Below are 44,126 nucleotides of genomic sequence, written 5' to 3'. Positions count from 1 at the left end.
GCTAATCGAACGCATGCCCATCTTCAACCAATAAATCTTTAACAAATAGTACCAGGTGGCACCCCTGTATTATGCGGTATTAATCCGGGTTTCCCCGGGCTATCCCCCAGTTGAAGGTAGGTTGCATACGCGTTACGCACCCGTACGACGGTGACATTGCTGCCCCCTCGCCTTGCATGTATTAAGCCTGCCGCTAGCGTTCATCCTGAGCCAGGATCAAACTCTCCATTGTAAATTTTTTTGTGATCTCTATCTATAAAATAGGACCGAATCTTCTTAAACGTACTATCTTGTTACTCTCTTCATCATGTCAAAGAACTTTGCTTCGCGTCTTCCGAAACTTGTTGCAGTGATCGTTTTCACCGCCGTTATCCCCGATTGGGAGTGCAAAAGTAGGAATTTATTTCCAGTAAACAAACAATGGTTAAAAAATATTAAAAAATTATTTTCATAATAAAGAGTTGACCGAAGCAACATATCTGATATAGAGAAATTTAAGTAATTTATGACAAACCGCTTCAAGAAATAATCTATTCGTTGTCAAAGCTGAGGATTAGTAGATCCAGGCAGACTGCCATTTACAGAAAACTAAATTTTAGTAATAATTTCCAATTCATATCTGTAAGTAATGATGTATAAATCGGCCAAGAACGCCACAAGGCGATCCAAAGAAATCGGCTTTTGTAAAGTCGTAGGTGCGGGATCACCTCAGTTAGCCATGCAGCTGCTTGTTGAATCGCTAATGACATTAACTTTTTCTCTGATTTTATCAATTGGATTACTGCAAGTTCTGTTGCCGTTTTATATCAACATAACTGGTAAATCAGGTCGTTTTTCACTTTTAGATACGCACATCTGGCAGATTTTACTTAGTGCGCTTACGTTCTGCTTCGTTATGTCGGAGATCTATCCTGCATTTTTGATTTCAGGTTTTAATCCGCTCAAGCCTTAAAAGGTCGTTCTAGCCAGGCAAGCGGGGCTTTACTGCGTAAATCATTGGTAATAATTCAGTTTACACTTGCCACTATGCTCATGGTTGGCACCTCAGTAATTGGTAGTCAAATGCGTTTTATACGAGACCGTGATCCTGGCTTTGACCGAAAATACACCTTCACTTTTGATGGACGGAACTTTGCTCCACAAATTAAGCAAGCATTAAGTGGAGAGTCAAGCATCATTGGCCTAAGCACTTCTACGGATATACCGGTCAATATCTTAACGTGCACTTTGTCAACTGATTGGGATGGAAAACCCAGAGATAGGTCACTGATGATGGCGCAGCTAAGTGTCGACAAAGACTTTATTTCAAATTTTAAACTAAAACTAATCGCCGGAGGAAATTTTAGAGGCACCAAGTCTGACTCAACTTCCTTTATATTAAATGAAACAGCTGTTAAACAAACAGGAATAAAAGATCCCATCGGAAAGCGTTTTAAGTTGAACGACACGGACGGAACCCTCATTGGTGTTGTGAAAGATTATAATATCACCTCGATTCGAGAGCCAATTATGTCTCTGAAAGTATTGGGTGCAACGGTTTTAAATATTATAACGCTGCTTTCCAATGGTTTCATGAAATTAATCCTGATTGCCATCGTGATCGCTTCACCCATAGCATGGATTGGCGTGGATCACTGGCTGAACGAATTTGCTTACAAAGTGGGAATTCAATGGTGGACTTTCGTTTTGGCTGGCCTTTTGGCAATAATTACGGCACTTCTGACCATTGGTTTTCAAAGTGTCAAAGCCGGCCATGGCCAACCCGGTTCAATCGATTAGGGCAGAATAAGAGTGCCCTTGAATCCTCTTAGGTCCGAACCTCGTTCTGCGCGTAAAAGCTTAGAGAAATACCGGCATTGTTGTATTATATCTTTTTATCAGGATTTCACGTATTGAGTTACCATCTTCTCATTTTATCGTCTTCCTGACAGCACTTTATGTTTTCCTTCGAAAATAATTTCATATAAATTAAACTTTCGACAGAAATCACGCTCTAAGACCCGAACATAAATCAAATTACTATGAAAAAAGGAATAATCGCCATTATGTTGGCCTTCGCTAGTATTCCCGCATTCGCACAGCGCGACAACGCAAAAATGACCGCAGAAGCAAGAGCTGAAAATCAGACAAAATCTCTGACCGAAAGTCTGAAACTTACAGAAGAGCAGCAAAAGCAAGTATATGCACTAAGCCTGACAAGAGCTCAGAAAATGGATGAAATGAGAAATTCTCAGGATGCGGACAGGTCAAAAATGAGGGACTCGATGGAGGCGTTCAACACTGAATTGCAAAAAGTATTAACGCCTGAACAACAGGAAAAATATAAGGCGGCGATGGAAGAACACAGGAAAAACGGTGGAATGGGCAGAGGGCCACGAAACTAAAAACGGGCTGGCAATAATCTGCCAGCCCGTTTTTCTTATATCGAAAATCTAATACTGCTAATACTACAAAGCAACCTCGGTCTTAAATTCCGAAGTAAAATGGAAATGTATTTTGGGATTATTCTCACGGTTCATTCGGATCATCCAGTCTGATTCTGCAAAAAATACAGGATTACGATCTTTATCAAATGCGATCTGGTTTCCTTTCAAACGGATAAATTCATCCATAGCAGATTTTTCATCAGCTGTTAACCAGCAAGCGCGCGTAACATTCATAGGCACCCAACGGCACTTTGCACCATATTCATGTTCTAGACGATACTGGATTACATCAAATTGAAGTTCTCCTACCGTTCCGACAACTTTCCGGTTACCTAGATCAAGATTAAAAAGCTGCGCAACGCCTTCATCGGTAAGCTGCTGAATTCCTTTTTCCAATTGTTTTGATTTCATCGGATCCAGGTTGATCAATTCCTTGAAAATTTCCGGTGAGAAACTTGGAATACCTGCAAAATTTAGATTTTCACCCTCCGTTAAAGTATCCCCTATCTTGAAATTTCCGGTATCGTATAATCCCACAACATCGCCCGGAAAGCCTTCGTCCATCACACTTTTGTCGGAAGCCATAAACGTAAACGGACTCGCGAAACGTACATCTTTGTTCAGGCGCACATGATGGTAAAAGGTTCGTCTTTCAAACTTACCGGAACAAATTCTTAAAAACGCGATCCGGTCACGGTGACGTGGGTCAAGGTTTGCATGGATTTTAAAAATAAAACCGCTGAATTTAGATTCTGTTGGCTCAACTTCCCGAACATCCGTAGGACGAGGCTGAGGAAGCGGAGAAATTTCGCAGAAAGTATCCAGAAGTTCTTTGATACCAAAGTTATTGATGGCGCTACCAAAGAAAACAGGTGCCAATTCACCCTTTTCATATGCCTCTTTGGAGAATTCGTCGTAAACTCCTTCTACCAATTCAACATCCTCAGCAAGCTGGACCGCATCTTTCAAACCAACAAGTTCTTCCAGCCTATCGTCTCCAAGATCAATTTCGACGACATTGCTTTCAATTTTTGTCTTATTGATTTTAAAAAAATATAATTTCTGTTCAAACAAACTATACACTCCTTTGAAATCTGCGCCCATATTAATCGGCCAGGTAAGCGGACGAACGCGGATTCCCAATTTTGTTTCAAGTTCATCCAGTAATTCAAAAGGATTCTGCCCCTCCCTATCCAGCTTGTTTACAAAAACGATCACTGGCGTGTTGCGCATCCGGCAAACTTCCATCAGTCTTTCCGTTTGCTCTTCCACACCCTTCACGCAGTCGATCACGAGAATTACACTATCGACCGCAGTAAGCGTACGATAAGTGTCCTCAGCAAAGTCTTTGTGGCCTGGTGTATCCAGAATGTTGATCAACAAATCGCGGTATTCAAAAGTCATTACCGAAGTTGCCACCGAAATTCCACGCTGCTTCTCTATTTCCATGAAATCGGAAGTCGCCGTTTTTTTAATTTTATTCGATTTTACCGCACCAGCCGTTTGAATCGCCCCTCCAAAAAGCAGCAATTTCTCAGTTAATGTCGTTTTTCCTGCATCCGGGTGACTGATAATCGCGAATGTCCGTCTTTTCTTAATTTCCTCTATGTTACTCATTATATTATTTTATAACCTGCCGCATTCCGTTTTTAACAAGTTTTTCCCGGTATGGATATAAACAAAAACGCCTGCCGGCAAGCACGAAAGATTCCCTTTTTTGAAAATTTTGCACAAAGATACAAATAAACAAAGCCGCCCGTATCCGGAGCGGCTATATTATTAACTGTCAGTCTGCTTGGGATGCAATCCTAAGCTTCGTTTTTTCTCCGTACCTGAGGTAGCTCAGGTATTCAGTAGAAAGAATCTTTGTAATCCTCAACCGAAGTCATGATCACTTCATGAGCTTCCTCGCGACCATATACATTGGTAATTTCAATGTGCGCTTTTTCGCCGGGAAGGTTTTTATAAGTAAGGAAATAGTGTTTCAAACGTTCAACAATTCCTTGCGGCAATTCACTGATATCTGAATATGCACCGTAAACTTCATCACCTTTCAAGACAGCAATGATTTTGTCATCTGCTTCGCCACCATCGATCAGACGAATACCTCCGATTGGTTTCGCCTGGCACATAATGTCTCCGTGAGAGATGATTTTTTCACATAAGACAATGATATCCAGTGCATCGCCGTCACCTTCTGTCACGTCTCTGCCAGATCTTTCTCTTGCCAGTTCAGCAATTTTGTCTGCGCAATAGGTTTTCGGAATAAATCCGTATAGCGCAGGAACGATGTTGGAATATTTTTGCGGACGGTCAATTTTCAAATAACCGGTCTGTTTGTCAATTTCGTATTTAACGGTATCCGTAGGAACGATTTCAATAAATGCAGTTACAAGATCAGGTGCATTTTCGCCCATCGGAATTCCATGCCATGGGTGGGCTTTGTGTACGTTTGCGTTCATTATATGGTAATAGGTATATGAATCTGTTTTTGTTATTATTTTAATTTATTACTCACCTGCTTTTTCAGAAATCAGATAGTCCCCGGTTTTCGATATTGATTGTTTAACAAACAATTCCCCAAGAAAACCGGCAAGAAATAGCTGTGACCCGACCATAATTGCAACCAGTGCCAAAAAGAACAGCGGATTTTCTGTTACATTCCGGTACGGTTCATGCGAAATGTAAATTTTATAAATCTTGGTACCCAGCAGCCAGAAAGCAATAATAGTTCCAAGAAAAAACATAAGCGTTCCCAGACTGCCAAATAAATGCATTGGGCGACGGCCAAATTTATTCACGAACGCAATCGAAAGCAAATCAAGAAACCCAAAAACGAACCTTTCGAGGCCAAATTTTGTGTAACCGTATTTTCTGGCCTGATGCTGGACAACTTTTTCACCAATTTTTCCAAAGCCATTCCACTTGGCAATTACAGGAATATAACGGTGCATTTCACCATAAATCGTGACATTTTTAACCACGTCCTTTCGATAAGCTTTTAGCCCGCAATTAAAATCGTGCAGCGATACCCCGGAGATACTTCGTGTGGCTGCGTTGAAAATTTTGGTAGGGATAGTTTTTGTTATCGGATCGTACCGTTTCTTTTTCCAACCGGAAACAAGATCGTAGCGATCTTCCTTTATCATGCGGTAAAGCTCAGGAATTTCGTCAGGGCTGTCCTGCAAATCAGCGTCCATGGTAATAACAACATCTCCACGTGCTGCCTGAAAAGCAGTCTGCAAAGCAGCTGTTTTTCCATAATTACGCACAAAACGTCTTCCTTTTATATTCGGGTTTTTCAATGACAATTCGCAGATCACCTCCCATGAGCGATCTTTGCTTCCGTCGTCAATAAAAAGAACTTCGTATGTAAAATTATTTTCAGTCATCACGCGCGCAATCCACTCACTGAGCTCTGGCAAAGACTCCTCTTCATTGAAAAGGGGGACAACAACGGAAATCTGAATAGCTGAATTGGTCATGTATATGTACAAGGGTGATACCTACACACCCGTATTAACGTGCAAAGTTCGTATTTTTCCTGATCAAAATATCAAATAAAAGTCTTTCATTAATTCAGCGAACTTTGGATGATAAGTTTTTCCATCTTCTTCGTATATGAATAAATCATCACTAATTAACCGATTATCAGCAGTTTCGCTTCGCAGGAACAGCATCAGCGAACGAAAGGGCTTCTTCCCATTTTGATGAAACAAAGTTAGTTTTCGGATCAAAACCAGACCTGATTTTTCGGCAAGTTCCTGGAAAATAATACTTTCATCAACCGGAAGAAGTATATTAAACTTTCCTGTTTCTGTCAATAATCTGTTTACTGCTGACAGAAGGACCCGAAAAGTCAAAGAATCTGAATGATGTGCCTGATTTATTTTTGAATCCGGCGAACGCAGATCTGACTGAAAAAATGGAGGGTTACTAATTATGCAATCAAACTTTTCTAAAGATGAAAAATCCTGAATCGCTGAATGGGAAATTTCAATCCGATCAGCAAAAGGACTATTTTCAATATTTTCTTTTGCCTGAGAAAAAGCTTCCGCTTCTATCTCAACAGTGCTGATTTTCGCATTTTTATTCCGCTGCGCCGTCATCAGAGACAACAATCCTGTTCCGGTGCCTATATCCAGAATATGCTCATCATTTTCAACATCTGCCCAGCCACCAAAAACACAGGCGTCCGTGCAGACTTTCATCGCACACCGATCCTGCTGAATGGTAAACTGTTTAAATTTGAAAAATGAATTCCTGGCCATGAGTTGTTATTTTCTGCCGAAGTCCGCCGGGTTTTCGCCCCAGTATTCGGTTTCCCATTTCAGGATTTTGTTCGGATATGTATTACTTGCCAACCAGCGCTCGGCTCTCTGAAGCATTTCAAAAACAGGTTTATTCCTCGGTGTTAGCTGCAACTTTGTATTTGCATGTTTTTTTTTAATCCAGCTGATTGCCGTTCTTGAGTCAGAATAAATCGGTATATCACTGTTGTTTTTTTGCAGATAAGCCAGGCCATGTACTATTGCCAGAAATTCGCCGATATTATTCGTAGCATCTTTGAACGGTCCTTGTAAAAAAATCCGCTCGCCGGTTTGTAAATAAGTGCCCTGATATTCCATGTCGCCAGTCGCAGTATTCCAGGCCGCATCAACAGCGATACTGTTTTTAATCGGTTGTCCAATATTAGCTGGTGCTACTTTTGCAATGGCTTTGGCGGCGTTTTCCTTTTTCTGAACATACTCCCAATAGTTTCGCTGAATGGCTGTTTCGGCTTCCTGTATCGAATCAAAAGATTTGTATCGGGCGTCTTCAAAGCCCTTTATTTGTGCTTCACATTCTTTCCAATCGGTAAACACACCTGTTTGCCTACCTTGCCACACCACATAAAATTTCGTTTTTTTTGCCATTAATTCTAAGCTAACTTCTTTCTTCCCAAACCTGAGCCAGGTTTAAGATAACCTCCACCGCTTTTTCCATATCCTGCACAGAAACCCATTCCAGACGCGAGTGAAATGCATGTTCGCCTGCAAAAATATTCGGGCACGGCAAGCCCATAAAAGATAATCTTGATCCGTCCGTTCCTCCGCGGATACTTCTTGTAATCGGATTTAGCCCGGAACGTTTCATAGCTTCCATCGCGTTGTCAATGATCTGCGGATGCTGGTCCAGAATTTCTTTCATGTTTCTGTATTGCTCTGTTACTTTAAATTCTGCTTTTGAATTTGGGTAACTCAACAAAACCCTTTCCATAATTTCTTTTAGCAAGGTTTCCTTTTCATGTAAACCAAATTCCGTAAAATCGCGTATGATAAAATTCAAAACCGCCTGCTCCTGAATTCCTTCGACATGAACCGGGTGAATAAATCCTTCCTTATCTTCAGTTGCTTCCGGTGAAAGGTTTTTTGGCAACGCAGCCAGAATTTCTCCGGCAATTTTCAACGCGTTTTCAAGCTTTCCAATCGCATACCCCGGATGCGTACTCACACCATGAATTGTGATTTTCACCCCATCGGCCGAAAAAGTTTCATCTTCCATCGTGCCGACCGCCTCACCATCCACAGTATATCCGTAATCTGCACCGAGCTTATCCAGATCAACTTTTTCAGTACCGCGACCTACCTCTTCGTCAGGCGTGAAAAGTATTTTTATCTTTCCGTGTTTTATTCTCTTGTCAGTTACTAAAATTTCAGCGGCAGCCATAATTTCAGCGACGCCTGCTTTGTTGTCCGCCCCTAAAAGAGTCGTTCCGCTCGCTGTGACAACATCATTTCCAATCTGGTTTTTTAAATCCGGGTGCTCTGACAGTTTCAGTATCTGCGTCGGATCATCCGGTAAGATAATATCTTCTCCATTCCATTTCTGATGTACAATCGGTTCAACATTCGCACCCGTTACATCCGGAGAGGTATCTACATGCGAGCAGAAGCAAATCACCGGAATGTTGGATTTTTCAGAGTTTGCAGGAATGGTCGCATACACATAACCGTGCTCATCCAAATGCGCATCTTCGATACCTAATTCCTGCAATTCGATCACCAGCTGATTACTAAGATCTCTCTGTTTTTCAGTACTGGGAAAACTTGTTGATTGCGGATCAGATTGTGTATCAATCTGGACATAGCTCAGAAATCGGTTTAAAACGGAAGACATTTTTATCTTGGATTAAAAGGAAAAACGAATTTTAAGACGCAATAATACCTGAAAGATCTGCCGGCGAATAGTTGATATTCTTCAACGTTTTGTCGTCCGCAGTCCGGTAAACGAGGTATTTACCATTGTCCTCTTTATAGTAACATTCCGTGCCTTTTGCATTGTAATGCGCCACCGTCGCCTCTGCCTCTTCCACACTCACGCACGCTTTTGACATATTCGAACGCTGCACCTCATCAAATAAAGCTCTGAATTTATTACCTAAACCAAACTCAAGAACTGCCCCCGAAAGTACATACTGCAGGTCGCAAAGAGCATCTGCAATCTCTACAAGGTCTTTTTCCAAAATCGCCACTTCCAGTTCCTTCAATTCTTCTGCCAAAAGAGCAACACGTAAACGGCTGCGGTCTTCGGATGGAATTGTTGGGGTTTCAAGAATCGGATGTTTGAACGTTTTATGGAACTCAGCGACTTGGTTAAGGCTATCTAATTGTTGCATTGTATTATCGAAATTTGAATTTTATTACTTAAAAATGAGCTATTACAAAACCAGATTGGTCTTGAAAAGTTTGATCGAAATGGCCAGCAGAATGATTCCGAAAACTTTCCGAAGAATATCCGTTCCTCCCTGCCCGAGCTTGTTTTCAATCCAGTTGGATGATTTGAGAACGATGTAAATAAAAAATAAATTGAGCAAAACGCCTACCAATATATTTTTGATCTCATATGTTGTACGCAGCGCCAGCAACGTAGTCATCGTACCTGCTCCTGCAATAATCGGAAACGCGATCGGCACAATGGAAGCAGCACTTACGCTGATATTATCATGCTTGAAAATATTTCTGCCCAGAATCATTTCTAACCCCAAAAGAAAAAGAATGATCGCACCGGCGACTGCAAAAGAAGCAACATCTACGCCAAAAAGGCTCAAGAGTCTTTCTCCCAAAAACAAAAAAGCGATCATAATCCCGCCGGCAGCCAGCGTTGCTTTTTCTGATTCGATCTTTCCAAGTTTCTTCCTGAAATCTACGATAATCGGGATTGAACCCAGCACATCAATCACTGAAAAGAGAATCAGCGTTACGGAAAGTATTTCTTTGAAGTTGAACATGACGACACCAATTCTAGGATTATGCCGCAAAGTTGAACAAAACCCGTTTCTTACACAACCTTTTATTGTTAAGCTAACGATTTAAATACGGCTTAACCGTTTCCATTCGGCAAAAAGTTCAGGAAGGTGTTAAACTGTTTTTTATATTTTTCCTCGTCGATCTTGTAATAATAAGCACCCTTTTTAGAGAAACCTTTTTGCTTTTCATCCAGTTTGATCAGCAAATGCGTGGATAAAAGTTTCCTGCTGAAATTCCGCTTGTCAAGCTCCGTTCCGAAAATCGCTTCATACAATTTTTGAAGCTGCGGAATTGTGAATTTTTCCGGAAGCAGCTCAAAACCAATGGGATGTTGGGATGCCTTATATCTTAAATGCTCAATCGCCATCTGAACCATCGCACTATGGTCAAACAACAATTGCGGTAATTCCTGCATTGAAAACCACTGCGCTTCGAAATTTTTAGAAATCTTATTATCGTAATCTTCAACGTTAATCAAGGCAAAATAAGCAACCGAAACAGTACGCTCCACTGGGTCACGTTTGGGATTTCCAAATGTGTGAAGCTGTTCAAGATATATATCGGTAAGGCTCGTCAGTTCATACAAAATTCTCGTCGAAGCCTCTTCCAGACTTTCATCCGGCTGCACCCATCCGCCCATTAGCGACCAGGTGTGATGCTCATCTTCAATACCACGATTGACCAATAATAATTTTAACTCCTGACCGTCGAAACCGAAAATAATGGAATCGAGGGCTACCAGACATTTTGTTTGTGTCTGGTACTGATGCAACATATCTATTAACACGATGGGCTTATCCTGTATTGAGTAAACGACTTTTTTAACTATAAATACAATCCTTTGACATTACTACTCATGCGGGCAGGCTCGATTTACCTTTTAGAAAATTTTTCAACTGATCAATTTCGTCTTGTGAAATGGCAGGAAAGTTGGCAATTCTGAACGTGGTTTCTTTCCAGACCCCATATCCGTTTCCCAGCATAATTCCATTTTCTTTGGCTGCCTTTTTTATATAAGCCACCTGATCTTTGCTGCCGGAAACTGCAATAACCGTATCAGATCTAACATCTTCCTGATTTACAAGCACCGAATATCCATGCTCCGCAAGAAATGCATACCACTCCTTCGCTCTCTTTTTCGTTTTTGTCGAAACAATAGGAAGTGATTCAACCTGCTTCATTACACGTCCAGCCAGATAAATCCCCAACGCGTTTGGCGTATAAGGTGTCTGATATTTCAGAAAGTTGTCCCTGAGAAACAGAAAACTATTGTAAAAATCGCGTTCCCCAATCTTTTCTGCCTGTTGTATCGCCCGTGGAGAAGCAACCAGGACGCTCAGACCTGCCGGAAGTCCAAAACATTTTTGAACGGAAGCATACCAAAGATCAGCCTCTTTCCAGGGAAATTCTACTCCCGCCATGGACGACGTCGCGTCCACGGCAATCAGCTGCTCTGTCTGCTTTCGTAATTCAGTAAAAAAAGAAAATGGCAAAGCGGTTCCATTCGAAGTTTCGTTGTGCGTGAGACAAATCACTTCATTTTCCTGATCAGCAATGATATCAGAAATCTTTGGCAAAGTGTTTATATCAAAAGAAAAACCGCTGGACCCGGGTTTGATTTTCTGAGTATATTCCAGCCATTTTTCGCCAAATGCTCCATTAAATACATGTAGACTTTTAGTGGATATCAGCGATTGCGCGATAATTTCCCAGCATTCTGTTGCGGATGAACAAAAGTAAATTTCATAATCTTCCGGAATACCAAGATTGATTTTCATTGTCTCAATCGTCTCTTTCAACATAGTCATAAAAGCCTCACTACGGTGATTGACACTTAAAATTCCGCTTTGATATGCATCCGACAAATATTGCTCGACTTGTGGGTATATCTTGGAGGGACCGGGATAGAAGGTAATCATGTCAGATATAATTAAATGATCCGAAAATTGACAGAACAACTATGCTTAAACAAAAACATCATAGATTTTTCAATCTATGATGCCAAAATAATATTGATCAGGAAGTGCTTAAATGAACCCTTCCCGGATCATTGCTTTTTCTAATTTTTCGCTCAACTGCGCCGAAGCCTTTAATAACGGCAAGCGAACTTCCGAACTGCAAACGCCTTTAATTTCAAGACATTTTTTTATCCCAACAGGATTCGATTCGATATATAACAATGTGTCAAATTCTAAAAATGCCAATTGTAATTTGGCAGCCTCTTTGAAATTTCCTTCAATTGCATGCCATGTCAAATCGGTAAATTCACGTGGAAATCCGTTGGCTATCACCGAGATAACACCATGCCAGCCTACACTGCACATGGTTGTCACCAGATTATCGTCACCGGAAAGCAAAAGAAAATCTTTTGGCGCGTGCGCAGCGAGCTCCATACTTTGTTCGATACTTCCGCCTGCATCTTTTATGCCAATTATATTCGGATGTTCTGCAAGTTTCAGGATCGTTTCGGCTTTCATGTTGATCACCGTGCGACCGGGAACATTGTATAACAAAACAGGCACTGGCGATGCATCCGCGATCGCAGTGAAATGCGCTATAATTCCTTCTTGTGTTGGCTTGTTATAATATGGACAAACGGACAAAATCGCATCAACGCCGTTTAGGTCGGTCTTTCGGATTGTTTCAAGGACTGATCTCGTGTCATTTCCACCCAAACCATACACAATCGGCAATCCCTTTGTGTTATGCTTCTTTGAAAATGCCAGAATTTCGTCTTTTTCTGTCGATGAAATTGTTGGAGATTCCCCGGTTGTTCCTTGCACGACCAGATAATCCACTCCTCCTTCCGACACGAATTCGATTAACTTTTGTAAACCAGCGTAGTCAATTTCTTGCTGTTCATCAAAGGGGGTAATCAGCGCTGCTCCGACTCCTTTGAAACGTTCGTCCAATGGCATTATTTTCTTATATAATTGTTGATTTTAAAACACAAAGTTAGTTACCTGACTCAATTTCCTTCATCATTTTTGAATCATTCCTAAAAATTCTTCTTCTGACAGGATCGTCACACCCAATTTTCTGGCCTTTTCAAGTTTGGAAGGTCCCATGTTATCACCCGCCAGGAGATAATTCAATTTCCCCGAAACGCCGCTCAAAACCCGTCCACCGTTGGCTTCGATCTTATGTTTCAGATCGTCTCGCTCAAAATTTGCGAAGACACCGGAAATCACAAATGTTTTTCCTTCCAGCATCGTACTTTCCATTTCGACGGGTTTGTCGTCAGTCGTCATTTGCAGGCCGGCTTTTTCCAGACGTTCCATAACCAGCTGATTTTCTGGTACTGCAAAATAAGCAATGACACTCTGAGCAATTCTTCCACCGATTTCCGGGACCGCGATAAGTTCTTCTAATGTGGCAGACCGGAGCGCTGTGATATTTTTGAAATAAGCTGTTAGTTTTTCCGCTACCGTTGCGCCGACAAAACGAATTCCTAGTCCGAATAAAACATTTTTGAAAGGTGCGGTTTTGGAGGTTTCCAGTCCTTTCAAAATATTTTCAACTGTTTTTTCCCTGAAACTTATTTTCTTGGTCTTACCGGTTTCCTCATTAACAATATTTTTTTCCAGTCCCAGAAGCTTTTCGTAATTCAGATCATATAAATCTGCCGGCGTTCTGACCAGATGATTGTCAAAAAGCACTTCAATTTTTCCCTCACCAAGGCTGTCGATATTCATCGCCTTTCTATGAATGAAATGTTCAATTCTGCCTTTTAGTTGCGGCGGACAAGCGCTGTCATTGGGACAATAGTAGGCGACTTCGCCTTCATTTCTTGCCAAAAGAGAGCCGCATTCCGGACAATTTGTTGGAAATACGATCGGCTCGGTATGGAATAGTTCACGTTTGGTGAGATCGACTCCTGTTATTTTTGGAATAATTTCTCCACTTTTCTCTACAAAAACGGTATCGCCCAATTGTACATTCAGTCTTTCAAGTTCGTTGGCATTATGCAGCGTTGCACGTTTCACATATGTACCCGACAAATGCACACCTTTTACTTTGTTATAAGGAACAGTCCGTTCGCTTTCCGCACAAAGATTCGCTACGGGCGTGACGTTTCCCGTTCTTCCTACCTGAAAATTTACGTAACGTAAAATGGCTGGTTTATTTTCCGCTTTATATTTAAACGAAATGGCCCACCGCGGACTTTTCGCAGTAAATCCCAGTTCTTTTTGTTGTTCAAAAGAATTCACCTTTATTACGATACCATCGGTTGCCAGCGGCAATGTGGCACGTTTTTCCTCCCATTCATGAATGTAGGCGATGACGTCGTCGATGTTGGTCACCTTTTTCCAACCCGGAGAAATATTAAATCCCCATGATTTGAGCGCAAGCAAACTTTCTTCGTGACTGGCAAAAACAGTTTCATCGCTCAAAAATGAATAGATATAACAGTCGAGTGACCGGCGGGCCGTTTCTGCAGAGTCTTGCAACTTAAACGAACCGGATGCAGCGTTTCTGGGGTTTGCATAAAGATTAACTCCTAATGCTTCCATCTCTTCATTCAATTTTTGAAAAGACTGAAAAGGCATAAATCCTTCTCCACGGATTTCAAAAATTGGAGGAATTTCTTTCGACTTGACGCGCAACGGAAGCGACTTTATTGTCTTGACATTGTTTGTAATTTCGTCTCCGCGCGTTCCATCCCCACGCGTAACGCCGCGAACGAGCACACCATTTTCATATGTAAAACTGAGTGAAATCCCGTCAAATTTCAGTTCACAGATATATTCGTAAGCTTCGCCATCCAGCCCTTTTCGAACACGTTCATCGAAATCTCGGAGCTCCTGTTCATTGTAAGTATTATCCAGCGACAACATCGGATAACGGTGATATACGGCATTGAAATTTTTGGTAATTGTCCCTCCCACCCGCTGTGTTGGTGAATCGCTGCGTTTAAACTCGGGAAACTCATTTTCCAGCTTAGCCAGCTCTTTCAATAACTGATCAAAATCATAATCAGATATTTCAGAAATGCTTTCCTGATAATATTGAAAATTGTAATGATCAATCTGTTGTATAAGTTCGTTAATGCGTTCTTCCGGGTTCATGGTTTTTATTGGATATTGCGGCTGGGAATTATCTTATATCTAGGAATGATACTTTGAATTTTATCATTCCGGCACAAATTTAAGGAAAGATCGAAAGTTAGCCGCTATATGTAATTATTTATGTATTTTCGTAAAAAACGCTGATTAAAATGATCCATAGAGAAGAAACGGTACTTCAAGACTGGGATTTGACGCAAATTATTAACGGCAAAGAAATCATGTCTCCTAGTCCGAAATCTTATCATCAAAAAATATCCAAAAGAATTCATAGGATTCTTGATGGATATGTTGAAAAAGAAAATTTAGGCGAAATTTACAATGCTCCTCTTGACGTTATTTTAGAGGAAGATATTAATCGCGTTCAACCCGATTTGATATTTATCAGCAAAGAAAACGCAGATATCGTTAAAGATTGGATCCGGGGTGTACCAGACTTATTGGTGGAAATTGTCTCAAAAAGCTCTTTTCATTTAGATACAATTGAAAAAAAAGAACTCTATGAAAAATATAGTGTTAAAGAATATTGGATAGTTCTTCCCGAATATGCTACCGTAGAAATTTATTCCCTGGACGGCAATCAGTACAAGTTATTTTCAACTGCCACAGATGATCAAGTAGTAAAATCCAAATTGTTGAACGGTTTAAGTTTCTCCGTTGCTCCATTGTTTGAGTAACTCCGGGAACCGGGCAACAGCCTAAAAATCTCGCAGTTCCCTCGAATTTACATCTTCCCTATAAATTCCTTAAATTCGCCCCGGATTTAAACATTACTACTTTTCATAATGGCTGCAGTTGCCCCTTCCATTCTTGCCGCAGATTTTGCAAATCTGCAACGCGACGTTGAAATGCTTAATACGAGTGAAGCAGATTACATACATGTAGACATCATGGATGGTGTGTTTGTCCCCAATATTTCTTTCGGTTTCCCGGTTGCACAGGCGATCAAACGCTATTCAACAAAGCCGCTGGATTTTCATTTGATGATTGAAAAACCAGAACGTTATCTTGAAAATTTTCGCGATGCCGGGGCTGATATTTTAACGGTGCACTATGAAGCATGTCCTCACTTACATCGCACAATCCAGTTAATCAAAGAGTTAGGTATGCAGGCCGGAGTCGCTTTGAATCCTCATACGCCTGTGGAATTGCTTTCTGAAATATTGTCGGATCTATCTCTGGTTTTGATCATGTCCGTTAATCCGGGTTTTGGAGGTCAGAAATTTATTGAAAACTCGTACCGGAAAATTTACAAGTTAAACTATATGCGTGAAGAACTCGGCGCGGATTTCAAAATCGAGGTCGATGGCGGTGTGAACAATACAAATGCCAGATCTCTCGTTGAGAACGGTGCTGACATTCTGGTAGCCGGAAGTTTTGTATTTAATTCTTCCGATCCGCACGCCACGATTGCAGCGCTTCGAAAAAATTGAAAAAAACTACCTTAACCCAGTCTACATGAATAAATACAACCCGAATTTCCTTCATGGCCCAAAGCGCAATATCACTTTGGCACCATGATCGCGCGGTCTTTTTCCATTTTCAGCTTATTTCTGGCGCTTCAAATCACAGCCCGTGCATCAAATAATACCGCAGCTGCAGACTACAAATTTCCTCTCAAAGTTAGTGAAGACGGAAAACATTTAGCAGATCAAAACGACGCGCCATTTCTCGTAGTCGCCGATGTTGCCTGGCAATTATTAAGAAAGCTGGACTATCCCAATGCTGTCGAATACCTCAATATTCGCAAGTCACAGTCATTCAATACCTTTTTGGTACATGTTTTGCCAGCTTTGCCAACCCAAAAAAACTTTCATAAAGTCACTCCTTTTCAGGTCAATAACGAAATTACAAAACCGAATAAGGCTTATTTTGATCACCTCGAAAAAGTAATTATTGCAGCAAGAGAGCGTGAATTGGTCATCGGACTTGTTGTTTCCCGACAAAGTTGGAATATGCTTTTTGAAACCCAGGGCGAAGAAGCTTGCCGGAGTTATGGTGAATATATTGGTAAACGTTTCTCGAAATTCACGAATGTTTTCTGGATAGTTAGTGAAGAGGAAAATCAGAAGGCTTTTGTAGCCCGCACGTTGACACAAACTTTACGGGCAAATTCCGAGAACCAGTTGATCGCATCGTTATCTACCTGCACGCCGCCTGATTCGCTGGACAAAAATCATACAGATCTTAAGGTTTTCGTGCCAGATTCGACTGTAACAGACTCCGAATATGCTGCCTTGGCGACCTGGCAGAAAAATATAGGAAGTACGATCAAAAGTCCTTTTTTGATTGCTAACTCAGAGTTTCCGATTAAAGATCAATCTGCTTTAATTCGGAAACAAGCCTATGAATCGCTGCTAAGTTCGGCTGCCGGATTTTGCCATATGAGCACGATCAAAAACTTCAATCCAACCTGGAAAGTAAATATTTTACGGGATGGCGGTGAATATATGGTCCGGTTTTCAAAAATTCTGCAAGGAATTCCATGGGCTTTAATTCAGCCTGATCCGACTATAAAACTTGTTCAGGATACGACGCAAACCAGTGAAATTACGGTAGCGACGATTTCAAATCACCGGATGGCGATTTTATACATTCCAACCGCAAGAGAATTTAAACTGGACCTGACAAAACTCACAGGAAACGAGTTCAGAGCAGTCTGGTATAGTCCAAGAACCGGCCGAAGATGGACTGGCGGAGAGTTTGAACGAACCGACGCAGCTGTGATTGTTCCGCCCGACAAACAAGCTGATTGGGACTGGATTCTTTTAGTCGGTTCAAAAAACTAGGTTGTTTTTTGAATTCATTCTAATCAGTATTAAATCTTTGGCATTACCTTTTATTATTATAATATTCACCACGCTATTTTTTTGAAATAATACAATCATCGGCAAGTAACTGTTTCTCAATAGCGATACATTTACATACCAGTGACAATGAATGACAAAAGCAAGTGCGCCCCGAATGAGCTTAGTGAGAAGAAAATTATTTATTTGCAGCAGCCTGATTTTACTGGTATGCGGAAAGATGCTTGCCCAGCAGCCTGTACTTTGGGCTGATAAAATTCTTGGATATTCTTCTGAATACAGGCCGGAAAGTTATGGTCAGGGTTTTCGGTCAAAACAAATTCTTGGTGAACCAAACAAGCTTCCGGATTTTGGCGTCAGTCCATGTGCCTGGTCGCCAGCCACTCCGGACGGAAGAAATGAAGAGTGGATTAAAGTTGGATTTGAAAAATCTATTGCATTAAAGCAAGTTGCCATTGCTGAAAACTATAACCCGGGCTCGGTTACCAGAGTTTACGCTTACAATGAAGCAGGAAAAGAATTTCTGATTTATGACGAAAAAGCAGGCCCTGTTTCCGCCAAAGGCAGAATGCTGCGTGTTTTCACAAAGCAGGAAAACCTGATTGCAAATGCCATAAAAATAATTCTTGATCCATCAAAAGTGGGAGGCTTTAATCAGATCGATGCGATTGGAATTTCTTCAACCTCCGACCCTATCGAGGCGGTGATTAATGTAGCAGATTCTGGATTGAAGGAAGAAAAGAAAGAAAATCTTGGAAAAGCGATTAATAGTAAAGGCCAGGAAATCAATCCGATTATTTCAGCAGATGGCAGAACGCTGTATTTCACCAGAGCCGAACATGAAGGCAACATAGGTTCTCCTTCCAAACAGGATGCATGGGTTTCTACCCTTGACAAAAATAATAACTGGACAGAAGCCGTCAATCTGGGACCTCCGGTTAACAATAATGGAGACAATGCGATTATTGGTGTTTCTGCTGATGGAAAAAACCTTTACCTGATCAATGTGTATCTCCCTGGCGGAGGTTTGGTATATGGCCTGTCTAAATCAACTAACACAAAAAATGGATGGAGTTTTCCAAAAGCGATCAAAATTGAGAATTTGTACAATGACCATGACTTTTCAGAATTTGCTATTTCCCCACATGGAAATGTGTTGATCATGTCGGTACAGCGGAAGGATACCGAGGGCAAAAAAGATCTGTACGTCTCTTTTATTCAGGAGGGCGAAACATGGTCTGAGCCTAAACACATGGGCACTGTATTGAATAGTGCAAGCGATGAAAATTCTCCTTTTTTAGCTCTGGATAATAAAACATTATACTTTACATCTTCCGGAAGAAGCGGTTACGGTGGCGGCGATGTGTTTTTATCCCGACGGCTGGACGATACATGGTTAAACTGGTCCAAGCCCGAAAACCTGGGCCCGAACATCAATACGCCGAAGCACGACTCTTACTTTAATATTCCTGCCTCTGGAGAATACGGATATTTCAGCTCTGCAGACAACACGATCGGGCGTGAAGATATTTTCAGGATCAGACTTACACCGGCGATAAAGCCTGATCCGGTTGCAACGGTTACGGGGTCCGTATTTGAATTTGAAACTACGAATCCTGTAAAAGCGGTACTTTCTGCAAAAATTCTGAAAACGGGTGAAACTTTTAGTAAGACGACTTTCGAAGGAGAGGCAGGCGAATTCAAATTAATCTTGCCATTAAAAGAATCCTATATCATTACGGCCGATGAAAAAGGTTATTTTTCTTCCACAGAGGAAATTGATCTTGTCAGCGAAACAGGGTTCAGAACAATTCGGAAAAACCTTTATCTACAACCAATCAAACCGGGCCAACAAATCCGGCTGGCCAATAACATGTTTTCTCAAAGCAGTGCTGATATAACCGAACCTTCATTTCAAGAACTAGATCGGATCATTGGTATCATGAACGAATATCCGGAAATGGAAATTTTGCTTGAAGGCCACACTGATAATCAGGGAGATACTAAAAAGAACGTAAAATTATCAGAAGACCGGGTTGTGGAAGTAAAAAAATACCTGGTAACGAAAGGGATCGGCGCATTCAGAATTCAGACAAAAGCCTGGGGACCAGCCAAACCGATTGCCAGTAATCTTACCGAAGCGACCCGTCAGAAAAACCGTCGCGTGGAGTTTACAATCCTTAAAATGTAAAAGTGCCTAATCATTGGAAATTTCCTTAATTTCGCGGCTTTAACTTCCGACATTCAAAAATGGTGCACACATACAAGAAGGAAAGCTTGCAATCCTGGTCAATACTCGCGGTCATACTTATCATCGGTATTTCCCTCCGACTTTATCACCTGGACTCTTACAGTATCTTTTTTGATGAAAAAAGTACCATGGTCGTAAGTCAGGGAATTGTGTTGGAAGGAGCGAATCAGAAAGAGACATTTTCAACCAGAAAACTAACGGCACCTGAATTTTGGAAAACGCCAGAGTTTAGTTTTAAATCCCCGCAGGTTTTACGATCTTTTACCTATAAAGAAACTTTTTATCCGCGCTCCTTTACTCCTGCCGACTTTTGGTCTGCCAAAACTTTGGGAGATTATTATGAGGCCATGACGCGCAGTGATATCGGGAACAGTCCTTTTTATTATCTGCTTCTGCACATCTGGATGGACATTTTCGGACTTTCAGATTTCTCGGCGCGACTATTTTCAGTCGTTTTCAGTGTATTGATTATCGGATTTACTTATCAATTCGGAAGACGCTTTTTTTCGGTCAACACGGGATTAATCTCAGCGGGAATCGTCGCCATTGAGCCATTTTTCATTGCTTACAGCCACCAGGCAAGAAATTACTCACTGACTTTTTTCCTGACACTTCTTTCAACTTATCTTTTTTTACAAATAATTGAAGGCAAAAAAAATAGTTTCTGGTTGTATGCCGGATATGTTCTGGCAGCCGGACTTGGACTTCTCTGCCATTTCCTGACCATCGTCGTACTCCTGGTGCACGGATTATATGCAATTTTCTTTTTAAGATCCATCAGCGGTTGGGTTAAAATGGCCGTTTCAGCAGTAGCTGCGCTTTCCGGAGTAACCTGGTGGCTGATCTACGGCGGAGGCCAATACACCTTTTATTCCCTTAACTATCAGGCCGATTTATATAAAAGAATGGCAGAAACCCGGCCATATGACAATCCTTTCGGAGTACTTCCGGCCACTTTTGCCAATGTTTTTAACAAAGCACTACCTGTTTTTTCAGATCTGCTGATTTTCACGAACGGAATGTCAGACAGTCTGGTTGGAAAGCGGAATGCCATGATTTCTATTCTGGTAGGGATTTTATTGATTGTCTGGTATCGATATAAGGACAAAATCAAAGTACATGAATTTTTCGCCCCAAGAATTCCCTACATCATTGTGCTGGTGAGCGCATTGGTTTACACCAGCAATAAATTTCAGTTTTGCGTGCTTTCTGTTGTCATTTTTGCACTATCCTTCCTTTATGATGTGCACAAAAATGCAGATAAATTACAGCGCAAAAGATTGACTTTACTTTATATGATGGCACTGATACCTACTCTTTTTTTGGTATTAATGGCTTTCAAAAGCGGACATACAAACGGTATCACACAACGCTACTCCGGATTTTCCTTTCCGTATGTGATTATTCTTGTCAGTATATTATTACAGTATTATTCGAATCTGGCGACAGAATTTCGTTTGCTTATTTTCTTCTTTCTTGCGGTACAATTTTATTTTGTGGGGCAGCGTCTGCAGGAGTTCTATCAGGATCGCTCTGTGAAGTATGGTTATTTTGCTACGCCAAGAGTGAAAAACCCGTATTACGAAGCAGCCGAAAAAATCAAGCAGATTTATTTGCCGGGAGACACCATTTTATATCCGGCCTACAAACTTCCTATTCTGTCGGAGATGGATCGTACATTTTTACCGTATTCAGTACAGGATGCCCAGCTTACCAATTTGTACCTTCCAAAAAGTTTAAATTATATTCAGGTCATGGACACAACACAGGTTGACAGAATATTAATTAAACGGAATAATCAAAAAGAACCACTGGAAATCATCAACTTAAGGGGTAAGAGATATGGGTCTGAATAGCAGAAGTGACATCTTTTAGGCAAGCCGTCAAATAAGATTTCGTATATTGCGCACTTAATAATACAATTTTGCTCGTTACTTTGTATCCAATTTCACAGCAAACATCAACATTCAAATTGGCCATGACCGCAAATGAAGTAATAAATGAACCCAGACAAATCAGCGGTGAATTACGGCTGAAAATCCTGGGCCTTTATAATCAGGCGAATGCCGGGCATATCGGCTGCTCACTAAGTTGCATCGACTTGATGATCGCCATCCTATTTTTAAACAAATCAGAAGAAGATACTTTTATTTTATCCAAAGGACACGCCGCCGCTGCACTTTATGCATGCCTGAATGTTCTTGGTGAGATTACGGATGAAGATCTGGCGACCTATTATCTGGACGGAACAACGCTTCCTGCACACCCGGCTCCGGGCCAGTATAAGGGAATTCCTTTTGCAACAGGTTCTTTGGGGCACGGTCTGCCGATCGCAACCGGTATTGCCCATGCAGCAAAAATCAGTGACGAAGAAAGTTATTCATTCGCGTTGCTTTCTGATGGTGAAACCAATGAAGGAACAACCTGGGAAGCTGCCCATTATGCAATCCAAAATCAGCTTGATAACCTTTTTATGTTTGTTGATAAAAACGGTTTGCAGGGTTTTGGAGCAACTGACAAGGTTTTGGGAGAAACAGCTTCACCTGAAAAATGGCGTGCGATCGGTTTTGAAACAGTCGAGATCGACGGGCATGATATACTTACCATACACCAGACCATTACCGAATTAAAAACCCATAAAAACGGACTTCCCAAAGCCATTATCGCGCACACCGTGAAAGGTAAGGGAGTGTCTTATATGGAAAATAAGCTTGAATGGCATTATCTGCCCATGAATGCTGAACTTTATCAGCAGGCCGCTCAGGAAGTTACGGAACGCTATCTTAATGAACTTACGAATGCTTGATCATTTACCGCATTACCGCGATAAAATAGAACAACTTAAAGGACCGATTTTCGTATTTGGAGCCAGTGGTTTTATAGGCGCAAATCTTTTTAACGATATTTTCAAAATCAGAAAGGATTGTTACGCACTCACACACGATGCAACAAAGGCCTGGCGTTTAAAATTATTGAATGTTCCGTTTGAAAATATAATACACTGCGATATCCTTTCGGACAATTCTGTTCGTGAAGTTTTTGACCGGTACAAACCGCAAACACTTTTCAATCTGGCGGCTTACGGTGCTTACAGTAAACAAAGCAGCGTAAACCTGACTTACGAAACCAATGTTATCGGGACAGCCAACATCTTGCAAAATTGCAACAAAGAAACGGTTTATATTCACGCAGGAAGTAGTTCAGAATATGGATTTAATTGCACGGCACCCAAAGAAACAGACCGTGTAGAACCAAATAGTCATTACGCAGTTTCCAAGGTTTCAGCAGCTTATTTACTTGAATATTATGCACGGGTTTTTGAACTGAAAACTTTGAATCTACGGCTTTATTCGATTTACGGGTATTGGGAAGAACCCGACCGGCTTATCCCGAAACTTGTTGAAAGCGTAAGACAGGGCGAATTACCATCGCTTGTTTCTCCGGATATCAGCCGGGATTTCGTTTTCATAGAAGATTGTGTTGAAGCTTTTTTAGATGCTGCGCTGAAAATTAACAGTACAACATCAGGAAAATCGTATAACATTGCGACAGGCCGCAAAACAACAATTGGCGATCTTGTCGAAACTTCACGGCAGACTTTTGGTATCAAACAAGAGCCGAAATGGGGAAGCATGTCAAACCGGAAATGGGATTTGGCCGAATGGTTTGGCGATCCGGAAGCTTTCGAAACGGATTTTGGCTGGAAAGCTAAAACTTCACTTGAAGATGGATTGTCTAAAACAAAAGCGTGGCAGGATCAGCAGAAATATGAAGATACAATTCTTCCGGCTTTCCTTAATCCGAAGCTGAATCCGGTTATTACTGCTATTATAGCTTGTTACAAAGATGCACAGGCGATTCCCTATATGTATGAGAGGATTGTGAAAACGTGCAACGAGTTGAAAGTGCGTTACGAAATAATTTTTGTTAATGACAATTCCCCGGACAATCAGGAGGAAGTGATTAATAAAATATGCGATAAAGATCCAAATGTGGTCGGCATCAGCCATTCACGAAATTTTGGTTCGCAAGCTGCATTTTTAAGCGGGATGGAAATTGCTACCGGCGACTGTGTCGTATTGATGGATGGAGACTTGCAAGATCCGCCGGAAATTATTCCTGCTTTTTATGAAAAATGGATGGAAGGCTTCGACGTTGTTTACGGTGTTCGTGTGCAGCGTGAAATGAAACCGCATATCCACTTTTTCTACAAAACATTTTACAAGATTTTCCAGGGACTGAGTTACATACCAATCCCTCGTGACGCAGGAGATTTCTCCATGATCGACCGGAAAGTCGTGAAAGAATTGGTTGACCTGCCGGAAACGGAACAATTCCTTCGCGGATTGCGCGCCTGGGTTGGTTTTAAACAAACGGGTGTTCCTTACGTAAGGCCGGAGCGGATGTTTGGCGTATCAACAAATAACTGGACGAAAAATATCTGGTGGGCAAAAAAAGCAATTTTCTCATTCAGTTTTGCTCCGCTGGAATTGATGAGTTATGCAGGCTTTACGCTGACAGGTTTGTCAATTTTAGGAATAATCTGGCAAATCCTGGCCAAACTATTTTTCTTTCCTGATACCCCACAGGGCATCAGCACGGTTATTGTATTGATCGTATTCTTCGGAGGATTAACGATTCTGGGGATTTCTTTCCTGGGAGAATATATCACCAAGATTTTTGAAGAGACAAAAAAACGGCCAAAATACATTCGTACCCGCATCAGAAGAGGATCCAAATCCTATAAAACGGCTGACGAGATACGTACTTTGGTAAAGCAGTTAAGAAAATAGATAGAATTCAGAACAAATTCTATACGCATAGATTAGGAGAAAAAAATTCTGTTGAATTTCGAGACCTTTTGGTCGATTGGAAATAGGATTGGAAGTGAAATAGATCAAATTAATTGCTGATCAGTTAAGAAAATGAGAAAAGAATTTTCAGCCGCTCTGGAAAAACTTGTTACCGAAGACGAGTCCATCATCTTTATTACCGGAGATCTTGGGTATGCTGCTTTGGAGAGTTTACAGGCAAAGCTTGGCAAAAGATTTATAAATGCAGGTGTCGCCGAACAGAATATGGTCGGTGTTGCAGCTGGTTTCGCACATAAAGGTTACAAAGTTTTTTGTTACAGCATCGCTCCTTTCATTGTTTACCGCTGTCTGGAACAATTTCGTAATGATGTCTGCTTCCATAATCTTCCCGTTTTCATTGTTGGCAACGGCGGTGGTTACGGCTATGGAATTATGGGAAGTACACACCACACGCTTGAAGATCTTGCTTGCCTGAGCGGTTTGCAAAATGCGAATGTCTGGGTACCTGGCTTCGCAGACGAAGTTGAGCCTGTTATCCGCCAAATTGTGGCGGATGGAAAACCCGCCTATCTGCGCTTGGGTTTTGGAAAAAATACACCTGAGAATAGTTATATTTCCGGATCTTTTAAGGTGATTCACGAAGTCGACTCTCCGGAAATTACAATTTTCGCGCTTGGCCCGATTGCTAATAATGTGATCACTGCGCTGGATCAGTCGGCAGAACTTGGAGAAAAAGTGAATGTGATCAGTGCGTTGCATTTTCCTTTGGAACTTACAGATGAAATTATTCAGCTAGTTGAAAAAGCACCGGCTATTCTCGTTGCCGAAGAACACGTAAGTACCGGTGGATTGGCACAACAACTTTCTGTGCAGTTACTGGAAAGAGGTGTTAAGATCAATTCATTTAAAAGCTTGAAGGCAGAAGGTTATCCAAACAGGAAATACGGTAGCCAGGCATACCACCAGAAAATATCTGAACTAGATCCCGTTTCCATCGCCGCACATATTCATCAGTTAATTATTCCTGCATGAGCAAGGGGGTTTTAACGCTTTTGGTCACCCTTTTAATCCTGATCCCGATAGGTATTTATTTTGGGGTATGGGATTATTATGCCATAAACATCCCGAAATGGGATGACCACGCGTTAAAAGCATTCATTGTTGAGTACTCACAGGCAGGAACATGGCAGGAAAAGCTGAAAGCCGTTTTTAAGCAGCACAATGAACACCGGATCGCGCTGGACAGGGTTTTCACCTGGCTGGACTTTTCTCTTTTCGGAAAACTGAATTATCGCCATTTGATGATCATCGGGAATTTGCTGCTGCTCGGTGTTATACCACTTTGGTATGTTTTGCTAAAAAATAATAAGAAGCCCTTATTTGCGCTCGTTCCGATTCCTTTTATCTGGTTAACCCTGGCGTTTTGGGAAAACATGTACTGGGGAATGGCGGCTGTCCAAAATTTTGGCGTTATCACGCTCGCACTCTGGACAATCTATTTAGCCGTCAATCCAAAACCGGTTTATTTCGCTCTGGCAATTTTGATGGGTGCGCTAACGATTTCAACCAGCGCCATCGGGATCTTGATCCTACCGATCTGTGCAGTTTTGTTATTTCTTTCAGGCGACAGGAAGCGTTCTGTTATTTTAGGAATTGCCAGTGCTATCGGCATTTTTGCTTATTTCTGGACCTATAAACAGCCAGACACAAATCCGGAATCCAAAGCCTCTCTTTTTCAGTTAGCAAAAGGCTATATGGCATTTTTAGGGTCTTTTGCAGAATCCATTCCTGTTAAAGATCATTTTGGAGCTTGCGTTGTTATGGGCATTGTCTTATTTCTTGTTGCCGTTTCTATTGCATCAACTATTCTTTTTAGAATTTCTACTAAAAAATATAGCGTCAAATTCGAACGTATTACTGATTTATTCTGCCTTGGCGCGATCATGTTTATCCTGGCTACCGGATTGATCGTCGTGTACGGACGCGCTGGTTTTGGTCTGGAAGGGCTGATCACAAGCAGATTCAAAATTTATTCAGTACTGCTTTTAATGGTTGCTTATTTATATGTCGTCATACCGATCAGAGGCAGCTTTTTATCACCATATATCACAGCAATCGTTTTTCTGGCGATTACTTTTAACGTCTTTAGCTATCATTACCATTTGGTTGATGCGTACAACTTACGTAAAATCATGACCACAAGTCAATTTAACTGGACATATACGGACAAAGACTTGAAGGCACCGTCAGACACTTCTTTCGCAGCCAGAATTGTCGATAAAACGCCAGTGTTTTACACGAAATGGGTTCCGTTTATTGAAATCGCTGACAGGCAGGGTTATGCCGGAAAATCCCGGGCGTTGATGGAATTATACGCGTCCACCAAATTCGAAAAGACAAAAAATAATCTGATTGTCAAAAATACAGGGTTCAAAAGCCAGCGTCTGCAAGACAGCGGGATTTATATCCTTTTGAGTTCAAGTGACCGATTTTACGTATTCCCAACCTACCGGAGCCGCAATACCAACCGAAAAGAATTATTTTTAAAACAATACTATTTTGCACCAGGATTTTATGCAGAGATTCCATTTTCGGAGCTGGAAAAGGGAAATTATAAAGTAGCAATTATTCGTCAGCAAGGCGACGAAACTGGCATTCTGTTCCAGCAAGATAAGATTGCTGTGGACGGCGCGAGCCAGAATAAAGTAAAAGTTAATTGGTAGCTATGCACGCAACTACAAAAGGACATATTATACAACTCGACGGAATTCGCTTCATTGCAGTTGCGCTTGTATTGATTGATCATTTTTATTCCGCTGTCAACATTATTCCTTATGGTAAATTAGGAGTGACTATATTTTTTGTTTTGAGCGGATTTCTCATCAGTAGAATTCTTTTGAAAAGCAAAGAAACCTATGAACCGCAACCCGAAGGTTTTAAAAAATATATCCGGAAATTCTTAATCCGGAGAACAATACGAATTTTCCCTATTTACTACCTTCTGCTCATCGTTTTGTTTATCCTGAATGTTCCACCCGTTCGCGAAAAATTTGCGTGGCTGGCATTATACGGCACCAACATTTACATTGCTGTTTATCAAACCTGGCTTGGCTCGTCCGATCACCTTTGGTCGCTTGCCGTAGAAGAACAGGTTTATCTTTTCTTCCCTTTTCTGATCTTTTTTGTTTCAAGGAAAAACCTGATTCCTTGGCTTGCCGTGATGGGTGCAGCCAGTGTCTTGCTTCGTTTCTATTTCTATTTTTCCGGAAAAGACTGGAGTGTTTCATATGTGACTATGCCGGCTTGTCTGGATTCTTTTGCACTGGGTGGATTAATGGCCTGGCTTCAACTGTATAAAAAAGAAGTATTTCTTAAACTTTTTGACAAAACCTGGCCTGTAGTATTGGCACTGATCGGGTGGATTTTAATGCAGTACTGGAATAAATCCTACGACAATATCCACAACGTCGTCGATGTTGTTATCGACAGGCTTGTTTCTTCTATTTTCAGCTTTTTCCTGATTGGCCGGGCGGTTACAGGTTATGGTGGTGCGATGAAATATTTCCTGGAAAATCCTATTAGTGTCTATCTGGGCAGGATCAGTTATGGTATTTACCTTTACCATAATTTCATATATAATCATTACCACAGCGGCCCAAACCATCCTACTGTCAGGCTCCTGCATAAGATTTACCGCAATATTCCGTCGTTGGAAGGTTCTCTAACATTTGAAGCTTGTCTGTTTTCACTGCTCACTATTGCGGTCGCATCTCTTTCCTGGCATTTCTTCGAAAAACCAATTAATTCGTTAAAAGATCGTTACGCTTAGTAAATAAAAAATATCCAATTTTCGTATACAGGCTTTTTTCCTTAATTTTGCATCAACATACCAAATAATTCTCTGCATGACGTTCCTTCTTAGTATAGTAATGCCAGCGTACAATGAACAAGATTGTATCGAAAAAGTAGTACATAACTGGACAAGTTTCCTGAAAAATAAATTCCCGAACGACAATACCACACTGATCGTCATCAACGATGGTTCAAAGGATAATACAAAAGTTCTTTTGGACAAGCTGGAAAAAGAAGTAACCAATCTTACAGTTGTCAATCAAAAAAATGGCGGTCATGGTAACGCCGTAGTAAATGGCTACCGCAAAGCCCTGGAATTAAATTCACAATATGTTTTTCAAACAGATAGTGACGACCAGTTCATTTCAGACGATTTTGATAAATTGTGGAACAAACGCAGTCAGTCAGATTTTATTCTTGGCTACCGTGAAGTTCGCCATGACGCTGGTGTGCGCCTTTTCATTACCAAGTTTTTGAGAGCAACGATTTCGTTTGTTTACGGAACTTACATTATGGACAGCAATATTCCTTTCCGTTTAATCAAAGGAACGTTTCTGCAAAAATTGATGAACCAACTTCCGAATCCTGAGCCCTTTGCGCCGAACATTTTCCTTTCTGTTATGGCAAAAAAATCAGGTCAGGAATTATTTGATATACCTATTACCCACAAAGACCGCGAGACCGGCGAGGTTTCGATCGTAAAGTGGAATCTTTGGAAAGTTTGTATCCGCAGCTTTAAAGAATTGTTACGCTTCCGTCTGGAACTGAACCAGCACGTGAAAGCGATCCGTGCTTAAAAAAGAGAAAACAGCTCAAACTGAGTATTTTTTATATCTATAAATAAATACGGTTTCGTGTAATTCGTTTTGCAAGAAACTGCCTACTCATTAAGCCCGTGTCGAAAAAACTAATCATTACTATCCTGCTGGCCGCCATTCTGGTTCCGGCAGGATATTTTCTATTCAAATGGTCACGCGGTTCGGCGGCGGCCTGGAAATATATTCCGTCCAATGCAATCGTAGTTATCACGAGTGAACATTTGCAGGATTCTGTCTACCAGGCAACCGATGCAAAACTGGATTTGAAAAGACTCCCATTTCTGGATATTGCAAGCGATAATTTATCGCTTTTGAACTTACTATTGCCAGACGTTCAAAAGTTAAATAAGTTCTTAAAAGGAAAGAATATCTCTTACTCCTATCACCCCAGGACGAATACGGAGTGGGCTGTGGTGATGTATATCCCGGTTGATGAAGACCAGGACGTCAAGTGGCTCAACAGCCCCCAGCATAATGCAATCCGGGTTCTACACCATACTTTTCAGGATAACAGGATCACAGATATCAACGATACGAAATCACAGCCGCTTTTTTCTTATGTCATAAAAGACAACTTCCTGATTTTAAGTTATTACGGTGATTTGATTGAAGACGTTGTACGCACGTCGTCGTTGAGTATTTCCAGAGCTGATCTGCAATCAAAATTCGCAAAAAGTGATGACTCCAATTATGGGACGAGTATTTATTTGAAAAATGAAGCCTGGAAATCTGTGATTCCAACAACAAATCACGGCAGTAATTTTTCCGAGTTTGTTCAGGCATTTCCTAATTATCAGGACTATCATGCAGAAAATAAAGATACCGACAATAAGCTCCAGTTGGTTTCAAATGGTACCGATTCTCCTGGTTATTATATTACCAATTGGTTAAAAGATAACTCCGGGCTCCCTTTTAAAGGACATAAACATATATCTCAGCAGACTTCCTATTTTTATCGTTTTGCAGTAAAAGAGAAGGCGGAATTTCAAAAGCAATTTCTGAAATGGCATAAAAAACAAAAATCCGAAGCTTGGCAAAAACTGGTTTATCATGTTGGAAAAGAAAGTACATTGCTTTTAGAAAATCTTGGATCTGAGTTAATTCTCTGCCAGCTCGAAGAAAATAACAGCATCAGCGATGGCAAGATTTTGCTCGCCGAATTTTCAAATTATGACAAATTAAGACCGGTTCTTAAAAAGCTCGCCCAGCTTTCAACACCCGAATCGAATGTCTCGACGGATCAGTTTCAAGGTTATGATATTTATTCGGTTGCCATTCCCGAGCTACCAGCCGGTATTTACGGTTCCATGTTTTCCGGTTTTCCGAGGACTTACGTAACCTATATTGCACCTTATCTTGTTATGAGCAACAATTCACAGGTGCTTCAGAATTACATAGTAGATTATGAAAACCAGCTTACCTGGAAACAATCGCCTGAATATGATAGCGTGCTGACAAGTACAAAATTCGATGCACAGCTTTCGCTGGTTGTCAATTTAAGAAAGGCTCAGTCCCGTGGTGAAGGATTGAATACAAAATCTTATACCGATTTGTCAGCGAAAATTGAGTCGGTTGTGCTGCAATGCCGTTATGACGGAAGTGATGCTTATCCTGAAATTACGCTGAACCCAAAGAAAAGACAGACGGCCAATAAAGTTCTTAACCGTACTTTCCTGAATATTGATATTGAATGGCCGGTTTTGTATGATACCGAACTTACCGCGCTGCAAAATCCAATTGACGGAACTTCGGAAGTTTTGTTAACCGACCAGGAAAATAATCTGTTACGGGTAAATAATCTGAAAACTGGAAAAACAGAAACGATAACAAAACTCAACGGCCCAATTGTCACATCAGCCTATAAAGTTGACTTCCTGAATATTGGCCGTCAGCAAAGGATTTTTGCAACGTCCAGTTCTGTTTATGCCATTGACGAAGATGATTCCACGCATGTGATCACCAGTTTCTCGAAAGGAATTCCATCAGCAAGCGCAATCACGGCCCTGTATATGATTGACGGTGGTGAAGATGGCAGTAACAGGTTCATCGTTAGTGATGAAATGGGGGAATTGTATGTCTGGGAAAGCGTGATGAAAAACATTCGCAAACTGAATGTAGCTAATCGTTTTGACAACATTCAAAGCCCGGTTATTTCACTGAATCAGATCGGGAACAGAAACTATATAATCACACAGAAGAATGGGAAAATATTTCTCTTGAAATCCAATGGCGCTGTTCGTGAAGGTTTTCCGGTAGACATTCTGGCTAGAACAGAAAGTCCTTTCACGTGGACGCAAAACCCTTCGACGGGACAATCTGAGCTTGTCGGTGTGAGCGTTTATGGTGAACTAATCCGTATCAGTATGGATGGAAAAATTAAGTCGCAAACCCAGTTATTGAGACCAGAGCCTGCCAGTCAGTTTAAAACGGTTTTTGATCGAAATTCCCTTGACTGGATTCTGGTGAGATCGTCTGCGAACAAAGCTGCGTTTTTGACAAAGGATGGTGTAGAACTTTTTGAGATTAAAAATCTTTTACCAAACTCTGTCATTCAATATCACTTCTTTGGGGTCGATAACCGTTTCATTACGATTCGTTCAGGAAATTATACAACCATTTTTGATATGACCGGAAAGCGTCTGGGAGACAAACCCATTCCTTCCGAATTGAAAGTTCAATTAACCTATTTGCCATCCTACTATAAATTGCTGATTTTCAGCAGATCTGAGAAAAAAGTTCAGGTATGGTCGATTAAGCTGCGTTAGTTATGAAGTACCTTAAATATATATGTTTAATACTATTTTCGCTTGTCTGGCTTGTTGGGTTAAGTCCTTTTTTATATGCCAAACTAGGGGAATGGAAATGGATTAAAGATGGCTATCAATTTGGTGACCTTTACCGGTTATCAAACCTGCCACAGTTTAAAGATCCGGTCAAAATCTGTCCTAAGCAGGTTTACGTAGAGAAAAACCCGAATAGCAAAAAGGTTCATCTTTATATTATCGGAGACAGCTTTACAGAAAAAGAACGGGTCGGTAAGGAGGATTTTGCAGTTGATGAGTACCAGTATGTGCATTGGGATAATATCCTTCACCTGAAACCGGACACTTCGAAAATTAATATTCTTTTGCTGGAATGTGTTGAAAGGCATTTCAGGGAAAAAATGGTCTCTCCAATCCATAATATTGTGCCCGATTCTGTAACCTTCGTTTTGAAAGAATCAGATCCGTCATTTATGAAAAAACTGGATCATGCGTTCGCAGCAGATCCGGCAGAGGCCCGGCTGGATGTAGCTTTCTTTCAAAATTCATGGATGTTAAAAATTAAAGAAATGAAGGCTGCCTTCACCTACAATTTCTTCCACCGTGCAGACAAGAAAGTGACGTTAGTAAATAATGATAAAAGTATCGTTTACTACATGGATACGGATACTCCGAAAAGTACTTCCTCATTTACTGAATTGGCTGATACTGAGCTCGACACTATGATGAGAAATCTTGCAGAAAGCAATCTGCTGGCAAAAAAACTAGGGTTTGATCATGTAGTTCTGTCGATTATCCCGAACAAAGTTTCGGTGGTAAATCCTGATTACGGAAAATATAACAATCTGATCAGCCGGGTATATGCCCATCCAAAACTTGATATGCCATATATTGATGTTTTGCCCGATTTCAAAAAAATGAAGGAAAAAGCCTATCTGAAAGGCGATTCGCACTGGACTTGCCAGGCGCAGGATATCTGGCTGAGCAAGACAAATGATATGATAAAAAAGGTAGCACGGGAGGATAGATAATTTCCCGTGCTACACAATTTAAATAACCGCGTCTTCTACATTGTCGATCTTTCCGGTCAGCTTCCCAACCGTAAGCCCTTGCACGATAATCGAGAAGAGAACAACGAAGTAAGTAATTGCAAGAAGCAAATTCTTGTTCAGATCATTGTCGATTGACAGCGCCAGGGCGATCGACACACCGCCGCGCAACCCTCCCCAAACTAAAATGATGATCGATTGTTTCCCGAATTTCTTCCGGAAAGGGATAATTTTTACAGGAATATAAATTGACACGAAACGCGCAAAAAGAACTACAACAATAGAGATCATTCCGATCCAGAAATACTGTCTCAGGTCCGGAATCAGCAATAATTCGAAGCCTATAATCAGGAATAAAAGTGCGTTTAGGATTTCGTCTATTAGTTCCCAGAACTTGTCCAAATAATCTTGCTCGGTTTCTGTAATATTCCCCAGGTTTTTTCCATAATTCCCAATCATTAGACCAGCCGCTACCATCGCAAGCGGCCCGGACATGTGCATCGCTTCTGCCATCAAATGTCCGCCCATCACGATTGCCAGTGTGATAAGCACGTGGACATTATACCCATCAACTTTGTTGTTGGCATGTGAGCCTATAAACCCAAGTACTACGCCAAGTAATATTCCTCCCAGCGCTTCTTTGGCAAGCAACGTAGAAATTCCTGCAAAGGAGGTATTCACCTCTTCACCTCTTGCCAAAGCCAGCATAATAATGAAAACCACAACGGCCATGCCATCATTAAAAAGCGACTCTCCCGCAATTTTTGTTTCAAGCGATTTAGGAACTCCGGCCTGTTTCAAAATTCCAAGGACAGCGATAGGGTCCGTTGGCGAAATCAGCGCACCGAAAACCAGGCATTGAATCAACGGAATCCCGAGACCCAGCCACGGCAGGATTTCATACATCAATAACCCAATAACAAAAGTGGAAATCACGACGCTGATGGTGGAAAATACCATGACAGGAATTCGTTGCTCTTTAAGGTCTTCGAGGTGAATATGAATGGCACCGGCAAACAGCAGGAAATTCAACATGGCACCCATTAATATCTCCGTAAGATCGATGCTGTGAAGCAATGTCGTGATCCTGTCGAAGGTGTGTGGGAATATATTATCGGTCGCTAATAATCCGAGAGAGACAAGCAACGCTATGACCATCACGCCGATTGAGGCGGGTAATTTTAAAAACCGTGCATTGATGTAAGCAAAGACGGCGGATATGACAATTAAGACTGAAAACGAATAGTATAACTCCATGAAATTATTTTTTAGACTGGCTAAAATAAAAAATTAATAGCAGCCATAAAAATGAAATTGGCCCGTAAATCAAACTCTAAGGGTATTCTAATATCTGAAAAGCGAGACTCGGGACGCTTAGTTAAGATTAAATTATTATCAAAAAATTACCGGTAAATGGATTACAGTAAACTTCCGAAAACATAAATTTCTATATTTACTAAACATCCAATCCTGGCTATGATCACACTTCATTTTTCTTTCGGAAAGAATAAAAAACGCTCGCTGTTCTTCCTTTCAGTATCATTCGTTTTTCTATCGATATGCCAGTTGTCAGCACAAAATACTGTTTTAAAACCAGGTTTCGATAAGTCAGAGTATATCGAATTGATGCGAATGCATGCAAGACTTTACGATACGACAAAAAATACACTGCCTTTTCCTGTCCACTTCAATTACGCATATCGCTCACCTGTTATGGGTATGGACAACCGCTGGGATCTATGGGTGAATGATAAGTCCAATGTTGCTGTGATCAATCTGCGCGGGACGACAGTAAATCCGGTAAGCTGGCTTCAAAATTTTTACGCAGCGATGGTTCCGGCTAAAGGAGAGTTAACACTTTCGAACACTTTTAAATTTAAATATCATCTTGCCGATAATCCCCGCGCTGCTGTTCATATCGGCTGGCTGATTGGCGTTGCTTTCCTCGGAACTGACATTCTACCAAGAATTGATTCATGTTACAAAAAAGGGATTAAAAACTTTATTATCATGGGCCATAGTCAGGGCGGTGCTCTCACCTACCTGATGACTTCGCATTTGTATAATCTTCAAAAAGAAAATGTTATTGCAAAAGATGTTCGATTTAAGACATATTGCAGTGCCGCCCCCAAAGCTGGAAATACTTACTATGCATATGAATACGAAAATATGATTAACGGAGGATGGGGAATTAACGTAATCAACGGTGCGGACTGGGTTCCTCAGACACCTTTTTCTGTACAGACTTTGGGTGACTTTAACACTACGAATCCATTTAAGGACATTGATGCGGTTGTGAAAAAACAGAAGTTTTTCACGAGAATCGCTCTTCGTCATGCGTATAAACAGCTGAAAAAACCGAGTGAAAAAGCGCAGCGGAATTATGAAAAATATCTTGGCGGATTTGTTTCTAAAATGGTTAAGAAAACACTACCTGAATTCGTTTCGCCAACCTATGTTCATACAGCAGATTATGTCCGCATTGGTCCTACGATCACGTTGCTGGGTGATGACGAGTACTTCAGGCAATTCCCTGATTCTCAAAAAGACGTTTTTGCACACCATCTTTTAACGCCATATCTTTACCTGATAGATAAATATAAATAGTAGATTTGCAGTCAAATTTTATCTGATGGCAAAATCTCAATTATCAAAAAAATCAAATCCCAAATCCGGTTTTTCCAAGGTGGATAAAATGCTGGATACTGCTGGTTGGTTTGGCCTGGCGACGCTGGTTATTCTTACAATTTTTACCTATTTCCGCGTTCCTGATACCATTCCAGTTCATTTTAATATCGTAGGACGGCCAAATGGTTTTGGAAGCAAACTTTTCCTTTTTGCTGTTTTGGGTATAGCTTGTTTTATATTTTTCTCGATAACACTCACGATCAAGTATGTATTTGCATCACCTGGTGCGACTGCCATACCAAACAAAAACCTGGATTTCGCGATCAGGATCGTCAAATTCCTGAAGCTTATGGTCATGATCGGTTTTATCTATATCATGGTGATAACCAACCTGATCGTCGATCATGTAACTGACGGTCTGGGATCGTTTTTTCTGCCGGCCGTAGTAATAACTTTACTATTCCCTGTTGCATACTTTTTCAAAAGGACAATGCGTGAAAAATTGATGAAGAAATAGTTAGACAGGGTCTGGCACAGTTTTCCTTATATCGAATAGCAGGATTACCTGATCCTGAATAGAACGTCTAATCAAATTTATTACCAATTTTCTAAAATGGAGATTGGAAGAGTTTTAGTAAGACGACTATATTTTTAGGCAATTTTTAAAAAGATTTATGGAAGACAAGAATAAATTTGCAGTCGAAGTTTTATCATTTACCACCATTCAGGAACTTCCGGGTTCATGGACTAACGAGGATTACAAGGCTCTGTTAGTAAAAATGGATTATGAAAATCCGGACGAAATTCAGGCATCGGAACTGAAAGAGATGTGTTTCATGTCGATCACCGATTTTGAACCTGCCGAAGCAGCGAAAATTGTTCTCGAATATTTAATAGAAGATGAGCTGACAGACGGACAAATTGAGAATTTGTCGCACCAGATGCTCACTGAAAAACTTTGGGAAGAAAATCCGAAACTGGATCTCCATCCAAGTTTTTTCAAAGCAACGCAGTTGTTGTACGAGGCTTACAACGGAAAATTTCCAAGGGCAGAAGCAGTCAGATTTCAGCTGAAAGTAACGGCTGAAAATCCCGAAAGTTTAACAATTTTTGAAGAGAAACCAAAAGCTCCGATAGTGCGGATTCTGGCACAGGGTATGACGGATCACAATTTGGTCAACAGACTTTTCGGTGATCAGCTGGAAGGAACGAGTTTTGAGGAAGCCGATAGTATTATATGGCAGCTCGAAACGGTTGATAAAAAGTCAAATGAGATCACATTTGATATTGTGAGTTCAACGTATTGGCTTGACGATATTAAATATTCAAATAATTATGAAGCAACATCGCATCCCGATATTGTTGTAGAAAGTGAAGAATAAAACGTCAATTAACTGACGGAGAAATTGCATATCGACAGTCTTATCAGTAAAATTGTCTTTATGCAATTTTTTATTTCTATGCAAAAATCCCTACTATCCCTGTTATTATTAATTTCCTCCGTTTCATTCGCACAATATGAGACACGTTTTGAAAAAAGCGGTGGGAAAGAAACGCCAACTTATGACGAGGGAATTGCCTACTACAAACTTCTGGCTAAAAATTTCTCTCAAATACAAATTACAGAAAAAGGACTGACCGATAGCGGGAAACCGTTAAGTCTTGTTCTTTATTCCAAAAATAAAATCTTTGATATTAAGAAACTCAAGGCGCAGGGAAAAGCGGTTTATTTCATCAATAACGCGATCCACCCTGGCGAGCCTGACGGCGTGGACGCTTCTATGCTATTGCTGCGTGATATTGCGATGCATCCTGAAAAATTTCCGGAACTCGACAGCATTGTTCTTGCGATAATTCCTTTTTACAATATCGGCGGCGCGCTGAATCGTAACAGTACAACGCGTACCAATCAGGACGGACCTGTGGAATACGGGTTTCGCGGAAATGCACGACATTACGATCTGAACCGGGATTTTATAAAAAATGACACAAGAAATGCCCGCAGTTTTGCTGCTATTTTTCATGAGCTGGATCCTGATCTTTTTGCAGATACCCACGTAAGCAATGGAGCTGATTACCAATATGTGATGACGCTTGACTATGCGCAACAAGATAAACTGGGCGGTTCCTTAGGAAAATTTCATAAGGAAACTTTTCTTCCTTTTATGTACCAATTTCTAAAAGAGGCAGGTTTTGAAGCGACACCTTACGTCAATTCGTTCGGTCAAACTCCTGATAAAGGTTTTACACAATTTCCGGATTGGCCAAGATATTCAACAGGCTACGCGGCTCTTTTTCATACTATCGGTGTGATGACAGAAACACACATGTTGAAATCTTACGATAAACGGGTGAAAGCGACTTATGTCTACTTGCATGGAAATTTGAAAGTGCTGGCAAAATATAGAAAGCAGATTTTGCAAATGCGCAAGGACACCAAGGAAGCGGTAAAGACACAGGAGGAATTTGCGATAACCTGGCAGAATAATAAGGCGAAATTTACAGAAATTGATTTTAAAGGATACCAGCCCGAATATATCCCAAGCAAAATCAGCGGGAAGGACAGGCTTTATTACAATCGTTCAAAACCCTTGAATGTTAAAGTTCCTTTTTATGATACCTACGAACCTCTGGATGTTGTCAGCAAACCTACGGCTTACATTATTCCGCAAGGTTGGTTTAATGTGATCGAACTTTTGAAACTGAATCAGGTTCAGATGAAGCAGATTGAAAAGGACGAAGAACGTGAAGTTGAGGTTTATTATATTCAAAGTTATGACGCGCCAAAAACACCCTACGAGGGTCATTACTGGCACATGAATACGGAGCTTCGCACCGAAAAGAAAAAAGTAAAATTCAGCAAAGGAGATTGGTATATTCCTGTAAATCAATGGACGAACCGCTATATCGTGGAGACTCTCGAACCAAAAGCGGTGGATTCATTTTTTAAATGGAATTTCTTTGACTCAATTCTTCAGGCCAAGGAAGGATATTCCAGCTACGTATTTGAAGATCTGGCTGCGGATCTTTTGGGTAAATCACCGGAACTAAGACAAAAACTGGAAGAAAAAAAGAAAGTCGATGAAGCTTTTGCTAAAAGCGGAGAGGCACAATTGCGCTTCATGTATGAGAATTCGCCTCATCGGGAAAAAGAATATATGCGCTACCCCGTATTCCGTGTTATGGTAAAATAGTCAGGCATTTAACTTCAAAGCCACCTGCCGCAGATGCGCGACAGGTGGCTTTGAAGTTTATCAGAGGCAAGTTTCGATACTTTTTTTACTTCACTTTTGCAAAATCAGCAGCGATTGCATTCAATGAATCATCCGAAAGATGTTCAGAAGCTACGACCAAGCGATAGCGAAATGTGGTTGATTCTCCTTTTTTCAATTTATAATCAAGCACTTCTTTGCCATTACTGAAAGGTTTCTGACCTAGCGGATTTACTGCGAAAAGACCATATCCCCGTGCGTGAAAATAAGCTGGATATCCTACATTCTTTGGATGATCGACGATGGCAATACTAATATTTTCATCCTTAATCTTACCGGTTAAATTACACCAGGTTGCTCTTTTTGCCCAGACGTCTTCGCCGGTTACGCCGTTGCTGTTACGGTAATTTCCGGTTATTCCTTCGTTGTTCATGGTAGGAACTTTTGTAGCGATACCCGATGCATCCGTGAATATTTCCGGTTTGGTTGAAGGAAGTTCCAGTTCTCTGGCAACACGAATCGCAAACATTCCGTCTTTGATATCAGGCATCGCAACATCTCCGTTTACTGCTGTCAAAGTTGTCAGACGATCGATCGTTCTGTTATTTCCCTTTCCGCTGAAAACGTAGGTTGTTTTTTCCTTTAAAGTCAGTTTACCGTCTTTATCGATCCAGTCGGCTGTCACAGAAAGTTCGCCCTTATCTTTTCCACCTTTTAAACTGGTAATTCCGGTATGCCTGATGGTGCCGTAAGCACGTTTGGCGTGATCAACCGCGTTCGAATTATTCCAGTAATCGTTTCCGTTCACATCTTCATAATTCAACCAGATACCTACGTGATGCGGATGGTCAACCCGCTCTCCCGGACGTGGGTCTAACGGCCATCCCCGCGTTACCAATGTTCCTTTGGCCGTCATGACAGGATAGAGAACAGCCTTTTTCAAAACATCCTCACCTGGATAGAAATAAGAAGTAAATGGTTTACCATCAATATTTACTTCAACTTTTTTGTCTTTTTTATTATCAACAAAATCTACTTTCTGAGCCTGGACTAATCCGTTTATCGCCAGAGAAAAAGCAGCAATTGCTATGCTGGTATGTTTCAATTTCACTTTTCTGAGGTTTAAGGTTTAAACGCAGGGTTAAGTTTGCGCGGCGTTCGGAGATTTAATCTTGAATCTTTTCTCCGCGTAACTTTGCTCAAACCGCGCGGTGGCCGCTTCCCTTATCTCTGCGTTTAACAAAAAATTTAACTTAGAACAATGTCGCTTTTCTTTGGATCCCAGGTAACTTTTTTACCCGTATGCAAAGCTTGTGTCGACATAATGTTGGCTACCGAGTGATTGAAACCGGCACGTGCAGGTGCATTTGGCTCTTTGCGGCTACGAACACATTCCATCCAGTTACGCATGTGCAGCGACGTCATCGGATCAGATCCTGTGTTAGCGTCCGTCGCAACTTTGTCGCCAGCTTTTAATGAAGTTTCTGGCAGCAAGTTTGCTTTCATGCCCATTGCTTCTGCCGCTTTAGCCGTAAGGCCGCCCTCAGAAGTAATTTTGTTGGTATCAAGATTGATCATACCGCCATTTGAGAAATAATATTCTTTTACATCACCCGCTGCCTGGTGCATACGTGCTGAGTAAATTACCTGGAAACCTTTATCCGGATTGTCGAATGGGCCATAGTCAAATGTAGCGGAGAATGTATCTGCATTCACGCGACCATCCTTCCAAACGTAAACACCGCCATTGGCAACGACGCTGCGCGGTGCTTCCAGCCCTGAGAACCAGTGAACGGTATCAATCTGGTGAGACATCCATTGCCCCGGAAGACCTGATGAATAAGGATAGAACAAGCGGTATTCCAGATAATGGCGTGGATTCCATTCTGTCTTCGGGCGGTTCATTAAGAAACGGTCCCAGTCTGTATCTTCTTTTCTGATTTGAGCAACCAATTCTGGGCGTCTCCATCGTCCTGGCTGGTTCACATTCCAGGTCATTTCAACCATCGATATATCCCCAAATTTACCTGAACGGATATAGTCGTTGGCGGCGTGATAGTTCGGAGCACTCCGCCGCTGAGAACCAACCTGAACAATTTGTTTAGAACTTTCAACCGTTTTCAATGCAAGTTTCCCGTCTGCCAAAGATTCGGCAAATGGTTTTTCAACATATACATCACGGCCGGATTTTACAGCTTCGACGCAATGTAGTGCATGCTGGAAGTCGGCAGTACTGATAATAACTGCGTCAACATCTTTACGCGCCAACAATTCTTCGTTATTACGTGCCTTTACAAATTCGCTGGCAGACCAGCCTTTTCCTTTTATGAACTTTTCAGCTTCATCACGACGGCGGTTCCATAAATCGGAAACACCCATAAATTCGAAATTTAATTCTTTCGAATGTTCAGCAAAACTAGGTGCAAGTGAACTTCGGAAACGATCAGAAAACCCAATTATTCCTACGCGAACGCGATCATTTGCTCCTAAAATGCGACGATAACTTGACGCATTTACTGAATTAACACTCACCGCAACTCCGGCAGAAGCCAAGGCTGCCTTTTTGATAAAATCTCTTCTACTGGTCATGATTATATGGAAATTTTGAAAGACTACAATTTATTTACTCAATACCTTAATTTTCAGGCTACGGAAAGAAACGTTATCGCCGTGATCCTGCAATAGTAAATACCCTTTTTCTGAAAGACCGAAACCGTCAAAACCTTTAAATTTTGACTCAGCTACCAAATCCTTAAAAGCCTGAGATCCGCGGACATACTCAACAACTTTGTGATTATTTAAAAAATGCTGAACAGTCCCGTCGGGATAAACGACAACACGTCCAAGATTCCACTCACCGATTTTTTTAATTGCATTGTAAGGTTTTTCGGATGCGATCAGGTCATACAGAGAGCCAATGGTACGGTTACCATTTTTGCCCATTTTAGCATCAGGATGTTTTGCGTCATCAAGTACCTGGTACTCTAATCCAACACCTGATTTTCCGCCAGAATTAAACTTTTTATCAACGAAATACTTAACTCCGCTGTTTGCTCCTTCAGTTAATTTAAACTGAAACTGATACTCAAAAGCAGGTCCGTAAAGCTCCTTTGTAACAATATCATTTCCTGTTTCTGATCCGTCAGATTTAGCAATTGTGATTGTGCCGTCGTTGTAAGTCCAGCGTTTATCAGGAAATCCTGCTCCGCTGTAAGATTGCCACTGATCAACCGATTTTCCATCATACAACAATTTCCAGCCCTGTGCTTTTTCCGATTCCGTAAGCGTATTCGGAATAAGGTTTACAATACGGATATTCGTTTTAGGACTTGGTTTAAGGTTTGTTGTTTTGATACGAACATTTTTCCAGCTTACCTGAGTGCCCTCCAGACTTTTATCTTTGTTACCTATCGCATGCACTTGCAAGCATATAAATCCGCTTGGCGTTACGTCATCAACCACATCTGCAACCGGCACACCATTGACAAAAGTCCTGATCGAATTCCCGATGGCTTCTATACGATACTTATTCCACGCCTCCTTTTTAAATGCTTTTTTGCCTTCCGGATTGATGTCAAGTGAATATAACCAACCGCGACGGGCCTCGTCATATAATCCACCCGACCATGCTCTGTCACTCGGATCGATTTCTACCTGATATCCGTGAACGCGTCCATTTTGATATTCCGGTGTAGAAAGGCTTCTGATCTGGATTCCGGAGTTCAGCTTATTGTCCACTTTTACATCCAACTCCAATATAAAATCGCCGTAATTTTTTTCGGTAGTCAAAAACGAATTAGGCGTATCCATGACAGATGTTCCTACAATAGCGCCGTCTTTTACTTCATACTTTGCTTTTCCATTCAATTGTTTCCAACCGGAAAGATCTTTCCCATTAAACAGATCCTGCCAGCCATCTTTTGATTTTTGTGCGTTTGCATTAAAAAGAACACCAGCCAAAAGCATTGCTGACAAGCAAATTTTCAATTTATTCATTGGAATTATTAAAATTTTATTGATCATTTAAAACGACGAGAAGACTAAAATTTAATTGTTTTAGTCTTCTCTTGATATAACGATATTTTCTGCAAATTACCCTTACAAACTTGCTTTTATCTCGCTTGGATAATAAATATTTTTTCACAAATGATCACAACTCCCAACCGTGGCTCAACCCAACGGATATTTCAAAGTCTCTGTAATATATTTTTTATTAATCTCGGCGCAGATTAAAGGAGATTTCTCGGGATCGGGCACGCCGTCCAGTTCGATGACAGCCCATCCTTTAAATTTGATTTTGTTGAGCGCGTCAAATACAGCCGCGACATTTACCCGTCCCTGCCCAAGCTCGACAAATTTATATCCGTTTTTAGTTTCGGCTGGTTTGGTATCCTTCAAATGAAGTGAGTGGATAATACTTTTGTATTTAACAACGGCTTCTTCAGGCTCTCCCCCGCCCTGTTTATAATGTGCAATGTCCAGTAATAATCTGGCATATCTCGGATCCATAGCCTGCACAATGATATCTACTTCTTCGGGAGTTTCACCAAGCTGGTTCATATGGTTGTGATATACCGCCTGCACACCGAGATCCGCGGTTTGTTTTCCAATTTCATTCATAACCTGCGCAAGTTTTTTAAGCTCTTCGACAGTTGGTTTTCTATCTTTCGGTCTCAGACTATTAGTCAGCTGAATAGCATTTCCACCCAGTGCTTTTACAAAACTGGCATGTGCGACATGGGTATCAACCGTGCTTTCAAATTTCGCGGGATCAATCTCGACATTTCCGCTTGAAAACATGCAGAGTGTAAGATTGTGTTTTGCTAACGCATCCTTTAATTCAGAAACCTTATTACGGTAAGGCCCGAAAGTATTTGCCCGTAACTGTATTCCTTTAAAACCCAAACCTGCCAGTTCAGCAATGGCCTGTTCATCCTTGCCACCCCAGGTTATGGCTGAATATCCAATTTTCACATCACCTTTTTTCAGCAAGGTTTCGGCCCATGCAGGAGAAGTAAGAAGAGCCGCGGCTCCGAAAGAAAGATTTCGCAGAAAGAGTCTGCGATCTGCGGATTCGATTGTTTCCATAATTGTCGGTAAACGTAAGGTTTAGAAATTAGTATTGCTTTTTATAAGACGAATTTAATACAAA

The 44,126-nt window shown here is 41.1% G+C and carries 37 protein-coding genes and 1 rRNA gene; 20 read left to right on the top strand and 18 right to left on the bottom strand.

The window, feature by feature from the left end:
* A 16S ribosomal RNA gene (locus BMY70_RS08685) occupies positions 1–232 on the bottom strand; the annotation flags it as partial.
* Between the two features lie 396 nt (positions 233–628).
* Here BMY70_RS08685 and BMY70_RS08680 point away from each other — a divergent pair.
* From BMY70_RS08680 to BMY70_RS08670, 3 genes are all read left to right on the top strand, one after another.
* Positions 629–952, top strand: coding sequence for an ABC transporter permease (locus tag BMY70_RS08680; protein ID WP_090334677.1), 324 nt, complete (start codon positions 629–631; stop codon positions 950–952).
* Positions 953–1,062: 110 nt separating this feature from the next.
* Complete coding sequence (locus BMY70_RS08675; protein ID WP_143072071.1) at positions 1,063–1,779, top strand: ABC transporter permease; 717 nt, start codon at positions 1,063–1,065, stop codon at positions 1,777–1,779.
* A 242-nt stretch (positions 1,780–2,021) separates the two neighbouring features.
* The gene (locus BMY70_RS08670; RefSeq protein WP_090334670.1) at positions 2,022–2,384 is read left to right on the top strand and encodes a DUF4890 domain-containing protein; all 363 of its coding nucleotides are present in this window, start codon (positions 2,022–2,024) and stop codon (positions 2,382–2,384) included.
* A 63-nt stretch (positions 2,385–2,447) separates the two neighbouring features.
* Here the strand turns inward: BMY70_RS08670 and BMY70_RS08665 are convergent, their stop codons facing one another.
* The 12 genes from BMY70_RS08665 to ligA form a co-directional block, all read right to left on the bottom strand.
* On the bottom strand, positions 2,448–4,043 hold the full coding sequence (locus BMY70_RS08665; RefSeq protein ID WP_090334667.1) for a peptide chain release factor 3: 1,596 nt from the start codon (positions 4,041–4,043) through the stop codon (positions 2,448–2,450).
* A gap of 233 nt (positions 4,044–4,276) precedes the next feature.
* Positions 4,277–4,888 carry an inorganic pyrophosphatase gene (locus BMY70_RS08660; RefSeq protein WP_090334665.1) on the bottom strand — a complete coding sequence of 204 codons (612 nt, stop codon included), beginning with the start codon at positions 4,886–4,888 and terminating at the stop codon, positions 4,277–4,279.
* A gap of 48 nt (positions 4,889–4,936) precedes the next feature.
* On the bottom strand, positions 4,937–5,911 hold the full coding sequence (locus tag BMY70_RS08655) for a glycosyltransferase family 2 protein (RefSeq protein ID WP_090334662.1): 975 nt from the start codon (positions 5,909–5,911) through the stop codon (positions 4,937–4,939).
* Positions 5,912–5,974: 63 nt separating this feature from the next.
* Complete coding sequence (locus BMY70_RS08650; RefSeq protein WP_090334660.1) at positions 5,975–6,697, bottom strand: tRNA1(Val) (adenine(37)-N6)-methyltransferase; 723 nt, start codon at positions 6,695–6,697, stop codon at positions 5,975–5,977.
* Between the two features lie 6 nt (positions 6,698–6,703).
* Positions 6,704–7,342, bottom strand: a complete 639-nt coding sequence (locus BMY70_RS08645) for a ribonuclease H1 domain-containing protein (RefSeq protein WP_090334657.1) — start codon at positions 7,340–7,342, stop codon at positions 6,704–6,706.
* Positions 7,343–7,352: 10 nt separating this feature from the next.
* Positions 7,353–8,585: a peptidase T gene (gene pepT / locus BMY70_RS08640; protein WP_090334654.1), complete on the bottom strand. Its 1,233-nt coding sequence runs from the start codon at positions 8,583–8,585 to the stop codon at positions 7,353–7,355.
* Between the two features lie 31 nt (positions 8,586–8,616).
* Entirely contained in the window at positions 8,617–9,084 is a 468-nt protein-coding gene (locus BMY70_RS08635) for a pyrophosphohydrolase domain-containing protein (RefSeq protein WP_090334651.1), read from the bottom strand.
* A gap of 42 nt (positions 9,085–9,126) precedes the next feature.
* Positions 9,127–9,696 carry a MarC family protein gene (locus tag BMY70_RS08630; RefSeq protein ID WP_090334649.1) on the bottom strand — a complete coding sequence of 190 codons (570 nt, stop codon included), beginning with the start codon at positions 9,694–9,696 and terminating at the stop codon, positions 9,127–9,129.
* Between the two features lie 92 nt (positions 9,697–9,788).
* A complete protein-coding gene (locus tag BMY70_RS08625) occupies positions 9,789–10,490 on the bottom strand; it encodes an NUDIX hydrolase (protein ID WP_177196979.1) in 702 nt (233 codons plus the stop codon).
* A 79-nt stretch (positions 10,491–10,569) separates the two neighbouring features.
* Positions 10,570–11,634, bottom strand: coding sequence for an aminotransferase class V-fold PLP-dependent enzyme (locus BMY70_RS08620; RefSeq protein ID WP_090334643.1), 1,065 nt, complete (start codon positions 11,632–11,634; stop codon positions 10,570–10,572).
* A gap of 108 nt (positions 11,635–11,742) precedes the next feature.
* Positions 11,743–12,633 (bottom strand): 4-hydroxy-tetrahydrodipicolinate synthase, encoded by an 891-nt coding sequence (gene dapA / locus BMY70_RS08615; protein WP_090334641.1) that lies wholly within the window; start codon positions 12,631–12,633, stop codon positions 11,743–11,745.
* A 63-nt stretch (positions 12,634–12,696) separates the two neighbouring features.
* Positions 12,697–14,784: an NAD-dependent DNA ligase LigA gene (gene ligA / locus BMY70_RS08610; RefSeq protein WP_090334638.1), complete on the bottom strand. Its 2,088-nt coding sequence runs from the start codon at positions 14,782–14,784 to the stop codon at positions 12,697–12,699.
* Positions 14,785–14,933: 149 nt separating this feature from the next.
* On the opposite strand from ligA, the gene BMY70_RS08605 reads away from it, so the two are divergent.
* The 13 genes from BMY70_RS08605 (at position 14,934) to BMY70_RS08545 (ending at position 33,116) form a co-directional block, all read left to right on the top strand.
* Complete coding sequence (locus BMY70_RS08605; RefSeq protein ID WP_090334636.1) at positions 14,934–15,458, top strand: Uma2 family endonuclease; 525 nt, start codon at positions 14,934–14,936, stop codon at positions 15,456–15,458.
* 108 nt (positions 15,459–15,566) lie between these two features.
* Entirely contained in the window at positions 15,567–16,214 is a 648-nt protein-coding gene (gene rpe, locus BMY70_RS08600) for a ribulose-phosphate 3-epimerase (protein ID WP_090334634.1), read from the top strand.
* Positions 16,215–16,298: 84 nt separating this feature from the next.
* The gene (locus BMY70_RS08595; RefSeq protein ID WP_090334631.1) at positions 16,299–17,570 is read left to right on the top strand and encodes an apiosidase-like domain-containing protein; all 1,272 of its coding nucleotides are present in this window, start codon (positions 16,299–16,301) and stop codon (positions 17,568–17,570) included.
* Between the two features lie 175 nt (positions 17,571–17,745).
* Entirely contained in the window at positions 17,746–19,779 is a 2,034-nt protein-coding gene (locus BMY70_RS08590; RefSeq protein WP_229209531.1) for an OmpA family protein, read from the top strand.
* Positions 19,780–19,838: 59 nt separating this feature from the next.
* Entirely contained in the window at positions 19,839–21,695 is a 1,857-nt protein-coding gene (locus BMY70_RS08585) for a glycosyltransferase family 39 protein (RefSeq protein WP_090334626.1), read from the top strand.
* Between the two features lie 122 nt (positions 21,696–21,817).
* Positions 21,818–22,645: a transketolase gene (locus tag BMY70_RS08580; protein WP_090334622.1), complete on the top strand. Its 828-nt coding sequence runs from the start codon at positions 21,818–21,820 to the stop codon at positions 22,643–22,645.
* On the top strand, positions 22,638–24,632 hold the full coding sequence (locus BMY70_RS08575) for an NAD-dependent epimerase/dehydratase family protein (protein WP_090334620.1): 1,995 nt from the start codon (positions 22,638–22,640) through the stop codon (positions 24,630–24,632). Before BMY70_RS08580 ends, BMY70_RS08575 begins: the two co-directional genes overlap by 8 nt.
* 132 nt (positions 24,633–24,764) lie before the next feature.
* Positions 24,765–25,685, top strand: a complete 921-nt coding sequence (locus BMY70_RS08570) for a transketolase family protein (RefSeq protein WP_090334617.1) — start codon at positions 24,765–24,767, stop codon at positions 25,683–25,685.
* Complete coding sequence (locus tag BMY70_RS08565) at positions 25,682–27,376, top strand: hypothetical protein (RefSeq protein ID WP_090334615.1); 1,695 nt, start codon at positions 25,682–25,684, stop codon at positions 27,374–27,376. The genes BMY70_RS08570 and BMY70_RS08565 overlap by 4 nt, the downstream gene beginning before the upstream one ends.
* 2 nt (positions 27,377–27,378) lie before the next feature.
* Entirely contained in the window at positions 27,379–28,482 is a 1,104-nt protein-coding gene (locus BMY70_RS08560) for an acyltransferase family protein (RefSeq protein ID WP_090334612.1), read from the top strand.
* A 76-nt stretch (positions 28,483–28,558) separates the two neighbouring features.
* Positions 28,559–29,302, top strand: a complete 744-nt coding sequence (locus BMY70_RS08555) for a glycosyltransferase family 2 protein (RefSeq protein WP_090334609.1) — start codon at positions 28,559–28,561, stop codon at positions 29,300–29,302.
* A gap of 98 nt (positions 29,303–29,400) precedes the next feature.
* The gene (locus BMY70_RS08550; RefSeq protein WP_090334606.1) at positions 29,401–32,088 is read left to right on the top strand and encodes a hypothetical protein; all 2,688 of its coding nucleotides are present in this window, start codon (positions 29,401–29,403) and stop codon (positions 32,086–32,088) included.
* Between the two features lie 2 nt (positions 32,089–32,090).
* Entirely contained in the window at positions 32,091–33,116 is a 1,026-nt protein-coding gene (locus BMY70_RS08545; protein WP_090334603.1) for an alginate O-acetyltransferase AlgX-related protein, read from the top strand.
* Between the two features lie 18 nt (positions 33,117–33,134).
* On the opposite strand, the gene BMY70_RS08540 is transcribed toward BMY70_RS08545, so the two are convergent.
* Positions 33,135–34,391: a cation:proton antiporter gene (locus tag BMY70_RS08540; protein WP_090334600.1), complete on the bottom strand. Its 1,257-nt coding sequence runs from the start codon at positions 34,389–34,391 to the stop codon at positions 33,135–33,137.
* A 219-nt stretch (positions 34,392–34,610) separates the two neighbouring features.
* Here BMY70_RS08540 and BMY70_RS08535 point away from each other — a divergent pair, with 219 nt between their 5' ends.
* The 4 genes from BMY70_RS08535 (at position 34,611) to BMY70_RS08520 (ending at position 38,956) form a co-directional block, all read left to right on the top strand.
* Positions 34,611–35,741: a lipase family protein gene (locus BMY70_RS08535; protein ID WP_090334598.1), complete on the top strand. Its 1,131-nt coding sequence runs from the start codon at positions 34,611–34,613 to the stop codon at positions 35,739–35,741.
* A 25-nt stretch (positions 35,742–35,766) separates the two neighbouring features.
* On the top strand, positions 35,767–36,279 hold the full coding sequence (locus BMY70_RS08530) for a DUF1648 domain-containing protein (protein ID WP_090334595.1): 513 nt from the start codon (positions 35,767–35,769) through the stop codon (positions 36,277–36,279).
* A gap of 157 nt (positions 36,280–36,436) precedes the next feature.
* Positions 36,437–37,144 (top strand): hypothetical protein, encoded by a 708-nt coding sequence (locus tag BMY70_RS08525; protein ID WP_090334593.1) that lies wholly within the window; start codon positions 36,437–36,439, stop codon positions 37,142–37,144.
* A gap of 78 nt (positions 37,145–37,222) precedes the next feature.
* Positions 37,223–38,956: a M14 family metallopeptidase gene (locus BMY70_RS08520; RefSeq protein ID WP_090334803.1), complete on the top strand. Its 1,734-nt coding sequence runs from the start codon at positions 37,223–37,225 to the stop codon at positions 38,954–38,956.
* 85 nt (positions 38,957–39,041) lie between these two features.
* Here BMY70_RS08520 and BMY70_RS08515 read toward each other — a convergent pair whose 3' ends face one another.
* From BMY70_RS08515 to BMY70_RS08500, 4 genes are all read right to left on the bottom strand, one after another.
* A complete protein-coding gene (locus tag BMY70_RS08515) occupies positions 39,042–40,079 on the bottom strand; it encodes a DUF6807 domain-containing protein (RefSeq protein ID WP_374754700.1) in 1,038 nt (345 codons plus the stop codon).
* 143 nt (positions 40,080–40,222) lie between these two features.
* Positions 40,223–41,563, bottom strand: coding sequence for a Gfo/Idh/MocA family protein (locus BMY70_RS08510; protein ID WP_090334590.1), 1,341 nt, complete (start codon positions 41,561–41,563; stop codon positions 40,223–40,225).
* Between the two features lie 30 nt (positions 41,564–41,593).
* On the bottom strand, positions 41,594–42,970 hold the full coding sequence (locus BMY70_RS08505; RefSeq protein WP_090334801.1) for a 3-keto-disaccharide hydrolase: 1,377 nt from the start codon (positions 42,968–42,970) through the stop codon (positions 41,594–41,596).
* A gap of 174 nt (positions 42,971–43,144) precedes the next feature.
* A complete protein-coding gene (locus tag BMY70_RS08500; protein WP_090334587.1) occupies positions 43,145–44,062 on the bottom strand; it encodes a sugar phosphate isomerase/epimerase family protein in 918 nt (305 codons plus the stop codon).
* Positions 44,063–44,126: the final 64 nt, after the last annotated feature.

The sequence above is a fragment of the Dyadobacter koreensis genome (assembly GCF_900108855.1).
Taxonomy (GTDB): domain Bacteria; phylum Bacteroidota; class Bacteroidia; order Cytophagales; family Spirosomataceae; genus Dyadobacter; species Dyadobacter koreensis.
This window is presented reverse-complemented; position numbering and strand designations above follow the sequence as displayed.

What these genes read in the sequence shown, in the direction of transcription:
- BMY70_RS08555 (WP_090334609.1), top strand. Translation starts at nt 28,559, where the DNA reads ATGACGTTCCTTCTTAGTATAGTAATGCCAGCGTACAATGAACAAGAT.
- BMY70_RS08620 (WP_090334643.1), bottom strand. Translation starts at nt 11,634, where the DNA reads ATGATTACCTTCTATCCCGGTCCCTCCAAGATATACCCACAAGTCGAG.
- BMY70_RS08595 (WP_090334631.1), top strand. Translation starts at nt 16,299, where the DNA reads ATGATCGCGCGGTCTTTTTCCATTTTCAGCTTATTTCTGGCGCTTCAA.
- BMY70_RS08680 (WP_090334677.1), top strand. Translation starts at nt 629, where the DNA reads ATGATGTATAAATCGGCCAAGAACGCCACAAGGCGATCCAAAGAAATC.
- BMY70_RS08675 (WP_143072071.1), top strand. Translation starts at nt 1,063, where the DNA reads ATGCGTTTTATACGAGACCGTGATCCTGGCTTTGACCGAAAATACACC.
- BMY70_RS08545 (WP_090334603.1), top strand. Translation starts at nt 32,091, where the DNA reads ATGAAGTACCTTAAATATATATGTTTAATACTATTTTCGCTTGTCTGG.
- BMY70_RS08650 (WP_090334660.1), bottom strand. Translation starts at nt 6,697, where the DNA reads ATGGCCAGGAATTCATTTTTCAAATTTAAACAGTTTACCATTCAGCAG.
- dapA (WP_090334641.1), bottom strand. Translation starts at nt 12,633, where the DNA reads ATGCCATTGGACGAACGTTTCAAAGGAGTCGGAGCAGCGCTGATTACC.
- BMY70_RS08635 (WP_090334651.1), bottom strand. Translation starts at nt 9,084, where the DNA reads ATGCAACAATTAGATAGCCTTAACCAAGTCGCTGAGTTCCATAAAACG.
- BMY70_RS08590 (WP_229209531.1), top strand. Translation starts at nt 17,746, where the DNA reads ATGAGCTTAGTGAGAAGAAAATTATTTATTTGCAGCAGCCTGATTTTA.
- BMY70_RS08560 (WP_090334612.1), top strand. Translation starts at nt 27,379, where the DNA reads ATGCACGCAACTACAAAAGGACATATTATACAACTCGACGGAATTCGC.
- BMY70_RS08570 (WP_090334617.1), top strand. Translation starts at nt 24,765, where the DNA reads ATGAGAAAAGAATTTTCAGCCGCTCTGGAAAAACTTGTTACCGAAGAC.
- rpe (WP_090334634.1), top strand. Translation starts at nt 15,567, where the DNA reads ATGGCTGCAGTTGCCCCTTCCATTCTTGCCGCAGATTTTGCAAATCTG.
- BMY70_RS08540 (WP_090334600.1), bottom strand. Translation starts at nt 34,391, where the DNA reads ATGGAGTTATACTATTCGTTTTCAGTCTTAATTGTCATATCCGCCGTC.
- BMY70_RS08665 (WP_090334667.1), bottom strand. Translation starts at nt 4,043, where the DNA reads ATGAGTAACATAGAGGAAATTAAGAAAAGACGGACATTCGCGATTATC.
- BMY70_RS08605 (WP_090334636.1), top strand. Translation starts at nt 14,934, where the DNA reads ATGATCCATAGAGAAGAAACGGTACTTCAAGACTGGGATTTGACGCAA.
- pepT (WP_090334654.1), bottom strand. Translation starts at nt 8,585, where the DNA reads ATGTCTTCCGTTTTAAACCGATTTCTGAGCTATGTCCAGATTGATACA.
- BMY70_RS08525 (WP_090334593.1), top strand. Translation starts at nt 36,437, where the DNA reads ATGGAAGACAAGAATAAATTTGCAGTCGAAGTTTTATCATTTACCACC.
- BMY70_RS08660 (WP_090334665.1), bottom strand. Translation starts at nt 4,888, where the DNA reads ATGAACGCAAACGTACACAAAGCCCACCCATGGCATGGAATTCCGATG.
- BMY70_RS08575 (WP_090334620.1), top strand. Translation starts at nt 22,638, where the DNA reads ATGCTTGATCATTTACCGCATTACCGCGATAAAATAGAACAACTTAAA.
- BMY70_RS08630 (WP_090334649.1), bottom strand. Translation starts at nt 9,696, where the DNA reads ATGTTCAACTTCAAAGAAATACTTTCCGTAACGCTGATTCTCTTTTCA.
- BMY70_RS08520 (WP_090334803.1), top strand. Translation starts at nt 37,223, where the DNA reads ATGCAAAAATCCCTACTATCCCTGTTATTATTAATTTCCTCCGTTTCA.
- BMY70_RS08530 (WP_090334595.1), top strand. Translation starts at nt 35,767, where the DNA reads ATGGCAAAATCTCAATTATCAAAAAAATCAAATCCCAAATCCGGTTTT.
- BMY70_RS08505 (WP_090334801.1), bottom strand. Translation starts at nt 42,970, where the DNA reads ATGAATAAATTGAAAATTTGCTTGTCAGCAATGCTTTTGGCTGGTGTT.
- BMY70_RS08670 (WP_090334670.1), top strand. Translation starts at nt 2,022, where the DNA reads ATGAAAAAAGGAATAATCGCCATTATGTTGGCCTTCGCTAGTATTCCC.
- ligA (WP_090334638.1), bottom strand. Translation starts at nt 14,784, where the DNA reads ATGAACCCGGAAGAACGCATTAACGAACTTATACAACAGATTGATCAT.
- BMY70_RS08645 (WP_090334657.1), bottom strand. Translation starts at nt 7,342, where the DNA reads ATGGCAAAAAAAACGAAATTTTATGTGGTGTGGCAAGGTAGGCAAACA.
- BMY70_RS08535 (WP_090334598.1), top strand. Translation starts at nt 34,611, where the DNA reads ATGATCACACTTCATTTTTCTTTCGGAAAGAATAAAAAACGCTCGCTG.
- BMY70_RS08580 (WP_090334622.1), top strand. Translation starts at nt 21,818, where the DNA reads ATGACCGCAAATGAAGTAATAAATGAACCCAGACAAATCAGCGGTGAA.
- BMY70_RS08500 (WP_090334587.1), bottom strand. Translation starts at nt 44,062, where the DNA reads ATGGAAACAATCGAATCCGCAGATCGCAGACTCTTTCTGCGAAATCTT.
- BMY70_RS08510 (WP_090334590.1), bottom strand. Translation starts at nt 41,563, where the DNA reads ATGACCAGTAGAAGAGATTTTATCAAAAAGGCAGCCTTGGCTTCTGCC.
- BMY70_RS08655 (WP_090334662.1), bottom strand. Translation starts at nt 5,911, where the DNA reads ATGACCAATTCAGCTATTCAGATTTCCGTTGTTGTCCCCCTTTTCAAT.
- BMY70_RS08585 (WP_090334626.1), top strand. Translation starts at nt 19,839, where the DNA reads ATGGTGCACACATACAAGAAGGAAAGCTTGCAATCCTGGTCAATACTC.
- BMY70_RS08625 (WP_177196979.1), bottom strand. Translation starts at nt 10,490, where the DNA reads ATGTTGCATCAGTACCAGACACAAACAAAATGTCTGGTAGCCCTCGAT.
- BMY70_RS08565 (WP_090334615.1), top strand. Translation starts at nt 25,682, where the DNA reads ATGAGCAAGGGGGTTTTAACGCTTTTGGTCACCCTTTTAATCCTGATC.